Below are 57,671 nucleotides of genomic sequence, written 5' to 3'. Positions count from 1 at the left end.
TGTAAATCTTCGCCGATACCGTCTGACCGCTGTATGCGAGCGGTGCGAAGGTCGGCTTGTATTTTTCATCGTTGAATTCTTCCCTGCGGTAAAACGGCTTCCAGTAGATTTTACTGTGATCGCCTTCAACCAGTCTGTCGAATACGACCTCCAGCGATCCTCTTCCGTCTATCGCTTGCTTGGCGGAATGGCGGACTGCCGGGGTTTTGAACGGATTGCTCGTGCGGAAGCCGTGCGTCGATCCCGGCAGGTCGAAGTCAAAATACACCTCTCCCTGTTTGGTCCGGTCCGTCAGCTCTTTCGGCGGTTCCTCCCCGTTTGCCCGGTAGCCGAGTAGTGCAAGCTCTTTCGCGAAGGTAGGAAAATCAACCAGATTCAAGTAGCCGGATACGCTGGAAGCTACAATGAAATCATTGATCGGCTTTCGGTAATGTTCCGGAATGCCGGTAAGGCCTCCGAACACGCCGAGGATGGTACCGACGTTCCCGGCATTGCAATCGGTATCCCAGCCGCACATCGAGGCGATCTCGACCGTCCGCGAAAAGTCTCCCTCACCGTACAGCAGGGCCAGCACGCACACGCCGGCATTCGGAATGATATGGCACGCCCGTATATTTATCGTAGCCCCACTGCTCCTCCAGGTATTGACGGCAGGCACGGAAATCGGAAGGATGGCTGCGGTGAAAATCCATCACCGCATGCACCACGCGTGCATACGTGGAATCCTGCGGAATCATGCTAAGGCCCGCAGCGATGATTTCGTCCACCGTGGAAGCCTCGAAAGCTTTGGCAATGCACGCCGCCATGAACCGGGCGCCGTACAATCCATTGCCGTCATGCGATACGCTGGCGGCCTTTTCCGCATAATCCGCCGCCTTTTCGATCTGCCTCGGGAACAGAAGACCCCAGGAGTCGACGAAGATCTGTCCGCCGATCTGCTCCGCCATCTCGGTGCCGTTTACCTCGATGGAACCGGAGCGGGGAGCCGGAATTCCCTTCCGCAGATTCACGTATGCCCTGTGCTCCGTGCTGATATCCTCTCCGCCCCACCAGAACATGCCGATGCCATCTCTGGCATAATTGAGCCAAGCCCTGCCGACATCCTGGGGCTCAAGCTCGCGTTCAACCGCATCGTCGTACAGCGCCCGGATGAAAAACACCGGTCCGTTCGCGTCATCGTCGGCCGCGAAGGTGCTGTAAGGCTTCACGTAATCGCGGATATCCCCGTAACCCCCCCGGATTCGCTCATACGTCCAAGCGACCGGCTCGATCGGTGCGCCGAGCCGGATCCCGACGTTCATGCCGATGAATCCCGCATATACGGCCTCTACATATTGTCTCGGTATCATAACTCCACTCCCCCTTTGCCCTGCCGCTAGACGATGATGCCTTTTCTTGCTTCATGGGCCGTAATATCCTGTTTGATCAACCTTTCGGCAACGTCGCCGAACCGGTCGGCCATCGCGCACAAATCCAAACGATTCACCGCGTTCAACTGCTCCAGATCTTCTTTGCGCACGGCTTCCCAGCCGTACATGGCGCCAAGAATAACGCCGATCATGACCCCGATGGAATCCGTATCGCGGCCCGAATTGACCCCGTCCAGCATCGAGCGGTAATATTCGCCGTCGTTCAGCACGATGAAGGCCAATGCCATCGGGAGTTCTTCAATCGACCACAGCCGGCTCGGCGTGTAGTGATTGCTCGGAATGCCCACCTTGTCGATGTGCCGATGAACGTCATCTCCCATCGGGGAATACTTCGCGAGTATGGACTGAAACACGCTGACGATTTTGTCCATGTCATCCCGCTCGTGCCGGAGATCCCGGGCCGCCCCGGTCAATTCCCGGATCGCCTCTTTCGTTCCGTCTTTCGCCAGGCTGATCGCGGTATCAACGATATCGTCCACCGTCACGCCGGGTTCGAAGGCCTTGGCCACGCAGGCTGCAAGAACGCCGGCGGCCTCCAGGCCATAGCTGCTCTGATGACCCATCGCAAACAAAATCGCTTCATCATAAGCCGCCTTGGGATGGCCCGCGTTGACGACCCCGACGGGGGCGATGTACATCGCGGCCCCGCAGTTGACCATATTTCCGATCCCCGCCTCTCTGGGGTCGCAATTTGCCAGCACATGGCGCATGAAGATATACTTTTCCGGGTAGAACAGCCGGTCGATAATCAAAGTTTCTTGATTAAGCTCGGGCACGAACGTTTTGCGGAAGGCGATTTCCTTCACAAACTCGTTGCCCATGTCGTAAGCATCCAAATGCCTGCGCTCCGTAAGGTACACCTTCATCAGCGCAAGGGTCATCAGGGTATCGTCCGTAACGATGCCGTCTCCCCTTACCCGGCCAAGCCGGGTTTCCGAAGGAAGATCCATCTTGTACCATCTTGTCATCAGGGACTCCACGCGTCCGTATTTCGACTTGATTTGCTCATACGTCAGCTTTTCAATCGGGGCTCCCATGGCGTCTCCAAGCGCTGTGGAGATGACCACGCCCCTCACTCGGTCACGAAACGAAATCATGATTCCAGACTCCTCACTTGATGTTCTCGTTAGCGTACTGCGTAATTTCCTTCCCGCCGGCCGCATACCATTCCTCTACGAATTTATCGAACTCCGACAAGTCCCTCTTGCCGCCAATAAAGTCCATGGAATATTCCTTGTACAGATTGTTCATGGCATCCCAGTTCGCCACGAATTGCTCCGGTATGATGAAATTGTTGTCTTCCGTATAGTAATCCGAGGCCATCTTCAGCGACGCCGAGCCCGGCTCCCCCAGAAGCGGCGTTTTCAGCGGAATCTCGGATTTCATTTCTACAGGCTCCCAGAAGCGGGCGTACCATTCGCCGTAATATTTGTCCTTCAGCTCGATTTTTCCGTCAGCCACGCTGTAATGCTCATTCTCGAATCCGAGCCTGTCCAGCATTTGGCCTTTGGGGCTTGCCAGATAATCAAAAACCTTGAAGGCTATATCCTTATGCGGCGACTGGGAGGAAATGGCGAGTCCTCTCGATTCTTTCGTGACGTCCGTGGCGCCGAATCCCTGTCCTTCGCCTTTGGCAGGCGGCAGCACGACGAGTTTGGCCTCCTTGCCGCCAAGCTGCTGCATTCTGCCATCGTACAAATCGAGGATCTTGCCTGCGGTGCCGGTAATGACGGCGGCTTCACCTTTGTAGAAAGCATCTTCCTTCGTATCCCACTGCTTCGTGATGAACTGCGGGTCAAGCAGTCCCTCCTTGTAAAGCTTATGGTAGAACGTCAGCTTTTCCTTTTCTTTTTGCGACACCTTGGCGTATTCGTAAGTACCGTCATCTTTCTTCAGCCAGGTCGTATCCAGGCCGAATGCCGTATTGAAAATAAAGTTGATCTCCGCAATGTCGCCCGCCGCGGTCAGCGCATAATTCGGCTTGCCCTTGCCCGGTTTCTTCTCGACGAGTTCCTTGAAGAAGGCGTAATAGTTGTCGATGGTCGCGTTCTCCATCAATGCCTTGGAGCTATCCATGGCATGGAACCAGTCCGCCCGGATGACGGGAACCTTGGGCGCGAGCGGCTTGATCCACAGCAGATACGGATAGCTTGTCATACGCGCCGTGTTGTGCGGCTCCATGATGTTTTTGATATGGGTCGATTTCTCGATATACGGCGTCAGGTCCTCCAACAGCCCTTGACCGGAAATTTGCTGGTCGCCGCCCTGGAAATAAATGATGTCCGGAATCGTGCCGCCAAGCAGCAGCAAATTCAAATTCTCCGCATAGCTGCCCTGAGCCAGATCCACGAGCTCGAATTTTACGTTCAGCCCCTCGTCTTTCTGCAGCGCTTTTTCCAGCGTTTCAAAAAATTTGACGGATACGGGATTGACCGTCCCCTCGTCCTTGTACACGATTTTCAGCGTGACGGGATCTGAGCTTCCGCCCGGCTGACTGTTTCCCGGTTCCGGTGAAGCCTGCCCGCCTGCGCTTTGCTTCGGGTCGTTCGAACCGCATGCAGCCATGACGACAGCCAGGATAACAACCAGGAATAACAAGCTTGTTTTTTCATCTTTCTTCTTCTCCCCTTTTTATGAAATGACGAGCATTACAACCGGTCATGATGCTGCCTTCCCGGACTCATCCTTAATCCTTTACCCCTCCCTCCAGCGCGCCCTTGGCGTAATACTTCAAAATGAAGGGGTATAGAACCAGCAGCGGAACAACCGCAATCATGATCGTCCCGGCCTGCAGGGAAGCGAAATCGAAGTTAACCGCGCCATCGAACATATTCTGGTTGCCCACAAGCGAAGTGTTGTCCTTGCGGACGACGAACTGCCTCAGCACAACCTGGAGCGGCCACTTGTCCGGTTCGGAAATATAAAGGGTCGCCCGGAAATATTCATTCCAATGGTAAACGCCATAGAACAGGCCAAGCGTTGCCAGGCCGGGTTTGGATAACGGCAGAATGATCCGGCAGTACATGCGGAAATGACCCGCGCCGTCCATCCGGGACGCTTCCAGGATTTCTTCGGGAATATCCTGAAAGAAGCGCATCAGAATGAACAGGTAATACACGTTGACCGCCTTGTACAAAATGAGCGAGGTAAGCGTATTCATAAGTCCGAGATCCTTCACCAGAAGGTATTCCGGAATCATTCCCGGCTCGAACACCATGATTACGATCAGGAACAAAAGCACCAGTTTCTTGCCGATAAAGTCCGTTCTGGCGAGCACATACGCCGCCATGGACGTCAGCAGCAGATTCAGAAACGTACCCGCCGCGGTGATCCACACCGAATTCAGGATACTGCCGGTAATCAGCGGATTCGAAAACAGCAGCTTGTAATTGATCGTAGAAAATCCCTTGGGGATGATGTCCAATCCGCCCATTAGATGCACATTCTCCGGATCCGTAAGAGAAAGCGCCAGCAGATTCAGAAGCGGCATCAATACCATGAGCGTGAACAGAAAAAGAATCAGATAGATGACGATTTTTGAAAACTCCAGCCGTTTCATCGTTCCCCCCCTTTACCAGACACCCTTGCCCGAGATGCGTTTGGATATAAAATGCGTGCCGAGAATCAGGACGATGCCGATCACGCCCTTGAACAGGCTTGCCGCGGTTGCGTAGGCAAACTGCCCGTTCCCGATGCCGATCCGGTAGACGAAGGTGTCCAGAATATCGATGACGCTGATGACGGAATCGTTCATGAAGTTGAACACTTGATCAAAGCCCGCATTCATGAAAAAGCCGAGGTTCAAGATGAATACGGTTACAACAGTGCTGTACAGATGGGGCAGGGTAATATATCTCATTTGCTGCAGCCGCGTCGCGCCGTCAATCTTGGCCGCCTCATACAGCCCCGGGCTGATCTTCATGATCGCCGCCAGATAAATAATGGAATCCCAGCCTGCGCTTCTCCATACCTCGGACGCCACCAGAACCCACCGGATATGCTCCTTGCTGGTCATGTAATCCACCGATGGCAGCTGAAATACGTTCGCAAGCAGATTTACGCCGCCGCCCGCAGGATTCAGAAGGCTGATCCAAATGCCCGCAATGACGACCCATGACAGGAAGTGCGGCAAATATACGACGGACTGCACGTATTTGCGGTACTTTGAGCTGCGCACCTCATTGATCAGCAGCGACAGCAGAATCGGGACGGGAAAGACGAAGATGATCTTCATCAGGCTGATGATAATCGTATTTTCCAGGACGCTGGCAAAAGCCGGCGAACTGAACAGCAGCTTGAAGTGCTTCCAGCCGACCCATGCATGGTCGCCGAGAATGCGGTAATCCTGAAAGGCCAACTTCATTCCGTACAGCGGGATGACGTGAAAGACAAAGAAATAGAGAAGAGGAGCGGACAGCATCGCATACAATACCCAGTCCTGCCTCAGACGTCTTAGAACCTTCATGGCTTATCCCCCCTTTTTCGGAAATGGATCAATGGATAACTTCATCAGGGGAGCATGCTGCTGGGCGCCGTAGACATCGCGGTCACCGACGCTGCCGGATGAAATATCCCTTAAGATGGTAATTTTGAAGCCGAGCGCCTGATCGAAGAAAACCAGGTGATGGACTTGTTCCTCCTTGATCTGATACAGCTCGCAGATCGCTTGCTTTGTAATGCGTCCGGACTGCTTTACCTTGTCGTACTGCGCCTTGCAATCAAACAACACATCGAACGTAATCTCGAAGGGGCCCGAGTTTTTGCTGCGGAGCACCTTTGCCAGCTGGCCGAGTTGAGTCAATGGTTCCATCCTCCTCACCTGTGTTCTATCCTGAAGCCGTTATGTTTCATTTCCATCAGATGGTATACGGAAAATTCATAGACGGGTCCGAATTCGACGTCGCTCGGCGCGAACGGAAACGCCAGATTCCCCGCCGTCGATTTGCGTCCCTCATAACCGTAATGAAGGAAGGTGGACCGGACCGTCGCGCAAATGCTGCTGGCAAGCTCTTGGGTTTTCGCCACGACCTCGAACAAAACGCCGACTTCATGTCCTTTGAACCGTTCCGGTTCCTTGCTGCCAAGCACGCCGTTCTTTCCGTAATTGTAGAAATGGATGCTGTAATCCGACTCCGGGATCTCCCGGTAATACTCCCTGGCCTGGTTTCGGACGTAATCCTCGACCTCTTCCAGCTTATCGAGCAGGATCGGGTCCCGGATTCCGGCAATGACGAATGTGCGGTAGGCTACCCGCCGCGCTCCCTCCAGCTTGATGTAGTATTTCTCAGCCCGCAGGTAGCGGCTTCCCGTCACGCGGACCACGCCTTTTTCGGTTTCCTCGAAGCGGCATTGCTCCAGATCCAGGGTGAATCCGGGCCCGTGAAGAATATAGGGATGTTCCTTTTCATAAAAGGTATGGGCGGCAACGCTTGTCGCGCTGCAAATCCTGTCGGGATTAAGCGACCGGACCGTAAAGAAATCGTCGCCGATCGTCCCGAGAATGCTGTCCTTGGTCGTGCCCGGCTCGGCGCAGAGGGCGCCGCATTCCAATATTTTGCCGAGGTGGTAGGCTAGCCCCGGATCTTTCCCGTGGTATATTCCGACCGCGGCGAACGGCGACGGATCGTAGGCGCGGCCGCAAACGATGATTTCCCCTCCCTGCTTAAGCGCCTCGACAATCGGCTCGTGTCCCATCTGGGCAACAATGCTGTTTGTCGATTTGATCGTCTCGGCCGTAAGCGGCGGGATATTGGAGCTGAGTCCCTGAATGCGTCCTTCCTCATGGGCCTTCCTGATTTCTTCCTGCGTAAAGTCCGCCCAGATCACGGTAATTTTCGCTTTCAGTCCCCGTTCCTGCAAAATCTCGTCAATGATATCAAGCGTCCAGTTTACATGCGTTCTTGCCCCTGATCCCCCGGCCGAGCCGATTATAATGGGGATCCTGCGCGGCAGGCCGTTCGAAATGATCATATCCAGGTCTTTTTTTGACGGCGCGTTTACTGACGATGGAGACGCCCGCCCCTAATTTGTGGGGTCCTCCGTCGGTGGAACCGGCGTCTACCACGATGCCGTGAAGCTCGTACTCCATTCCTTTCCTAAAAGATTGCTCCGGAAAACCATATCCCAGCATGCCGCAGGGTGCTAAAATTCGAATGTCAGTGTTCATTTGCAAGCCCTCTCCGCAAAGTATTTATGCAATCTCGTTTGACTGGGTAACTGGATGGTCCAATTTAAAGGCAGAAACGACTTCGTCTTCCTTCCCCAAGAACGAAGGCGCTTCTTTCTGAAAAATCCGAGTCACCTTAAACATAAAAATGATTCTTCTGTATATTTTCCCTGACCTTGCCCAGGTGGTTAAGCAAAGCCTGTTTTGCTCTCACGGGATCGCGTTCCTTGATCGCCTGGAGGATAAGCAAATGCTCCTCGTACACCTCGTCCTTTCGGCCCGGGATCTTCGCCGTCTTGCTGAGGGTCCTCTGCAGGAGATCCATATGCAGTTCGGTCATATTGACGAGAACAACGTTATGCGTTGCTTTCGCAATCGATAAATGGAAGGCTTGATCCGGTTCCGTCCGGTCTTCGCCATCGAGATCGATCTGCCCCCACTTCTCGAAGGCCGCTTCGATTTCTTTGATGTCGTCTTCCGTTGCGCGTTTTGCGGCCAGCTCTACAATGCCTGTCTCGAACAGTTCCCGCGCCTCCAGCAGCTCAATGATCGTGGCGCGCTCGATATTATCGATGATGCGGCTGCGGTCCTCAGCTTCATCAAGCGCCTTGCTGAGGTAACGTCCGCCGCCCGGCTTCACCTCGATCAACCCTTCACGCTCCAGAATGCGGAAGGCTTCCCTCAAGGTACCGCGGCTTATGCCGAACGATTGGGCAAGCTCCCGCTCCGTCGGCAGGACGTCTCCCGGGGAGAGATTCCCCTCCAGAATCAGATTTTTAATCTGTTCAATCACGTCCTCGTAAACACGGTGGTACTTAATTCTCTTGATGGTCATATGATTACCCTTTCTCTCTATCCCAAATTGGATCATCCAATTATCCGCACGTTTAGAATACTGGCATCTGGCAAGGCTGTCAAGCAAAAAAAATAACGCTTTCATTGCAATCCAACTGTTGAGGGTGTCCCTTTCCTGCCGTTCGAATCATAAACATGCTTCCGATTTTCATTTTTAGACGAAAAAAAACCGTTCAAGACAGACCATGGGTCTAAGTTTGAACGGTTTTTGGCGTGCAGCTATTTCTCTGGCGAATCTATAAACAGCGTATCCACGAAACTTCGGCAATACTGCTCGGCAATCTGCTCCGCATCGTATCCCATATCGCGCAGGTACAGGATCACATCGGCCCGCGGAAGCGTGACCAGCAGCAGGGATGTGAAGGCCGGGTCGAGCGGCTTTATGCTCCCTTGCTCGGACGCGTGTTCCAGAAGGCTTTTGATCTGCATTTGTAAATAGTTGAAAGGCGAATTCGTGCACAGATTGTTCTTGGACTCCTCCAGCCGCTCGGAGGTCAAGACAACCCGCAGCCATTCCAGATCTTCATTAATCAGAAGAACCACTCTGTACATAACGGTGCGGAGCCTGAGGGCAACCGGTTCTTCGCCGCTGCTGCGGAGGTAGTCGTCCAGATCCTGAAAAAACCGATCGATCTTCGCTTCCATCAGGGTTAGGCAGATTTTGCTCTTGCTCGGATAACGGCGGTACAGGGTTCCCTGACCGATCCCTGCCGTTTTCGCGACCTGATGCATGGAAACTTCCTCGACTCCGTATCTGTTAAATAAGGCTTGGGCCGTGTTCAGGATTTTTTGACCCAGCTCGTCATTCTCTTTTTTGCTTGCCATACCTGCATCCCTTTCTGAATCGAACACACGTGATCCTTACGCGGCGGATTTCTTTTCTTCAGCCGGGGAAGACGTACGTTTGACAAAGAAGCCCAGCACCAAGGCAATAACCGCAAGAACGAGTCCGGTTATAAAAGCGCTGTGAAGCCCCGCAACCATACTCTCCACCGGATTCATATCTCCGGTTGTCTCCACGTAATTTTTGGCTCCTGCCGTCATGATGCTGATAAAGAGTGCCATGCCGACAGCCCCGGCTACCTGCTGCAGCGTGTTCATGATCGCTGTTCCATGCGGATACAGCAGACGCGGCAGCTGATTCAAAGCCGTCGTTTGGGCGGGCATCATAACCATCGAGATCCCAATCATCATCATAACATGAAGGAAGATGACGTAGCCACCCGTCCATGAAGCATCGATGCGCGAAAACAGGAAGATAGCCGTACACAACAGAACCAGCCCCGGCATAATCAAAACTCTCGGTCCGAATTTATCGAAAAGCTTGCCCGTAATCGGCGCCATCAATCCGTTGATAATGCCGCCCGGCATCATGACAAGCCCCGCGGCCAGTGCGGTTAAGCCCAATGCATTTTGCAGGAACAACGGCAGCATGATCATCGTCGAGAACAAACTCATCATCAACACAAGCATGAGCACCGTCACAAGGGTGAACATGGGATACTTGAATGTACGAAGATCCAGCATCGGTTCCTTCATGCCCAATTGACGGCGTACGAAGATCAGCAAACTCAGGACCCCGGCCGTAATGCACCATACGACCTGCGGATCGGACCATTTTCCGCCGCCTGCGCTGCTGAATCCATACACAATCCCGCCGAAACCTACGGTTGACAAGAGGATCGAAGCCATATCCACCTTCGGTTTGGTCAATTCCGTCACATTCTTCAAGAATATCGCCGCAAACGCAATGGAGAACGCAGCCAGCGGTATAACCAGGTAGAACAACCAGCGCCAGCTAAGCGCATCCACGATGAATCCGGAAAGCGTGGGCCCGATCGCAGGGGCTGTCATGATAACCAACCCGATCATCCCCATCGCCGCTCCGCGATTTTGCGGCGGATAAATGGCAAGTATCGTATTCATCAGAACCGGCAGCATAAGCCCCGTTCCGAATGCCTGCAGAATACGGCCGAACAGCAGCACGCCGAATACCGGCGAAAACCCGCAGATGATCGTACCGACCAGAAATAGCGTCATTGCCCCGATAAACATCTGCCTCGTCGTAAACCACAATTGAAGCAGCGCCGTCACCGGGACCAGGATCCCGACAACCAGCATGTAGGAGGTTGACAGCCATTGAACCGTCGATTCCCCGATGCCAAACTGCTCCATCAGGCTCGGAAAAGCAATATTCAGCAGCGTCTCGTTCAAGATGGAAACGAACGCGCCAATAATCAGTGCCGCAACAATAGGCCCTCTCTTGATCTTGCTTAAATCAATCTTGGCCGAATCCGGCCCCATCCCCATATCCAAGTTGTTATCCTCCTTTGTTTCTGTATGCGGACAATTGTCCGGAAGCGCGTTTTTTATTCTATCGGACAATTGTCCGGACGTCAATGCACAAATGAATTTTTTTCCATAAACTTCGTTCTCATCGTTTTCGGCGTGCCTCCTGGCTCATCATGATGAGGCCTGTTGAATATGACTTATATTTGTTCAAAGCATGCCGTCATGCTCCGTATATGCTACAATGAGGGCATATTTTCAATATTCTGGAAAAGGAAGGAAGACGATGATCGCAATAGAGAAAATCGAGTATGAGCGCAAGTCCGTCTTACGGAATCTGCTGGAGCTGTATAAGTATGACTTCACGGAATACGATCCGGAAGACGTAAATGAGAACGGGCTGTATGAATATATGTACCTGGACCACTATTGGACAGAGGAAGGCAGGCATCCATACTTCATTCGGGTAAACGGTAAACTGGCCGGATTCGCCTTAGTGAGAGAATTGGGGACGGACGACCGGAACCGGACCATCTATGAGATGGCCGAATTTTTCGTCATGAAGAAGTACAGGCAGCAAAAGGTGGGACAGCATGCGGCTACCGCATTGTTCAATCAGTTCGGCGGAAGCTGGAGAGTGGCTCAGTTGGAAGCTAATCGGCCTGCCCAGGCATTTTGGGCCAAAACGATTGGGTCTTATACGAAAGGGGCCTGCCAAACCATAAGAGAGGAGCAGTGGGAAGGGCCGATTCTGACCTTTGTTACCGAAGCCGGATAAGCTGCCGCTAAAATGTGCCCACGTGAACTAACAAAAACGCTATCGTCCCCCTTCTAATGGACGATAGCGTTTCTGCGAGAATGTAAGCCGAGCATAAATCATCTAATACTTCTACCGGATTTGAAAATTCTAGGCTATACGAACAGCTCCATCACCGTCACCGGGACCTCGCAAGCTCCCGGACCAGCCTCAGCGCCGACCTGCCGCGCGCGCGTTTCAAATGCTCCTCCACATAACGGTAATCCGTCAATATCACCCCTGCATCGTGCATCGCATACGCAAAATCATCCTCGAACAACAGCCGGTATTCCCATACCCGTTTTTCATAGCTCGGAATGTGGGCCAGCATCCAAGGGTCCTCCGCACCGGGGTGAAAATACGTTTCGCTCACTCCATCCGGAAGCTTGTAAAGTCTGGCCAGAATGCTCTGCTTAAAGCTTTCATAGTTTTCACTCTCCAGCATTCCGAAGGGATGGGACAACAGGTAATCCGGGATCGGCACCCCGAACGTATCCGCGAGCGCGGACGCCAGCGCTACCGGCCGTTCGATGCCGGACAACGAGCTGAGCAGCGGATCCTCCCGATCGATATAGCGAAAAAGACGGGACGGCAGCCCCCAGCGGGAAATCCTCCACAACGTCTGCGGCAGCAGGCTTCGCCCGGTTTCCATGCCGTATAGGCTGCCCATATGGTTATCCACGTGGCTTATCGCGATGCCGGCTTTTGTAACCAGACGATGCTGTGCCTCGATCTCCTTCACCACCGCCTTGGTCTCCGCTGCCAGCTCGAATTCTTTCACTGTCCGGTACTGGAATCCGTTCTCGTCATGAAGCGACGGGTGGCCCGTCAAGCTTTTCCACCGCAAATGCTCAAACTCGCTGGTCATCGTCAGATGAAGCCCGATATTCGGCTGCTTCCGGCGGGCGCTCCACGCAGCCGCCTCTTCAAACCCGGGCGCCGGAGCCATAATGGTCGCTGACGACACCTTCCCCTCCTCCAGCAGATGTCGGATGGCCTTATTGGCAGCCGCGCTCTGGCCGAAATCGTCACAGTTGATGATCAGCCTTTTTTCCATGAGGTATGCCCCCTCCCGCTTTAAATTCGATTTTGGTTGCAAAAGAAATGGCAAACGCCAGCACGAGCAGGCACAACGGAACGACGCTGATCAGAACCCGGAACGCCGCTTCCGGATTGGCGCCCGGATTTTCACCGCTCTCATAACCGAAGATCAGCCCGATCACGAAAAAAGCCAGCGCCGAAATCAGTCCGCTCGAACGGGTAATGAACCCGCTGACCGCTGTATAGATTCCTTCTCTCCTGCGTCCCGTGCGCTCCGCGTCCTCATCGATGATGCTGCCGCCAACCATCGCCGGCGTGACGAGAAAGCCCGCAAGCCCGAAGCCGACGGCTATACCGGCTGCCACCCCGCTGAGCAGGTCATAACCGAACCAGAGCGGGATGACGGATAAACCGTACACCGCAAGCGACAGCCGCCAGGCCTTGACCCCATCCATCGTACGTATGATCCGGTACCAGACAAACACGAGCGGAATGACCGAAACGAACACCGACGCCAGCAAAATCGATACCTGCCCATCCGGGATGTTCAGGACGTATTTGGCGTAAAAAGGGATGATCGAGCTGATCAGTCCGTTGACCGTCTGGGCGAATGAATTCGAGATATTGAACACCCAGAACTTTTTGTTCTTCAGCGTCTCGCGGAACGCCTCAAGCAGCTTAAGGGGCTCCCCTTCTCCAGCCTCCGGCTTCTCTTGGACGCTTACCATGCACAGAAACATGAACGCGCCGAAGATGGCAGCATAGAGAACCGCCATGTTCGAAAAGCCCATCGCGTTGAATAAAATCGGCGTCAGCGCCGAACCGATCAAGAGCGCTACCACCTGATAGCCTTGCTGGATGGCGGAAGCCTTCGCTCGAACACGATCTCCCCGGAACAGCTCCGGAAACAGCGCGCCGTAATTCACCCACAGCACCGTTGCCACCGCCTCAAACAGGATCAGGGCCACCAAAAACCAGGTGAACAATCCGTTCTGCGAAAGCCCGTCCGGGGGCGAAAAAATAAGCACGAACGTCAGCATAAACAGCGGAATGGCCCCGAACACCCAGGGCCTGCGGCGCCCGTACCGGGTGCGGGTCCGGTCCGACCAATACCCGAACAGCGGGTTGTTGACGGCGTCCCAGATCAGAAAAATACTCCTTGCCAGCGTGGCCAGTCCAATGCCCAGCCCCAGTTTGTCGACGTAAAAATAACTGTAAAACGAGCTGAATGCCTGGCTCGGCACCATCATGGCAAACATCCCTAAAGCGAAGGTATACGGCGAATTGATCCAGCCGCGCTTCATGCGCTTTCCTCCCATACGTTTGGCATCCGGGACTGACGGGCTGATTATGCTGTACAGTATTCGGTGCAAAGGCGGTTTATACCTTCGGGCGGAGCGAAAAAAGGAGGCTCAGAAACACAAATAGGAGTTTTGGATATCCAAAACCCTCTATGCTGCCTAGCATCTTGCTCTTCGGCCGCTAGGGTAGTATATATTGAATAAAAAGTAATTCTACATTTAAGAGGTGAAGAATTGAACATTATCGAATTGGCAATTGTATTAGATGATACCGAGGGAAACCGTGCTGAACAATTTGACCTGGTTGCCTTGCCTTAACAACTTTGAGTATATCTGCCGCATGGACCGAAAATCGAAATGAATGGAGTAATAAAATGGCATTGCATATTATTAATGAGAACAATGATGAACTAAAGAATTATGTCAGGAATAAAATATTTGAGTATAATATGAAGCATTTTCCCGATGATTTGAAGGGGAAGTATCAAGAAATTCATATTTTTCTCAAAGACGAAGATGGTCAAGTCTGTGGAGGTATTCTTGGAGAGACTTGTTGGAACTGGCTAGAGATTCAGTATTTATTTGTGGAGCCTGAACATAGACGATATGGTTACGGAAAAAAACTCATCCATGAGGCCGAAAGAATCGCTAAAGAGAAGCAATGTGATTTTATAAAGGTAGATACATTAAGTTTTCAGGCTTTAGATTTTTACAAAAAAGAAGGATTCGAAGTATATGGGATTATTGAAAACGCAGGAAGACATAAACACTATTACATGAAAAAAGATTTATAAAATTAATTTTTGATAGTAACTCGGTAGGAGGCGCAAGGCACTACATATCATAATATTCACGCTTCGGGTCTGACGACCCTTCGGTTACCTGAGGTTTTACCACATATCAAGGGGGTGTCCCTGGTCAATGGACCTTTTGGGACACCCCCTTGCCTGAAACCGGATTTGGTTATTTCCCCGACAAATAAAGCCCAAGCTCGGATAAAAGCGCGCTTCCCACATACGTACCCGTGAATACGAAAACGGCGACGATCGCCACGCGCCAGGACGTTTTGCGAAGATCCACCAGCCTGTCGGCGACGGAAATGCCTGCGAACGCCAAAATCGGCGTCGTGATGGACAAGAAGCTGACGTTGCCGATCGCCTCAACGAACACATCCGAAATCAGGCAGCAGGTGAGCGAAACGATCGATACCCAGCCGAGGACGGGAAAATCCTGCAAAAATTTCAAAGGCACCTTTTTCATGAGGGAAGAGATCAGGACGCCGATGAAAGAAAAGAGCCACAGCACGGCCAAGCCGGCAATCGTCCCCATGGTAATATGACCTTCGCCGCTTTTGAAAAACTTCATTTGCTCCGTAAATAAAATAAGGCCGACGCTGAGCAGCAGCACGAGGGCATATTTGGCATATTTGTTCATACCGGTACTCATTTCTTCTCACCTCTGACCAATAATTTGTACATGAACCGCTGTAAAGGCACCGCCAGAAACACCATCGTGTACGTTCCGAGGAAGCTGGTAAGCAGCTGGCTTGCCGCAGCGTATCCGTTAATGGTCTGTTCCATTTCCGGTGCGCTGGCGATCAGAGCGGAAGATGAGCCTGTCATCATGCTTGCGGAACCGACGCCGGACGCCATGGCCAGCGCTTCGATCGAGAAGCCCGCGGCATGCATGATGGGCGCGATGATGCTGAAGAAAAGCGTACCGAACAACGTGCCGATAATATAAAGGGACAACACGCCCCGCCCTTCGGCGGAATCGAGCGTATATTTCTCGGAAATGTAGGCAAGTTCGCCTTCCCGGCCCAGCCCAAGCGTGGCGCCGATGGCTTCCCTTCTCAGGCCGATCAGAATGGCGATCGGAAGGCCCAGCAAAATTGTCCCCAGATTGCCGATCTCCTGAATGAGGAATACCCAGCCTACCTTCAATATATCTTCTATCCTAGGAGCGACGTCCGCACCGTATCTCGCCATGAGCGGCAGCATAATGAAGATCAGGTACTTGCCGGCAAAGCCGACGTTCTCCTTGCTGTAGATTTTTTTCATAAAGCCCTTGCGGAAGATCGAAAAGCCGAGCACCATCGTAATTAAAATCGCGAACACGAGGGGCAGCAGATTGATTTTCACAGAGCCGATCTTAATAGACTGAATGCCGATAAACTCGGCTGCGGCAATAACCGCCAGCACAAATGCAAGCAGGTATAAGTATTGTAATTTCGACTTCATGCCTTGTCCTCTTTTCTGTCAGTTAATTCGAGTTTACGATCGAAGCAAGCAGCTGCTCGTATTCGGCAAACGTACGGCGGTACAGCTTCGAGCGGTCGATGCGCCCGCTCATCCGTTCCAGTACCTGGGTCAGGAATCCAGGGAACACCTCATAAATAAACTCCGGATCGATGTCCTTGAAATCGTCGCCGTGAATGGTTCCCGTGAAGCCGCTGTAGCCGATCTGAATGCAGGGCATCATAAAGGCAAGGTCGCCGATGTCTCCTGCCGCGCTGATCGCATTGTTATTCCAAATATCGGCGATCTCCCCATTGCTCTGAAACGCCTCAAGCACGAACTCGGACAAATACCGGTCCTGGACAAACGGCAAATATCCCATTTGCGTCTTGATCTCGACCTCGCCCTGCAAAGCCATCGCGCTGCCCCTTGCCGCATCGTCCATCTTGGAAGCCGCTTCCTTCATGTAATCGACCGTCTGGGTCCGCAGGTCGCTGCCGACCGTAATCCGGTTCGGAATGACGTTCGTGGACATGTCCGATTCCATGACGATCGGGTTCATGCGAACCTTCTCGGCGTCCTTCATCTGCTGCCTGCTGAGGCCGAGCGCCACATTGAACAGGGTCGACATGCTGTAGGCATTCTTGGCGGAGAAAGGGTCGAAGCCCGCATGCGTTGCTTTCCCCGTAAACGTATAATGCTTGTACAAAAATCCGGCAAGGTCGCAGTTGATTTCGATCGTGCGCTTGGCAAATTCCCCTCCCATGGCGTGCACGCACAACCCGATATCGATATCGTCGAACACCCCAAGCTTCATCGCTTCGGGCTTTCCGCCGTAATAGGAGATCGTTCCGTTCGCGAGCAGCCCGTCACGGTAGACCAAATCCAAATATTCCTCAGCCGGAATAAAAATAAACGTCAGCGTAAAATCGAGCGCCTCATAAGCCTTCGTTTCAAAATAATGCTTGTATAAAGCAAGCGCGATCGCCACCTGGGTATAGTGGCCGCAATTGTGCGCCGCTCCCGTAGCTTTATCCGAATGCCAATGCGTCGGCGCATACACGGCGTCCAGCTCCGCAATGAAAGCGATGTTCAGCGGCTTGCCGCTGCCGAGCGATGTCCGCAAGCCCGTCGTGCTAAAGGATTGCAGATCGATATCCGGATTTACCTTTTTCAGAAAATCCTCAACCGTTTTTCTGGTTTTAAATTCCTTGTAGCCCAGCTCGGGATGATCGAAGATCGTCCGCGCGATTCCTGCAATTTCATCGTACTGTTCTTTAAAACTCATAGCTGCCTCCCTCTTATGAAAATAATCTCAATGTTATTTTGATTTTCATAGCTATGTCAATATAAATCACATTATATTATTTTCCTATAACTCTATAGGCGCATGAAATAACCTTGGTTAACCGTCTCCCTATTCATCCGGGATCACGCAGGATTCCGATAACAATAAGCAGAAACGTCGATATCCCTTAGAAAGGACCGACCGCTTTTTCCCAATAAATATAAGATAGGTTAAATCAATGATTTTGATGCTTTCATCCATACTCGCAAAAAGAGCGCCCCGGCCTTTACAATCGCTGGCCGGGACGCTCCATGGGATGCTTTATTTTGGATTGAATCCATTTCGTTAATCGTATTATTAATTCATGATGTTTATTTCACCAGAACGATTTTTGCCGCATTGCCGATCGGCGGCAGGCTGCGGGTCAGCACAGGGCTGTAGAAAGCCAGCACCTTATCGTCTTTTTTCAAATCGCTTGCCTTCACTTCCTTGCCGTCCTGGTCCGTGATGACCGTTTCAGGGGACAGATTCAGCACGACTTCCTCCGGGGAGGCTTCGGTCATGCCAAAGCCTTTAACGGTGATCCGCGTACCGTTATCCTTAGCCGAAACCTCGGTCAGCGTTCCCGACGTTCCGATGAGGTCTTTCATTTCAGAGTCCTTCTTCACCTTGATTTCACGGGCATAGGTTTGGCCCGGGAGGCTCATCGTCATGGCCAGGCTGTGCACAACCTCGATATCGAGTCCCAGCGACAGGTCCTTAAGTCCGATTTTGTCCCCGGCCGCGTTCGTAATCACGGTGTTCTCATCCACGTTCAGGATGATTCCTTCCGTACCCGCACCATTAATATGCACCGCTTGCCGCTTCTCCTCATTGTGAATGCCGGTAATGGTGCCCTTTGCCGTTACGGTTTTCACCTCCTCGGCTTCCAACGTAATGCTCACCTTGTTTCCTTCTACCGTCACGCCAGCATGGAGAACGTCACTGAAAAACTTCGCCGGAACAAACAACGTGCCGCCTTTGTTAGTCGGAGCCGCGCCCAGCTGTACGAGCATTTTGTTTACATTATAGGCGTCCTTGTCCGTCGTAACGAGGGTCCATACCGGCGTGCCAGGCTTGGTCAGCTCCGCGGAGCGTTCCTTCACGTTCCACTCGATCTCAAAGCCCAAAGCTTCCGAAATTTCACGCAACGGCACCATGACCTGTTTCGCTTCGTTGTTCATATATCCCGTGTTTCTGGCTTCTTTGCCATTGATCGATACCACATAATCCAGAACGGCCGAAATGACCTCTGCCTTCGCTTGGTTCTCTCCCTGACCGGCATCGCCGGCCGGTGCGGCATATACCGCGGTGCCCGATACGGCCAAAGCCGATACCAGCAGCGCCGCCGCCTGCTTCTTGAATTGCTTCTTCATGTGCTTCATCCTTTCTGGTTGTATAGAGACTTGGCAATCCTTTCATATCTACTGACGCACCCAATCGACAGGATGTTGCAATCGCAGCGTCTTTCACGATAGTTCTTCTTAATGATCCTTCTATATAAGGGATTTATGGTTTACACTATGGCAAAGGCCGGAAAGCATAAATTGATGATTGTCTGATAGCGTTTGGGCATTCTATCATTCACTGCAGTACAACCGGGGAGGAGAGCCTCTGATGAGCATAGAGCCGTTATCTTTCGTCCCGTCGTTCAGGCGGGCCAATTCCGTCATGAACCGTACCCTGAACCGCATCGAAAAGCCGGATTTGGCCGTTCAGATCCACTATTGGGGTTTCATGCCCCGCCACTTCGACAATACGGAGCATAAACATTCGTTTTTCGAAGCTTGTTACGTGTTAACAGGATACGGCTCCTACATAGAAGAAAATACGGAATTCCCGCTTCAACCCGGTACCCTGTTTCTATCCAGACCGGGTATTCAGCACCGGATTTTGAGCAAGGAGGGGCTGGCCCTGTGTTACGTGGCCTTCGAGCCGGAGGAACCGGCTTGCAGCGACCTTTACGCCGCCGCTTTCGGGCTGCTTGCCGAACAGGGCATCCCTGTGCTTCAAGAAGGGGCCGACCAAACAACTGGACTTCTGTGGCTTTCTCTTTTATCCCTGTTTAATCCGTCTTCAACCGGCATAAACTGCCCGCCGCCCGTGCTGCACAGCATGGCTGCATCCCTGATCTTGTCCATCCTTTCCGCCCACGGGCCCGGCTTTTACAAAGAGGGCGGCGAAACGGTCAAGCATGAGGAAGGCGCCTCCATGATACATCAGGCCGAATTGTTTATTAAGGACAACCTGAGCGAGCCGCTCTCACTGGAGCGTGTTGCCGGTCACCTGCACATCACGACACGGCATTTGACAAGATTATTCCGCAACTTCGGCCATCAGTCCTTTGTCCATTACGTGCAAGAGCAGCGAGTGCAAAAGGCCAAGAATCTCCTTCTGAACACGGACCATCAGATCAAACAGATTGCCACATTGTGCGGCTTTGAATCCGTGCACTACTTCACGCGCGTATTTACGTCCAAACTTGGCGTAACCCCCGCCCGCTTCCGGCGTTCGCAATTTACGGAGGGACGCTACGATTCCGAACAATAGTTTGGCTTTGGAATCCATGTCCTGATTGTACAAAAAGACTTCCTCTTTTTATAAAGACGTTTTCTCCCTTCTCCTTCTACAATAGGATCGTAAGCTGACCATAGGAAGGGAGGATGCATCCATCCATGAAACTTGTAACGGCCTTTCAAAAATATCCTATTAATCATTTAGACTTCCAGGACAGCCCCGTGTTCATGCAGCAAGGGACGAACTTGTGGTGCTCGTTCATCATATCCGCTTATAAAGAGACGGCAAGTCGCAGAGGCACCTTTTTTATAACGCTCGACGGTACCCACGGAGCCGATTTTCCTGCATTGCTGGATCCCCTGCGGCAAGCCTGTGAAAAGGAGGGCATTCCTTTTTCATGCGATTTTACGGCGCATTACGTGAAGCCCGAATCGGAGCTTCGGTCGGAAATGGCTTCTTACCTGACGGATAACCGCGCATTCGGCTATAAAGCAAACGATGTCCGTCCTATGCAATATTTCCGGAGCGATGCCAAAGCGTCCTTGGAGAAAAAAGCTCTTGAACTTGCTGCTAAAGGCGGAGTTTATGTATTGTTCGGTCCGGGAGCTTCACTCCTGGCTGGAAATGAACCCGGTCTCGCCTTCTTTGCCGACTACTCCCGGGAAAACCAGCAGCTGCGTCATGCACAGCGTATGGGCAGCTTCGGCTTCGGCGAATCGGCCGACAAGGTCGAGACCTATAAAAACTGCCTATTCCTTGAATGGCCCGTATGGGAGCCTTACCGCCGCGACTGGTTGGCGTTGCATGCCGGACATCCGGATAAAAAGGCTTACTACTATATGGACTTGAATCGTCCTGAAGATCCGGTATGGCTGCCGGTCGAAGCTTTAAAGAAAGTATTGAAAAAAGCGGCAAAGCAGCCGTTTCGGGTAAAGCCGTTTTTTGCGCCCGGTATCTGGGGCGGGCAATTTTTAAAGGAATTGTGCGACCTTCCTGAAGAATGGCCGAACTGCGCCTGGAGCTTTGAGCCCATCGCTCCCGAAAATACGCTTCTTCTCGAAGTACAGGGCATCACCGTAGAAGTGCCGTTCACCCTCCTTATGGAGGAAGCCCCCTATGACATTTTGGGAGAGCGCAATGTAGGGCTGTTCGGCAATTATTTCCCAATCCGGTTCGACTACTTGGATACGATGCAGGGAGGAGAATTATCGCTTCAGGTCCATCCTCGGCAGGAATATGTCGAGTCTACATTCAACGAGCATATGACGCAGCAAGAATCCTATTACATTATGGAGAATACGCCGAGAGCCAAGGTGTATCTGGGACTGAAAGAGGGAGTCACCGGGGAGAAGCTGCTTGAGGCGGTGGAAAACGCCCATGCGACAAAAGAGCCGCTTGTGTTGTCTTCCTATGCGAACGAATACGAATCGGAGAAAGGAGATTTGTATCTCATTCCTCCGGGAACGGTGCACTGCTCCGGCAGAGACAATCTGGTTCTGGAAATTTCTTCGACCACCTGGTGGTTCACCTTTAAAATTTACGATTATCTGCGTCTCGATGCGGATGGCAAACCGCGCCCGATGAATCCCGAGCATGCACGGCACAATATCAACGATTCCATGGACACACGGGCCGTGGAAAGCGGACTGATCGCCCGCCCGGCGGTGGTCGGCACTCAAGGCAATAACTCGGAGGAACTGCTGGGACAACGCGATGATCTCCTGTTCCAGGTCAGCAGACTGTCTCTGCGGGACACCTGGCAAACGGACACCCGCGGCGAATTTGTGATGTACAATCTCGTGGAAGGCGAGCGCGTCCGTCTTGTGCCGGCGAATAACGAAGCAGCGGCGGTTGAATGGGGATATGCCGAAGCCTATATCGTTCCGGCCAGCGTAGGAGAATATCGTCTGGAGAACCTCTCCGGTTCCCCGTGCACGCTTGTTGCCGCCAGAGTAAATCCGGATTGGAGCCTTCCGCTTCTTCCGCCTTCCTGGACGCGCGGCAAGGAGGCCTCCCATGCGATCCGGTGACGGACCGGACTTCGGGGCCGGAGCACCTGCCGAAATCACGCTCGCGCTGGATGCCGGAGGAACCGTTTTAAAGGGGGCCCTTCTCGTCAACGGGCAGGTCGTACCCGGTTCGTTCATGAGCCGGCCTTCGGAATCCCAGGGGCCCGCATCCGGCACGATCGCCGGCTTTGCCGGGGCATGCCTTCGACTGCTCCGTTTTTATACCTTCGCTTACGGACCTTTGCACAGGAACGATGAGGTCCGGATCGGATTTGCTTTTCCCGGGCCGTTCGATTATGAGGAAGGCATTGCGCTTCTTCAGGGCGTCGGCAAATATGAAGCCCTGTACAAAATGTCCGTTCGGGACCTGCTCCGTGCGGAGCTTCATCAGCACTCTACCAATACACCGGGCATCATAACCGATTTGCTCGCTTCAGCCGATATCCGGTTCGGGAATGACGCCCTCATGTTCGGACTCGGAATCGGCCTCCGCTTCCCGTCAGAACGGCTGATATGCCTCACGCTCGGTACCGGATTGGGCTCAGCTTTCGTCGAGAACGGGCAGCTCGTCTCCGCTACGGATGGAGTGCCGTTAAACGGAATGCTGTTTGCGGAACCATACCGCGACAGTATCGTTGACGACTATTTTGGGAGAAGAGGCATTCTCGGGATGGCTTCGCAGCGGGGAATCCTTGCGGAGAACACCGATGTAGCGGATCTGGCGGAGGCGGCCAAGCTCGGAGACGCCGAAGCCCTGGAATTGTTCCATGAATACGGCAGACGGCTTGGAGAGATGCTTTTGCCTTATGTTATCGCTTTCAAGCCCGACCGCATCGTGCTCGGAGGACAGATTTCCAACAGTTTCGCTCTCTGGGAAAACGACATGCAGCAGTCTCTCGGCACGTTTTCGCTTCCGGTCCTCCAGTTGCAGGACGGGATAGCCGATGTATTTAAAGGCATTCATAAGCTATTCGAAGATACGGATGGACATCCATCCGCCTCACTTCATAAATAGGAGGTTACCTAAAATATGAACAGTCTAGACAAGAACGAGCATAAGCCTGTCCGTCCCTGGACCATCTATGCCATCCACCATTCCCACACGGATATCGGTTATACGGAGCGCCAGGAAAGGATCGAACAGTACCATGTCGATTTTATTCGCCAGGCCCTGAAAATTTCGGAAGCGGCCCACCGCGGGGAGCGTCCGGAGTGGAAATCCTTCCGCTGGACATGCGAAACGTTCTGGGCCGTGGAAAGATTCCTGGAGGAAGCTTCGGCCGAGGAAAAAGAAGCTTTCCAGCAGGCCGTAGCCCGAGGGAATATCGAGCTGTCGGGAACTTACCTGAACATGACCGAGCTGCCCGACTTTGACCTCCTTCTCCGAAACCACGGCAAGGCCCAACAGTATGCAAAATCATTCGGACACCGGATCGACAGCGCGATGACGGCCGACATCAACGGATACAGCTGGGGTTATGCCGCAAGCCTGCTGCAAAACAACATTGAGCATCTGTTCTCCTGTATCCACACGCATCACGGCATGTACCCGCTTGGCCGCAAGCAAACCCCGTTCTGGTGGGAAACGCCGGACGGCGGCAAGCTGCTCGTCTGGAACGGGGAGCACTATATGTTCGGCAATGAGCTGGGCTTCTGTCCGGACGCGCTGGGCAAATACATCATCAAGGACGAAATTCAGCATTTCTGATGGAGCCTGAGCAACGTCATGACGAGATCGCCTCCATACGGATTAACCGTTATCTATGGAACCTCGAAGAGGAGCAATATCCTTATTCCTTCGTTCCGGTCATGGTTTCGGGCCTTGGGACGGACAATGCTTCCCCAAACGCGGATATTGCGGAATGGATCGCGAAGTGGAATGAACAACACGGCGACCGGATCACGATCAAGATGGCTACGCTTTCCGAGTTCTTCGCGGCGCTGAAGCAGGAAGACCTGTCCTCGCTCCCGGTAAATCGGGGCGACTGGCCGGACTGGTGGACCGACGGCGTTGCCTCCACGGCGATGCACACCCAGATCTACCGCGATGCCCAGCGTACGCTGCGGAAAGTAAAAAGCCTGGATCCTAACCATGAAGCGGCAAGCCTGGCCGACATTGACGAAGCGTCGCAGGCGCTGACGATGTATGCCGAGCATACGTGGGGATATCATTCCTCCGTTTACGAGCCTTGGCATCCGCAGGTACAGATGCTTGAAGTTCGAAAGCAGTCCTACGCGGCCGAAGCCAGCAAGCTGGCTTACCGTGCCCTGGATAAAGCGTTGATTGCTCGCAAAGGGGCTCTTCTGGCTCCTAAACGTCCGCTGCGGTACGAAGTCATTAATACCGAACCCGCCAAAGCAACGCTGCAGGTGACGATTCCGCTGGATGGATGGGAAACCGTGCTGCTGCAGAAGGAGTTCCAGCTGATCAACGAATCGACGGGGCAAGCCGTACCGTACCAGCTGTCCCATACGCAAGCCATCATCGCCGAGCTGATGCTTTTGCCTGGCGAGTCCCGCACGCTTCATATTCGTCCGGTCGATAACGCGGGCCTCTATGCCCATTGGAAAAAGATCGTGACGGCCCGCAATACCGAATCGATCGCTTGCGAAGGAATCGCCGATATCTGGTCGCCGTCTTCCTCCGAACATCCGATCCGCATAAGCGACGATTTCATGGAATCCGAAACGATGCGGATCGAGTGGAAAATGAATGAAGGAATCACCGCATGGATCGACAAAACCCTCTCCGCCGACCTGCTGGACAAGAACCGCAAGCATGCGCCGTTCACTCCGGTATATGAAGTGACTCCGGCTCAGGATGAACATAGTCCTTCACAGATCTGCTCAACACGGTCACGCATGGGCCGGAACCGGAAAGGGATGAACGTTCAGCGGGACAGCGGCCGCCTGACCGGGGTGAAGGTGCTGGACAACGGACCTTTGTTCGCGCTTGTGGAGCTTGTGTTTGAAGTGAAGGGACTCAGCTATTACGCCCTTCACCTCAAAATGTTCGCAAACCAGCCTCGCGTTGAGGTATCCGTCCGCTTCCATAAGGACAGCGTTTGGCTCCCGGAAAACGTTTATGTGGCTCTGCCGTTCTCCATGGGATCGGAAGCGGAGCTTTACGTGGAAAAAGCCGGCGGCCCCCTTCGTCCGTGGAAGGATCAGCTTCCGGGTTCCTGCCTGGATTACACCGCCGTCCAGGAAGGCTTGTTCTGGCACTCGGCCAAAGACAAGGAAGCTCTTGCTCTCTCCATGACGGATACGCCTCTGCTGCAGCTGGGTACCCTGGAGCACGAGCCGCGGAAGCTTCATACGATGCAATCCGAGGACAGTCTTCCTTCGACGTATGCATGGATTTTGACCAACTACTGGGAAACCAATTTTAAAGCCACGCTCGGCGGTTTCTATGAATTCCGCTATGCGGTTGAGCGACTGCACCAGGTTGATCCGCAAGAGACCGTGGGAGCCCTTCACGCCTCCACCGGACAATTTACTGTTCATCGCATTCAATCCTAGCTACTCCTACGCTGACTCATCACCGACAAAAGGGGCGTCCAAAGGTCAACCGACCTTTGGGCGCCCCTTCATTTATTCGCGTTCAAGCCTATGCAGCCCGTATAGTTTGCTTCACGGTACTCCTACCCCTTGACCGATCCGGCCACCATGCCTTTCATGATCTGCTCCTGCATGATCAGATAAACAATGATGGTCGGAATGACCGCAATCGCCATCGCTCCCATGGTCAGGCTGTAATCCGTACCGAAGCCGTCGGAGAACAGGGACAGGCTCAGCGGCAGCGTCTTTAAGCTTTGCGAGTTGATGAACACGAGCGCAAAGGAGAAATCGTTCCAGAACCGGAGAAAAGCCAGGATCGCGATGGTGGCCACGATCGGCGTGCACAAAGGAACGATGATTCTTCCGAAGATTCCCCACCAGCCATTGCCGTCGATCATCGCCGCCTCCTCCACCTCTCGCGGAATGGACGCCATGTACGCCATCGCCAGGAAGATCGCGATCGGCAGTTCAAACGCCGTGTACGGCAGGATCAGCGCACCATAGGTGTTCAGCAGCCCGATTTCCTTCATCATCAGGAATAACGGAACGAGGGTGCTGTGGATCGGAATCAGCATCCCGGCGAGAAACAAGGCGATAACAACCTTTTTGAAAGGAAACCGGAATCTCGCCAGCACATAGGCTGCCAAAAGGCTTAAAGCCAACGTGAGCAGCACGGAAATAAGCGTTACGATCGTCGAGTTGAGCATGGCGCGTCCCATGTTCCCCAGTTCCCATGCCCGGACGATATTTTCTTTCATCCAGACGAGGGGAAGGCCGTAAGGCCGGTTGAAGAAATCCTGATTGGTCTTGAACGCGCTGATAAACAGCCAGTACAGCGGATACAGGGTGAGTACGGCGTAAACCAGCAGTATCAGCTTCACCAGACCGGACAGCCCTTTGCCTGCCATCTTCCGCTCACGCTGGCCTGATGAGACGGGTCCCGCCCCTGACGGCGCTGAAAGTCTTTGTTGTTTCACAAGCCTCCTCCTTCCCGTCAAGCTTCTTTTTTTCGGGTCAGCACATAATTGATGCCGATCAACAGAGCGCTGATGATCATAATCAAGGTGGATACGGCAGAGCCGTAACCATACCGGTAAACATCAAACGTATTGTTGTACATGTACGTGGCCAGCAGCTCCGTCGATTGGGCCGGCCCTCCCCCCGTCATGACAATGACATGGTCGAAGGCCTTCAGGCTTCCCGAGATGCACAGCACCAGCGTAACCACGACCGTGCCCCAGATGATAGGCAGGGTGACATATAACAATTTCCTCCAGCCCGAAGCTCCGTCAATTTTGGCGGCGTCGCCGATTTCGGGCGATATGTTCTGCAGAGCCGCGATAAAGATGACCATGTAAGGCCCGATATTGCTCCAGTTGATCGGAATGGTGATCGCCAGCATATTGACGCTCGGATCCGACAGCCATGCGCGGGTCCAGGATTCCAGGCCGATCATCTCAAGCACTTTATTGGCGATACCGAACTGCGGATTATAAATATAGCCCCAGATCAGACCGACCACAACGGTCGATAGCACCATCGGCATGAATACCGCGGAACGGATCAATCGGGTGAAAAAGGAGTTTTTCATCAGCAGGAGTGCCAGCACAAGGGCGACCGGCACCTGGCCGATGATGGAGGACGCCACGACAATCAAGTTGTTGCGCAGCGCTCTCCAGAATATAGGGTCCTGCAAAATCTCGCTGTAGTTGCCAAATCCGATAAAGCGGGCCGCACCGAACCCTTTCCAGTCAAAAAAGCCGTAATACGCCGACCAGAAGACCGGAATGATAACGAACAGCAGGAACAGCAGGAGCGCCGGAAGCAGGGCAAGAGCGATAAATCCTTTACTTCGAACGGCGGTTGGCATGAGCGGGCCTCCTCTCTTCTGCGTGCATCACTGTTAAGTTATTGAGCGGCAGACCGGGCCTGCGCATCCTGAAGCTTTTTCGCTATGCCTTCCGGCGCTCCGCCCATCATCAGCTCCTGCAGGCCGTTATTGATCACATCGGCGGCTTCCGCGGATAAATATGCATCGTATACCGGAGTAATGCCCGTTTTCTTGACCAGATTAAATGCCTTGTAATACAGCGGGGTGACTTTGGCTTCGTCGATTTCCGTATCGTACATCACCATGGAGTTGCTCTCGGCAATCGCCTTTTGGGCTTCCGGTCCGCTGACGGTGTACAGCAGCTTCAACGCTGCCTCCCTAGCTGCACCTTCGGTCCGCTTGCTGAGTGCGAGACCTCCTCCCGCTCCGCCGGAAATCGTGTTCGGGTCGCCCTTGCCTCCCGGGATGGACGGCAGCACCGTGACATCGATCGCTTTCATCTGCTCATCGGTTGCCGAAGCGGCAAGATTCGTAAGCGTCCAGGCTCCGCTGATCATCATGGCGGCGTTCCCCTGAACGAAATACTGCTCCGCCTGCGTATTGTCTATGCTGTTCGCGCCTTCCTGAAAGGCTTTGTTGTCCACAAGCTCCTTGAAGTATCCCAGGGCTTTCACGAACTCGGGATCGGTAAACTTGGCGTCTTTCTGCGCTACCGCGTTTTTAAACCATTCCGTGCCGGTCACCCGGTCCGCAAGCGATCCGAGAATCGTGGATTGTGCTACCCAAGGGGCTTTGTTGCCGAGCGCAATCGGCGTGATGCCCTTCTCGTTAAACGCCTTGACCGCCGTCATCATCTCTTCCCAGGTTGTCGGCACCTTCACGTTATGCTTCTCGAACAACTCCGTGTTGTAATACAGGATCGAGGTGGCCGACATGCCGAGCGGTGCCGAGTAAATTTCGTTCTCCTCAAATCTGAAAGGATCAAAGGCACCCTCAAAGAACTTGTCCTTCCACTCCGGATGCTGTTCCATCACGTCTGTAATCGGTTGCAACAGTCCCGCTTTGTACAATTCGGCGGATTGGCTGCCCGCATAAACGAAAAACAAATCCGGCAGCTCATTCGCCGCCGCTACCGTGCTGAGGCGCTGACGGTACCCGTCCGGCGGAATCGCCTGGGCATCCAGCTCGACGTTCGGGTTTTCCTGGGCGAACTGGTCGATGAAGCTGCGCACCGTTTTGGCCCTGAGGTCATCGCCCGCAAAATTGTGCCAGATCGTCAGCTTCACCTTATCCCCTTTGTTAGCGGTTTCAGTTTTCGGCTCGCTTTTTCCGCAACCTGCCAAAACCATCGTCAGCACCAGCAGCATCAAACCCATTTTACGCATTGATTTCATGGTCAATCCTCCTTAGAGTTCCTTGAATAACCCAAGTATAGAAGAGGAGGCCCCGAGCCCGTAGGGGACAAAATTCAGTCGATAGAGGGACGATTTTCGGTTTTCGACCGATATTCCGAAGGCGTAACGCCCGTGAATTTTTTAAACAGCCGGTTAAAATATTTCAAATCCTCATAGCCGACGCTGTTCGCCACCTCGCTGATTTTGGCCGGCGTTTCGGTAAGGAGGCTCATGGCTTTGCGCATTCTGGCCCGGGTTACATACTCTATATAGTTTTGGCCGGTCTCCCTTTTAAACATTTCGCTGAAATAGTTCGGGTTCATGTGCACATGTTTGGCTACCTGCTGCAAGGACAGCCCTTGATCCAGATGCTCATGGATATAAGCCGCCGCCCGCTGAACAGGATTCGCCCCGTTGACAAGCCCGGCATACTGCACCATGACGTCTTCGAAGTATTCAAACAGGACGCAATCCGGCTGTTTCGACAGACCCGCCATGACCGGAGCGTCTGGGCCCGGCGGTTCGCAGGCGCGGCCGACCGAGAGGGCGGCCCGTTCCAGCCAGCGCTGCCCCGATACGATCAGCGACTGAAAATATGCCTGAACCGACTCGGGCGTCGCTTCAGGATCCGAACGGACGCGTTCAACAAGATGGGTTACTCCGGCCCGCAGCTTTTCCGCGTCCCCGGAACGGAGCCAACCCGCCAGTTCCCTCTCCTCTTCCAGCGTACATAACGATCTGACGCCTTTGCGATCGCAAATATTTTCATAAAAGACATGCCCGCGTCCATCCAGCAGCCATTCGTAAGAAGCCGCCTCAGCGGCGGTTTCAAAAGCCAGCCTGAGCTGGCGCGCCTCGCCCACCGGTTGTCCGCAGGCCGTAAAGGTCTGAACGTCCAGTTCCTCCCCCGCTTTCCGAACCGCGGACTCCAGACGGGCGGAGGACCAAACCGGATCCCCGTCGATTCTGGCCAGAAGCAGCATGGATTCGTTCCACTGCAGCCACTCGCAGCTGCAGGATAGAAGATCGCTCAGTTTATCGCCCAACAGCCGGTACAGCTCCTCTGAAACCCCGGCTATTTCCTGGCTCTTAGGGTCAACCTTCAACTTAATCATCCCGATTTGCAAATGATGCTTGCCGGGTGTCACCCGAAGGCCGGGATACCGGCTCAGCAGCTCCGTCACCGTCCCTTCGTCCGGCGGGGATGACGAACCCAGCACTCTTCTCAGAAAGCCGCGGTTTACCGCTTCTTCCTGAACCTTGCCCTGCCGCTCCAGCTGCCTGCGCTGCTCGATCCGGTCTTTTGCCCGCATGGCAGCCTGAATGACTTCGTCCGGCCGGCTTGTTTTCAGCAGGTATTCGCTCACGCCTTCCCGCATCGCCTGCTGGGCATAGGCAAATTCGTCAAAACCCGAAATCACGATCAGCTCCGTATCGGGCCATGCCTTTCGGATCTCCCGAGCCAACTCGATGCCGCTGAGACCCGTCATCCGAATATCCGTAAACACGATATCCGGCTCCTCCTCCGGCATTCGGTTCAGCGCCTCTTCTGCCGAAACCGCAGGCTCAAGCACCGTAAAGCCGCTGCCCTGCCAGTCGATCACCGTGCTTAATCCCGTGCGGATGATGACCTCGTCGTCCACGATCAGCACTTTCATCATGTTTCTCTCCCTTCTCTTCCAATCCGTAAAACCTTAACCATCGGCGCCTGGTTCCGGAATCGTAAAGCTTACCCGCGTCCCCTGGCCTTCTGTGCTCTCGATTTCAAGACCGGACTCCTTCCCGTAGTGAAGCTGAAGCCGGTTATTGACATTGCGCAGGCCGAATCCGCCTTGGGCAGGCCGTTCCTTTTCCTGGGACGGAGGCTCGCCAAGCCGGGCCTTAAGCCAGGACAAGCGCTCGCCGCTCATGCCGATTCCATCGTCCTCGACCGTAAAATGAATCCCTTCTTCTTCACGATTGGCATAAATCCGGATGATGCCCAGGCCGTCCCTTTTCAAAATCCCGTGCTGCAGCGCATTCTCGACCAGCGGCTGCAGCAGCAGCTTCAGCATGGTCTGTTCCCGTACAGGATCCTCCATCACGACTTCAAGCCTCAGCTTATCCGGGTAGCGGATCGATTGAATGTTCGCGTAATTCCGGACATGCTCCATCTCCTGCTGGACCGTGCAGTATTCCTGGCCGTTATTCAGGCTGAACCTTAGAAAATCGCTCAGCGATCCGACCATTTCGGCGATTTTGCCGTCTTTGTTCATCAGGGCAAGCCATTGAATGGACGAAAGGGTGTTATATAAAAAATGCGGATTGATCTGCACCTGCAAAGCCTGCATGTCCGCTTCCTTCTTAAGCGATTCGTTCAGCTTGACCTCCTCCGTCAGCTTCACGATCCGTGAGTTTAGCCGGTTATAGCTGATGACAAGCTGCCCCACCTCATCGATCGTCGTGACGGGAATGGCCGGCAGCGGTTCCTCCGGGCTTGAGTTTTTCAGGAATCGGGCCAGAACGGTCAGCGGCTTCGTGATTTTCTGGATCAAAAAAACGACAAGAATGATGACGAGAAGCCCGGCAACGGTAACGGCGACGGCGGTCAGGGTCAGCACATACTGGTTCTGCGAACGGTATTCCTCGGCCGGAATCATGCCGACGAGCTTCCAGTTCACCCCTTCCACCGATTTGTAAAGCACGGTCTTCTTGTCCTGCCCTTCGCCGTAATTCAGCGTCCCGCTCTCGCCATCCATCGGCTTCATCCCCGGATACAACGCGGACAATTTCGTATTCGCCTCCACGTCGGGCGGACCCGCGATAATCCGGTCCTGCTCGTCCAGAAGCAGCACGAACCCGCTTTTCTCAAGCGCCGCCTGCCGGACCTGATAAGCGATGACCCCTTGATCGATATTGATCTGCACCTTCCCGATATGCTTGTACTTGTCCGTGCTTCGGATCGGGCGAGCCAGCGTGATCACCCGCCGCATTCCGTCCGACGTCCACTGCCGGTGGACGTAAGACCACCACTTGGGACGCTCCTTGTAGTACTCGGGAATGTCCTCCGTAATGTCGCGGAACTCCGACCGTATGAGCGATTTATGGGAAATCGGCTGCTTGGCGCCGAGGGGCTCAATGATGATGTTGGCGATATACTCCTTCGAAAACGCCAAATTCGTCAAAAAACTGATGATGGACGTCTGCTGCGTGTAATTGCTTTCCCTCTCCGGGGATTTCAGATAGCTTTGCACCCCGCTGTGCCCGATCAGAAAAATGGACATGTTCTCCACGTCCTTGACCATGGTAACCAGATAAGCCTCCAGCTGCCGCAGGGTGTTCATTCCCGATATTTTGGCTTTCTCCTCGGTAATGCCGCCCGCCATGTTGTAGGAGAACAAACCAAGGAACAGAAGCGGAACCATCGTCGCAATGATGATCAGGAGCGACAGCTTGTGCTTCAGCGATCTGCCCAGCCATTTCTTCATGTTTTCACCTCACTCCTTATGTGCCCGATGCCGGGGAACCTTGTTTTCGGACGGCGGCTGTACGCCGCAAGCGCTTGCAGCCCGGCAGTTTTAGAATCTATCTTAGAATATTCATCCCGGAAGAGTAAATGGTTTGTTTCATTTTGACGGGGATAAATCCGACGTTATACTTGCGAATTGTTTTAAATGCCACGTTTGGGTGCGGATCATTCATTGTATGGGGTGAAAGGGGTTGAGGGGCTTTGATGATACCGAACTACGTCAGGCCATAGCTGACGTAGTGGAGGGTGATATCGAAAAATTCGAATCAATCGTGGAATTATGCCAAAGACCGATTTTTCTCTACTGCTATCACATGCTGGGCCATCATTCCGAAGCCGAGGACAGGCGGACGTTAACAAAACCCCCGTTCCCTAGCCGCTTAGCATTGCCAGCGGTCCGGAAACGGGGGTTCTCATATGCTCATGGCCGTATGTGTTTTTTAGCCTTTTATGCCGTTACAGCTTCACGATTTTCCCGGCTGCCTGGGACTCAAACGCCCCCAGGATCACGTTCAGCGAACGCAAGCCTTCCTCGCCGGAAATCGACGGCGGCGTATTCGTGAGAATCGATTCCACGAACGCATCGATCACGCCGCTCGGCACCTGTTTCTCGTTGGTCGCCATGGCGCCGACCTTGTAGGTCTCGACCGTTCCGTCCGTCAGCTCGACAATGACCTCGTCGCCGTTTACGGTACCGATCTTCATCACGCCGTTCTCGCACCATACCACGGTGCCGTTGTCGCCGCCTTTATAATGCGTCCAGCTGGCCATCAGCGTGCCGACGGCGCCGCTCTTCATGCGGACGATACAGGTCGCGTTGTCGTCCACGTCGGTTCCTTCCTTGTGGATCGTGCCGATAAAGCCCGCAACCTCCACGACCTCGTCATTAAGCAAATAACGGATAAAGTCGGATTTATGCACGCCGAGATCGCCCATGGCGCCCATGGCCGCTTCCTCCTTGCGGAAAAACCAGCTGTCCCGCCCGTCGACGCTCCAGCTCTCCGGACCGGGATGCCCGAACGAAGTGCGGAAGGTAAGCACTTTACCCAGCTTGCCGGAATCAAGGATTTCCTTCGCCTTGACATGCGGCGGCATCAGGCGCTGATTGTGGCCGACCATGAGGTACACCCCGTTTTTGCGGGCCGCCTCAATCATCCGCTCCCCTTCCTCCGCCGTCGTTGCCATCGGCTTTTCAACCAAAACATGCAGGCCGGCATTCGCTGCAGCAATGCTCATCGGCGCATGAAGATAGTTCGGCGTACAGACGCTAACCGCATCCAGCTTTTCGTTTTTCAGCAGCTCTTCGTAGCTTGTATATGCTTTTCCGCCGTACAACGCGGCGATTTCCTCCACGCGTTCCTTTACCGGATCGGCGAAGGCAACCAGCTCAACGTTGGGGTTAGCGGCATATTCGGGAATGTGCCTGCGCTGGGCAATCGCGCCGCAGCGAGGACAGCTACTTTAATTTTACTCATATGGGTGTAATCTCCTTTGTTGAATGTCTTGGTTCTAAAATTGGTTCAGATAGTTTTGCTTCAGCCAGGCCATGCTGTTCCCAATGCTTTGGAGCGGCGGATTCTGGCAGACGTCCTGCTCCACGATCAGCCACTCGGTACCTGCATCCGAAGCGGCTTGAATGACGGCCGGAAGATTCACCGTGCCTTGGCCCAGTTCAAGCGTCTTCATGTTCCCCTGCTCGTCTTTGCTGAAGTCTTTCAGGTGCAAAAGCGGCAAACGGCCGGCGTATTTCGGAATGTAGGCCAGCGGATCCTGCCCCGCAAACTGCACCCAGCATACGTCCATTTCCACCTGTACGGCTTCCGGCGGCGTCGCTTCATACATGGCATCGAAAACGAACGATTCGCCCACATGGTGTTTAAATTCGAAATCATGATTGTGGTAACCGAAGATCAATCCCTGCTTTCTTGCTTCGGCCCCCGCTTCCTCCAAAAACGCAAACAGGTTCACCCAATCCTCCGTGCTCTCGCGGTCTTCCGGTGCCACATAAGGACACATCATATATTTCGCGCCGATCGTTTTCAGGTAATCGATCTCCTTCTGGAGATTTTCGCGAAGAAGATGCAGCCCCACGTGGCTGCCGATGGCTTGCAGACCAAGCTCCTGAAGGAGCGCTTTCATTTCCTCGGCCGGAATGTCGCCGTAACCCGCGAACTCCACGCCTTCATACCCCAATTCCGCCACTTTCCGGAGCGTGCCGCGGAAGTCCTGCGCCGTTTCGTCGCGAAGCGTATACATTTGCAATCCGATCCCCATTCTTCTCATGGAAGGACACCTCGATTCAAAGATTAAGTTCAATGCTCTATCTGGTACCATCATAAACGAAAGTAAGCTAAAATGAACATAAACTATATTGCTGCAACATGAACTATTTGCTTACTATTTAGGGAGGAGATGAAGCCATGACGGAAGCTAGACTGCTGATCTGCGGTTACTCCTATCATAACGAGCCGTTTAGCAACAGCCATAAGAGCGGCTTTCCTACCTATTTGTTCCGTTTGCAAACCGAAGGGTCTTGCGAGGTTTATTGCAACGGCAAAGAATACCGTTTGCAGGCCGGCGATCTGCTGCTGCTTAAGCCCGGGGATGAATACGAGCTGCAAGTAAGGGACGAAGGGAATGAAGGGCGCATATCGAGCGCCGATTATTATATTTTTTGCGACGGATCCTGGATTGACGGCTGGTGGAAAAGGTTAGAGCGGCAAAAGGTGAGCCATATCAGCATCGACGATCACCTGCTTGGCTTGTGGAGACAGCTTCTGCTCGAAAAAAGGCGCGGGCTCGAGGGGGAAAATACGGAGCTGATCGGTTATCTGCTGCGGGGGCTTTGCCTTTGCCTCGACCGGGCCATCACCGAGACGAAAACGACGGACCGTTCCGCATTTACGGCATTGCGGCTCAAGCGGTTCATCGAAGAACATGCCACCGTAACGTTCAAGCTCGAAGAAGCCGCGGCCCATGCCGGTCTCAGCCTGTCGCGCGCCGTTCAACTGTTCAAGGCCTGTTACGGCAAGACCATGATCCAATATGCGCTGGAAATCCGGCTCAATGCGGCCGTTGAACGCATCAAGTACAGCTCCATGACTCTCGAGGAAATCGCGGAGACCTGCGGTTTTGCCAGCTATTCGTATTTCCACCGCGTCTTCCGGGCCAAGTACGGAAAACCTCCGTTAAAATACCGGGAGGAAAAAGCGGCTGCGGCAAGGTCCGCCGAGTGATTTTGAAAAAAAGGCGCCCCGGCTCCCGCAGATCATTTGTTGAGGACTAAAAACGGGTATGTTAAGATAAGAATAGAAATAAGGACGGATGGCAGTCCGTCCCCAGTACAACATCTTGAGTGGGTTCTTCCCTCCAAGGGCTATATCTTGCTGCAAGAAGTGACCCACGGTTTGCCAACCTATGAGTGGGTCATTTCCTTTTATCAAGATAAGTGAGCAACGCCAACAGGAAAAGCCCGAAGGTAATTACTTCACCAAAGGAAATGTTCATATGACTCACCTCCTTTCCGGAGGGAGCCTGACCGCTCAAGGTGTGTTGTACATTCCAAATTATAGCATAAACGCCCCGAAAATCGGGGCGTTTTCTATTCTACCTCGTCCATCGTCCGGCATCTTTTTCGTTCGTTATGCAATAGCTTCCCGAAAAACTTTCCTTTCTCTCCCAGCTTATTTATTCGCCGCACCGGATATGGTAGATTAGAGTCCGGAATACTATTCGCCCTTTAGGAGATGGATTCATCATGAACCTTATCCAGCCGCTGGATGATCTGGAGTGGCAGACACTCATACAAAATACCGCCGCGAATTTCACCGACCTTACGATCAAACGCGGATTTCAATATTACAAGCAGGGCCGGGTCTCTTCCCTGCAGCTTCACGATTCCGGCCATATCGGGGCCGTAGTGAAGGGAGGCGAGGCTTACAGCGTCGACATCGTTCCCGGCTCGCTCAAAGACAGCCGCTGCACCTGTCCGGTCGGAAAAACATGCAAGCATATGGTCGCCGTGCTGCTGGAAGCCGTCAACCGTCAGGGGCGGTCCGTCCATGCGCTCGTTAACGCCCACTCTACCGCCCTCATCCGTCTGGGAGATCTGCCGTCCGCGGGGACGGGACTGCGTCAAGGACCGCCCGGACCCCCCCGACGGCAAAACGAGGAGATCGCCCGGCTCAAGGAGCTGGCCTCCCGGCTGCCGGAACAGCCTATCGCCGCTTGGCATGAGCTGTTTCAGGAGGCGACTTCCTCGCTCGGCATTCATGCGTCCAATTCCCTGTACGCCCGAAACGCCCTTGAGGCGATCTCCCGCGTCAAACCTTCCCTTGCCGATGCATCAGACACCCTTTACGAGCTTCATGCCCGCCTGTTCGTCCTGGACAGACTCGTGAAGCAGCCCCAAAGCTCCGCTTCGGGGGCCAGTCTCTTCATGGGCTACCATGTCCAGATGGCGGCAGACGACATTGAAAAAGACATCGGACGACGGTTCGCCGCAGGCCAATGGATCATTCGACCGGAGACGGAGCCGGAAATGGCGGAACGTTTAAACGAAACGCTCGGTTACGTCCGCGGTAAAATGCTGACCGAGCCCCGGAACCATCCATTCTTTTCCCGTATCTACCGTAAACTGTGGATGGAAGGCATTCATCCGTATCAACAGGGCGCCAGCTGGTATGCCGAAGAACTTAGGCTTCTGCAATCGGCTGAACATGAGCTTGGCTCCGCCTATTCCCGATCGGCGGGAATGCTTGCCCAAAGCCTGATGTTTTTCTATCTGAAACAGGATCAGGAGGCCTGGGATTTGCTGCGCGCCGCGGACAAAGCGCTCTACATTCAACCCCAGCAGCTCCTTCACTTTCTCGATGCCCTTGCCAAAGCGAAGGAATGGCCGCGGATGAAGGATTGGCTCATTGAAACCGGCCCGCTCCTCGCCAGCCACAGGAACCATAACCTTAACGACTATATGGCTTACTGGGATCAAGCCGTGGAGCATGTACCCGGGGCCGAGCGGCATCTATGGGATACGCTTGTGGAGATGCTTCCTTATTCCAAAGACATTTACCAGGAAGCCCTGCTTGCCCGCGGCGAGTGGAAACGGTGGATGGACTTCCAGCTGAGTACCGGCCGGGAGCCGCTGGAGTTCCGCGTCAGCGTGCTTGCGCCCATCGAGAAAGAGGCCCCGCAGCTGCTGCTCCCGTTCTATCATCAGGCGGCGGAGCGTTACATTGCGCAAAAAAACAGATCCAGCTATAAAGCGGCGGTCAAGCTGCTTAAACGGCTGTCCAAGCTGTACAAGAAATTGAAACGGGAGGACCGTTGGGACATATTCATAACCTCCTTCGCGAGCCGGCACAGCCGGCTTCGGGCATTGCAGGAGGAGCTGCGGAGAGGAAAGCTGATATCATGAGCCGCCATACCGAAACGATCAACGTACAAATCACATTAAGCGCCTACGGCGATGCGCTCATTTACGGGACGACGCGGTCCGGGGCTTATTTCTCCGGGCTGGCCCTGAAACAGCTGCTGTTTGCGTGGCACGAAGCCTCGTTTTACGGGACCGGGCTGGAGGTTCAGCAGCTCAGGGACGTAGAACTGGTCGTCCTGCCCGCAGAGCAGGTCATTCCTTTTTTCGCGGAGCTAACGCTTCTGGAGCATATCGATTGGGCATGGGGCGAGGAAAGCGAACCGTTTATCAAGCTTGCTCCCCTGCTCTATGATTGTATCCGCAAACGAGCCTTTATCCCGAGCTTTGAGGCTTACAAGGAAGGAAAGCTGCAGTGGACGTGGGATCCGGACACCCTCGATCCGCAGGGCCGGGCGATCCTGGCGCAGCTGGACAGCGATCCCTTAATCGGCGAAGGGCTGAGCGCGGCCTTTACCGCAGCCGTGTTCCACCGCTGCTTCGGCACGGAAGAGGAAGCCGCGGACCTGCGCCGGGAATATCCGCTGCTCTTCGCCGGGGACCGCACGGCAGCGGCCGGGATGGATGCGGCCTCCTGGCTCGTGGCGATCGGCTGGAAAGCCGATACGGCCCCGTTCCGGCCGCTGCTCCAGCTGCTGGAGCCGGACGAAGAGGCTGCAGACTGGCGGCTTACGCTCGTGCTTCAGGACAAGCACGACCCGTCCATGCTGGTCTCCGTCCGGCTCGGCGAGGACGGCCAGGCGCACGGCGCTTGGCCGGAGGGCTGGACGCCCCACATCCGGGAGCGCTCCGCAAGCTGGCTGGATCGCCTGCGCGGAGCACTGCCTCCGCGGATGCTGTCGGAAGGCGGCTCCGACCTGTTCGGCGAGCCGCTGACCGACGAAGCCGCCTGGCAGTTCCTCACGGCGGACAGCCAGCGCCTCCTGCAAACCGGATGGCAGGTGCTGCTTCCCGCATGGTGGGAAGCAGCCAGCCGCAAGCGGCCGAAGCTGCGGGCCAAGGTCCGCAGCGGGGAAGGCGCCGAGCGCGGCGCGGGCAGCTCCTTGTTCGGCCTCGACTCGCTCGTCAATTTCGACTGGCGCATCGCCATCGGCGACGCCGACCTGACCGAGGCCGAGTTCGCCGAACTGGTCGCCCGCAACGAGCGGCTCGTCCGCTTCCGCGGGCGGTGGATTCCGCTCGACCCCGCGCTGGTGGCGCAGATCCGGCAGGCGATGGCCGGCATCGACAAGTCGGAAGGGCTTTCCTTTCAGGACATCCTGCACCTTCACCTGCTGGGCACCGGGGAGGAGAGCGCCCCGGGCGAAGCAGCTGCCGAAGAGAAATCCCAAGAACGCATCCGGCTTGAAGTCGAGCTCAATGAGCATTTGCTGAGGCTGATCAGCCAGCTGGGCAGGCAGAACGAATGGCCGCAGCTTCCCGTGCCGGACAGCCTGAGGGCCGAGCTTCGGCATTATCAGCATGAGGGGTATTCGTGGCTTGCCTTCCTGCGCCGCTTCGGGCTCGGTGCGTGTCTCGCCGACGATATGGGCCTCGGGAAGACCGTCCAGTTCATCGCGTACTTGCTGCACGTGAAGGAAACCGCGGCAGAGAGGGATAAACCGATGCCGTCTCTCCTGATCTGCCCGACGTCGGTGCTTGGCAACTGGCAGAAGGAGCTGAGCCGTTTTGCCCCGACGCTTAAGGTAATGCTCCATTACGGCAGCAAGCGGTACAGCAGCGAGGAGTTTGCCGAGGAGGCCATGGGGGCCGACCTGATCCTGACTTCCTACGCTACCGCGACGCTGGATCAAGAGCTGTTAAAAACACTGAAATGGGAATCGATCTGCCTCGACGAGGCTCAGAACATAAAGAATGCCCAGACCAAACAATCGGCCGCCGTGCGCGGTTTTCCGGCCAAACACCGCATCGCCTTGACCGGCACGCCGATCGAGAACAAGCTGTCCGAGCTGTGGTCCATCTACGATTTCATGAACCCGGGGTATCTCGGGAGCCTGCGGGCCTTTACCAACCGCTTTATCCAGGCGATCGAGAAGGACCGCGACGAACAAAAAACCGCGGATCTGCAGAAGCTTGTCAAGCCGTTCATGCTCCGCCGGAAGAAAAAGGACCCGAACATCCAGCTGGATCTGCCGGACAAAAACGAGATGAAAACCTATATCCATCTCACTACCGAGCAGGGCGCGCTGTACGATCAGACGGTCCATCAGCTGCTGGAGCGCATGCAGAAGCTGGAAGGCATCGAGCGCAAAGGCGCCATCCTGTCGGCGCTGACCCGGCTGAAGCAGCTGTGCGACCATCCGCTCCTGCTGACCCATGATCCCCTTCCGGAGGCGCTCGGGACGAGCGGACGGCAGCTTGACACAAACAGCATCATCAACCGGTCCGCGAAATTGGAACGTCTCCTGTCCATGGTCAAGGAACTCCGGGAGGAAGGCGAGCGCTGCCTGATCTTTACCCAGTACATCGGCATGGGCGAAATGCTGCAGCAGGTGCTCCATCAAGAGCTCGGCGAGCCCGTTCTCTATCTGAACGGCAGCACTTCAAAAACCGCCCGCGACCGGATGATCGACCGGTTCCAGTCGAAGACGCTTCCGCCAGAGGAGCAGCCTAACGTATTCATCCTGTCGATCAAAGCGGGCGGCGTGGGCCTCAACCTGACCGCGGCCAACCACGTGTTCCACTTTGACCGCTGGTGGAACCCGGCCGTCGAGAACCAGGCCACCGACCGCGCCTACCGCATGGGCCAGACGAAGGATGTTCAGGTGCATAAGTTTATTTCCTTGGGCACGCTGGAAGAGCGCATCGATGAAATGCTGGAGAGCAAACAGCAGCTGAGCGACAACGTCATCTCCGGCAGCGGCGAAGGCTGGATTACGGAGCTGTCAACCGAGGAGCTGAAGGATCTGTTCACCCTTCGGAGGGATTGGACGTAGGCTCCGATTTTTCCTCCATCAGCTGCCGCATCTTGGATTCGGTATTCGTGTCCGGGGCCGGGGTATAGATGCTGCAGCGCAGATCGTCGCTGCCGTAAACATGAAGGGATGTCAGCTCAAACACCATTTTTCCGGCTTTGGCATGCCTGAATTCAAGATGGACCTCCGGGGCGTAGCTGACCTGGCTTTCTTCCCACATGCGGGTGAAGCCCGGATGGTCTCTTTTCATTTCTTCAAGAAACGACGCATACCACCTATCCTCCACATATTGCCCGTAGTAGGAACGGAACATCGCCAGAAACCCGCTGGCGAACTGTTCCCAGTTTACGGCCAGACGCTGAAATTCCCGGCGCGTGAACAACAGGCGGATCATATTCCGCTCTTCGGGAGGAATGAGCTCGAAGTCCAGGAATACATGGGCTGCCGCCCGGTTCCATCCGACGATGTTGCACATGCGGTCCGATATGATGGCGGGACAGCTGTGGAGTTCTTTTATGATTTTTTGCAAGGAGGGGCTGATCGCAGCCGCCTCCTTTTTGATTTGAAAGGTTGTGGGGCCGGTCTCGAAAGCCAGCGAAAACAAATATTTCCGCTCATCCGGGGTCAGTTTCAAAGCGCCGGCCACGCAGTCCAGAACAGAAGACGAAACTTTGATGTCGCGTCCTTGCTCCAGCCAGGTATACCATGTCGTGCTGACGCCCGCCAATTGGGCAACTTCCTCCCTTCTTAAGCCCGGCGTCCTTCTTCGGGTTCCTGCCGGCAAGCCGGCGGATTCCGGAGAAATCTTGGCCCGCTGGGCTTTCAGGAATGCGGACAAGGCTTGGAGTCTGGCCTGGGAATTCATTTTTGTTTTCCTCCCTTACCGGTCTGCTATGAGAAATGTGATGATCTGATAACGGATATTTTCATCATGGAATGATAGCTCTGCATCGCTCTTTGACTGAAACTTGGAATGAGAATGTTGTGTGCTTTTTGCCAATTCGGCTCTTCTATCCAGCCTGGTAAACAGGCCGTCTCCGCTAAAAGATCGCACTATTTGAAGCGGTGCCCATACCCTTTGGTCAAAAAGGTCCTCGTCACAGGCGTCGACTAAAAGTTCCTCGCTTAATATGTAAATGTCGTTACGGCCTCCTGGGAGCTGCATGCGGAGGATAGGCCCCAATTCATAGGCCAATTCCGTTAAGGATTGTATCGGCTTTTCCCCAGATTGTACAGTAGCAAATTTCCTAATGGACCATACGTTTTCGGCTGCGGAATTTGAAATTCATCGTTCATTTGCATAACATTATTTCTCCGAATATTCCCAATTTAAATATTAATTGTTTGTCTGTATTGGCTCTAACAAGTTATTGTTCGTAGCACCTCTTCCCTGTATACATGGCACTTCATAATAAACAAACCGCCGATACTCAGCGGTTTGTTTATTATGAAGTCATGGATCAACGAAGTGCCTGAAATGGCAGAAAAGCATGCACTCCTTTTGAAAAATTGACGATTTGGGTGATTCGAAGGTCTACAGTCAACGACGCATAAGCATAAGCCTCTACACGTGAAATATTATACGTTGTCATCATCAGGTCCAGCATTCCATTTAAAGCGATCCACATAGCTTCCTCTAGATCTTCGTGGAATCCCATCGTCAGCCATCCGTTTTTAGTCTTCGCTCGAGGCATCGTTAAAGGCATGTCATCTCTAACATGAAAGGTTAAGCTAACCTTATCCATTGGACATTCCAGAGCAGGGCCAGAAACCTCTCCGTCCCCTTGTGCAGCATGACCATCACCCGTCGAGAACAGTCCGCCTTCTACCGGAATCGGCAAATACAGGGTGGTTCCAGCTTGCAGTTCTTTACAATCCATATTCCCACCGAAAGCCCGCGGTATAAAAGTTGTGTGTTTTCCCTCTTCTGTAGGAGGCATCCTCATAATGCCCATAAAAGGATTTAAAGGAACGCTGTAATCAAAATTACCAAACTTGCTTCTACCGACCATCCGCTCAATGTCCAGTTCGAAATCCAATGTTACTTCCTTCTCTTCTGCCAGTTCCATTTTTTTATTCCAATAGCTTGGAAAACCTCCTGCCGATGTCCATCCCCATGTTCCAGGAACAATTTCATTGATTACAATTTCGAGGGTCTGACCCGGTTTTGCTTGATTAATATAGATCGGACCTACAAGTGCATGGCCAAACTCTTTACACTCCCTGCCTTCTTTTCTCTCGGTGAATTTTCTTCTGGGTAGTCCCGGTGCTGAGCGATTCTCTAAACACCAGCCGGCATCCAGAGTCTGATATACAACTGTATCACCCGAATCAATCTTCAATGCCGGTTCCAAATCTTTGCTGAAAAAACCGTGAAGTGTATCAAGCTCTGGCTTTAGGTAGTGAATACTTGACATAATCCACACTCCTCACATGATTTTATGAATAATCTGGCAAAAATGAATCGTTTTATTACTTTATAAAGTAATAAAAATTACTCTACTTGTCAATCTTAATTTCGTCATAAAGTAATTATTATTACTATTAAAAGAAATAGAAAATTAGAAGCGGGAAGTCATGTCCGTTGGGATTGAGAGATGTACGGTGTTTCGGATGTCGGACACAACCGGGGTCGAGTGGATATTCACTCCCCGAACAGATAACGAAACATTTGTTACGATTACAACTTCAGGATATGAGGAAATGGAGATGATATCGTAAAGCGAGTCGTTGATGAAATGGGAGGATACACAATTGTGCTCTGCAAGCAAAAGGCGATTCTTGAACATAACATTGTTTTGAATCAAGTAGCGGACAAGGCTCCTGACGCCTACGTTAACCGTTAATAATTTACGCTTCGCTGTGACATCGAATAATATGATAGCAGTAATTATACTAGGATAAACCCTATCTTGTAATAGGATAACATACATGACATCATAACCTTGAGAATGACAAGTTTATCAATTTCTTTAAGGAGGTTATCCCATGGAAAGAGTAGTGATCACCGGCATGGGCGTCATTTCCCCGCTGGGCAACGACGCGGATTCCTTCTGGTCCCGTCTGGTTCAAGGACAATCCGGGATTTCGCGCATAGATTCATTCGATACGTCAAAACACAAAGTGAAAATCGCGGGTGCCGTCCGCGATTTTGACGCCAATGCTCGCTTCGGCGCCAAGGAAGCGCGCCGTCTGGACCGCTTCTGCCAGTTCGCCTTGGCAGCCGCGGAGCAGGCCTTCGACAGTTCCGGTCTTCGGCTGGATAAGATCAACCGGGAACGTTTGGGCGTATATATCGGTTCCGGCGTCGGAGGAATAGGGACCCTTATGAAACAAAGCGTATTGCTCGCCTCGCGCGGTCCCGAGCGGGTCAGTCCCACGCTCGTTCCCATGATGATTTCCAATATGGCGGCAGCGGTGGTCAGCATCAAATACGGCGCGCTTGGCAGCTCGCTTTCTCCCGTAACGGCTTGTTCCATCGGGAACACGACGATCGGCGAAGCTTTTTTCAATATACAGGCAGGAAGGTCGGACATCATCGTTGTCGGCGGAACGGAAGCGGCGCTAACGGACATATCGCTGGCCAGCTTTGCGAATGCGACGGCTTTGTCCACCCGGAACGATCAGCCTGAGCAGGCCAGCAGGCCTTTCGACGCGGGGAGGGATGGATTCGTTATGGCGGAGGGAGCCGGCATCCTCATCCTGGAATCCCTTACGCACGCCCTGCGGAGAAACGCGCCAATCCTCGGCGAAGTGATTGGTTACGGGGCAAGCTCCGACGCTTATCATATGGTCGCCACTCCGGCAGACGGCAGCGGAGCAGCCCGGGCGATGAAGTCGGCCTTGGCGGAAGCCGGCCTTTCTCCCGGCGATATCGACCTGATCAGCGCCCATGCGACAAGCACGGTGATCGGAGACCGGTCGGAAACGACGGCCATCAAGCAGGTTTTCGGATCGGCGGCTTACGGCATTCCCGTCACGGCCAACAAATCCATGACCGGCCACATGCTTGGCGCTTCCGGAGCCATTGAAGCGATTGCCCTGGTCAAGTCCCTGCAAGAGGGGATCATTCCGCCCACCATCAACCTGGAGACGCCCGATCCCGAATGCGACCTCGATTATGTCCCGAACCGGGCGAGAACGGCAAATCTGACGGTCGGCATTTCCAACTCCTTTGGCTTCGGAGGGCATAATTCGGCGATTGTGATCAGGAAGTTTGAAATGTAAACAGCAATGCAGGCGAATCACCAAGCGAACTCTCAACAGGCCCCGGATCCGGGGCTTTTTTTTTTCCGGGATCCGTATGCGGAACTCAAGCGGTTTATATCTAAAAAAAGACCCCGACGGCAGTCGGGGCACATGGCATGTTCATTTCAATGTTAAGGAATCATCATTTTAAAGAGACCATTGCTCCACATGGATTTCGATGGTCCCTGCCGCTGCGGCTTTATACCTGCGCTCTATCGTTTTTCCGTCGCGATCCATCCCGACCGCCCCATCCGTTCTCGTCACCTGGAATACGAATTCCGCATGAAGGGGGATCCGCAGTTGATTTTCATAAAATCCCTTGTCCGAATTGCATTTCAAAGGAAACCATGCATAAATCTTAGCGTCGTCCGGCGTGTTTGGCGGGACATGAACGATCATATGCAGGGTCACAAACTTAGGCATTTCCGGAACGACCCGTATGGCTTTGCTTGCCCGAAGCCCCCGATGCCGGACCGTTACCACGGTTTCCCCTTCGCTTTTCGGGACTAGGGTTCCGTCATCCGCGACTTCCAGGATTCCAGGATCCTGAACTTCATAGGTTGCCCGCAGCAGCGTCGACTTCAAGCCATGATCGGACTCCAGAATCGGATTCAGCTGGATTGCCGGGCCCCGGATTCCTATCTCGTCGCTGCCGTGCAACGATAAAGACGCCCGCTCCCCTTATTTCCGTAAAAATAAATCAAAGGAGATGCCAACCTGGCCGCCCAGTCTTTTTCTACATGGGCCGCGTCCGGTTCATAAAGATACATAAGCTCCCGATCGGCTTCGTACCCTAAACCAACCAGCTTCTCGGCCACTTCGCGCACATGCTTTACCATCACCAAAACCCCTTCGGTGCTGCCTAAATCGATCCATAAGCGGGAAACGGGCTGCTTCGTGCCGAAAGCATGATATTGCGGGTACTCCTCCAACGTTGCCGGGTCCACGCAGTAAAAATAAGGGGACATGATGCCAAGCTTGCCGAAAACATCCGGGCGCCGGAGCCCGATATGATACGTTACCTGTCCTCCGCGGGAGGAACCCATCAGGGCCGTATGCTCGGCATCCGGCTTCGTCCGGAACACGGCATCGATATACGGTTTGACCTCTTCAATCAGAAAATTCTCATATTTTTGTCCCAACGGCCGGATTTCAACCTTATCGTCCCGATAATGCACTCCTTCCAGGTCGTGGGTAAACTCGTTTGCCCGTTCCAACCCCATATTGGAAATCCCCACAACGATGATTTCTTCGATGCGCCCCTCCTGAATCAGCCGATCCGCCGTTTCATGGACATTCCAGGAATAACCGTTGAATGCCGGTTGAAAAATGTTCTGTCCGTCATGCATGTACAACACAGGATAGCGCTTCATCGGGTTTTGCTGATAACCGGGCGGCAAATAAACGAACAGGTCCCGCCGATTATCCAAAAAAGCCGAATGGAAATCCTTAATAGTTAAAAGGCTTGAGCGGTTTTCCATTAACGCACCTCATTCCCGGGTGGACAATCAACCCAATTCTCAACTTCGTAATTCAAGATCAACCCGTTCGAAACCGTGAATTTGCGATAAGGGACCTCCCGGCCGCACCGGTCGGTCTCATGCTTGCCCAACCCCCTGGATATGCGGAATTCGAATGACATATCCTGCGGCACCTGAAAGGTTCCGCCGTAGAGCTGGTCGTGAATCCGCGGCAGTTCGATGCCTGCGTAAATTTTATCGGTCGGCGGCGTGGATGCCGGAACTTTTACGAACATGCGAACGGTAGCCTTATTGGATATGAACGGAACCACGGCGAGATCCAATGACGCCTTTAACTGTTGATTCATATAGGTGACGGCAGCTTTCCCAATCTTTTGGGGAAGGAGTTTTCCGTCTGCCGTAACTTCCAGCAGATCGGGATCATTTACTTCATATCTCCCGTTTAAATCCGTCATCATAAAACCACTGTCGAAGTGTACAACCGGATTCAAAGTTCGCACGGGTCCCTCGAGCCCTACGGCTTCCGGGCCGCGCAGCTCGACATGAACGGGCTTCCCGATATCTCCGAAAAAGTAGATCAGCGGCGCGTGAACCCTTGCGGCCCAATCCTTCTGGGAATGACCGGAGTCTACGGCATAGTAGTACATGAGATCGTCTCCCGGCTTAAAGCCGATGGAGATCAGAACATCGACGACCTGCCGCACATGCTTCTCCATGACGGTAAAGCCCTCGGCGTCTCCGACGTCCATCCAAATCTTCAGATCCTTTTTCTCCGTATACACATGGCTCAGCCATCGGTCTTCCATGGTATCCAGGTCTACGCTCACGAAAAACGGACAAAGCGCTCCGATCATTCCAAACGTCTCCGATTGACGGAATCCGATATTGTAGGATACCAAACCTCCTGCGGAAGATCCCATAAGTGCCGTATGTTCCTTATCCGTAAGCGTCCGATAGGTTGCATCGATATACGGCTTGACTTCGCGAACGAGAAATTCCTCGTATAATTCGCCCTGATTGTCGGTATGGAAAATATCGTATCCTCCGGGGATCGAATGCATATATTCCGCAATCCTGGCATCTTCGATATGGGATACGGCGACCACGATGATTTCCTTCATTTTGCCCTCAGCAGTCAGCTGATCCACAATCCGATGGATATCCCAGGATTCGCCCTTCTGATCGGCAAAAAAGACGTGCTGCCCATCGTGCATGTATAATACGGGATAACGTTTCTCTTCATTTTGGTTATAACTCGGAGGCAAGTAAACAAACATGTCTCTCTTATTATTCAATATCTCCGAATAAAAATCTTTGATTGCAATCAACCGCGACGAATCCACTTTCGCATTCTCCTCATCACTCGTAATCACGATGTGACGGTCAATAAGAAAAACTTCTCCTCGTTGACATACGCCGCATCGTTAATATAACTGTCCATCATATTTACAACTTCGGTGTAGTCATTCAAATCGAACGTTAATTTCATCATGTCGTCCGCAAGCACTTCCGGGCAGTGGCAGGTACAGCATGCCAGCATCTGCTTATGCCTCTTCCAAACTTCGTTCGCCAAGAAATCGTTCAGCACGATTCCGGGCTTATCCTTAAATTTCAACAAAAAAGCGTTTAGCCCGTCATCATCCCCATATACGTAAATCCTGCTTTCATCTAGTCCCGATTGGCGTTTAACCGTATTCAGCAAGTCGTCATTGTTATAGGAATCCAAAATCAGAAATTCAGGCGATTGGCCCAGCAAAGTCCGGGATTGTGCAAAGGTTTGCCCAAAGTCCGGCATGATTTTATGAAACAACGAGTCTTCAATGTAACTGTCGATGATAAACACGGGAATGCCGAATCCAAATTGATTGGAGATGGCATAGAACCTTTCCTGATCCACATTGATTAAGAATACGCCGTCCAAATTTCGTTCCATAATGACCTGGTACGATTGCGAGGCAGCGCCGATTTGCATGAAGATGACATGGTACCCAAGCTCTCCGCACAACTGCTCGATCTTATAGATCGTTTTTGCATACTTTAATGCGGATCCGGGACTCTCATGAACATCGTTGAACAATAATATTCCGATGAGACCCGTCTTTTTTATTTTTAAGGATTGGGCTGATTTATTGGCCACGTACTTAAGCTGTTGGGCGATCTTCAGCACTTTGACGCGCGTCTCATCGGAAATGGACTGGTTTTTTACATTGTTTAGAATATAGGACACCGTCGCGATCGAAACATCCGCCGCTTTCGCGATGTCTTTGATGGTTGTTTTTTTCATGCTTGATCCGACCTCTCATTTGGCTTAAACGTTTAAGGTTATTTAATCATACCAGCGCTTTTGAAGTCAATTTAGCCAAAATGAGAAAGGCGAAAAGAGCTAACCTTTGTCCGCTCCGGCCGTCATGCCGTGGATCAAGTACTTCTGAAAGTACATGTACAGGAGCGTGATGGGCAGCGCCACAAGGACGGCACCCGCGGCAAAAATGGTGAAGCTGGAATTGGTCTCGTTGGCAACCATGCTGTACAGCCCCTGCGCAAGAGTCATTTTTTCCGGCGACCTCAGCACGATTTGCGGCAGAATGAAATCCATGAACGGTGTGATAAAGCTGTTCAAGGCGACAAAGGTAATGGACGGCAAGGATAACGGAAGTATGATTTTGAAAAAGGAATCCCTGGTTGTTGCGCCATCCATAAAAGCCGCTTCTTCCAGGCTTCTGGGAATCGTGTCGAAATGACCTTTCATCACCCATGTTCCCATGGAAATCGAACCGCCAGCGTAGATTAAAATCAAACCCAGATGCGTATCGAGCAATTTCGTCTGCAGCAGCAGCACGAAAATCGCCATAATGGATAAAAAGCCGGGAAACATCTGCAGGACAAGCAAGGTCATCAGCCCCTGCTGTCTGCCCTTGAAGCGAAATCTGGAGAAGGCATATGCCGTCATTCCAACCAGTACGGTCGATAGAATGGCATTGGCAGCGGCAATTTTGAGCGTATTGCCGAACCACAGGACAAAATCGGTATTCCGAATCAGCTCCGCATAATGAACGAATGACGGATCATCAGGAAACATTTTGCTGACCAACAAAGCATTTCCCGGGTTCAGGGAGGTGCCAACAACCCAGATAAGCGGATATGCCGTGGTTATCAACAGTACGATAAACACCGCGTAAATGGCGGCGACGACCAAATTGCTTTTTAATTTTGACATTTAGATCCAGTCCTCTTCTCGATTTGAACCCATCCGCTTGTAATTCCATAAGGAGAAAATCGCAATCAACAGGAACATGATGATGGATACGGCGGAAGCATGTTGAATTGGCTCTGATTCAGCGTCATCTTATAAATCCAAGAGATCAATATATCCGTGCTTCCCGCGTAGAAATAATCCGGTTGATTCGGATTGCCGTCGGTGAGCATATAGATCAGGTTAAAATTGTTGAAGTTGAATGCAAACTGCATGATCAGTATGGGAGCCGTAGCCAGCATCACCAGAGGCATCGTAATTTTGAAAAACTTGCGGCTTCCCGAAGCGCCGTCGACCTCCGCGGCTTCGTACAAATCACGCGGCATCGTGGTGAGCACCCCTGACATTAACGCCATTAGAAAAGGAGTCGAAAACCACAAGTTGACTAAAATAATCGTAATTTTGGCCATGGTCGGGTCCGAGAGCCAAGGGACGGGCGAAAAACCTAGGCTGGCAATCCAATCGTTCACCGGACCAAACGACCCGTTCAGCAAGACCCTGAAAACCAATATCGAAATAAATTGGGGAACGGCCCAAGGCAAAATAAATGCGGTTCTCCAAAACTTTTTAAATCTGATGCGCGGATGATTCACCATCATAGCCAGAATCAGACCGCTAAAAAATACCGAGACCGTGGAAACCGTAGCCCAGATCAAGTTCCAGACCGCTATGCCCAAGAAAGTGGAGCGCCATGCTTTTTGTGCGAACAAATCGTAAAACGCTGCAAGCCCGGTCCAGTCGACCAAAGAACGGTCGGGAATATGATCCGGAGCGGAATAGTTCGTAAACGCGATCAAAACATTAAACACTAGCGGCAGTACCGTCACAAACAAAACGAAGAGCGCGGCAGGCGCCAGCAGCAAGTAAGGAAGGTTCCGAAACTTCGCTTTCTTTAAAGAAGCCATGAATCCGGGAGCCTGGCCGCCTTTATCCCTGATTTCCCCATTCTTCTTCGCATCGTAAACATTCATGGCATACATGCCGAGAAACAAAAGAATGATGATCACCGCAATAATTCCGTGAATGAGCAGGAAAATGGAATGATCCCCCTGAACGACCTTCCCTTTTATGATTCGGGTAGGCACCTCTCCCAAGGATATGAGCCCGGTTATCGCCCGATTCGCCAAGGGATAGTAACTCCAGAAGAACAATTGGGCAACCGTCATCCATATCAGGCCTTTAAGGTACTGTCTGTTGTAAAGCTGACCCAATCCTATGAAAAGCAAAGATAACATGGCGGCTCGGTTCCGGTGACGATTACAGCGAGCATTTTGATTTACATGCATTTCTTACAACCGCCTTAATATTTTTTAGCATGAATTAACGCTTCGTAATGGCTGTCTTGATTTGTTCTACTGCTTTATTCAGTGCCGCAGCCGGGTCTTGGTCGTCGTTCCAAATCGATGCGAACGCAGCGCTCGCCGGCTGCCAAACGTTCCCCATTTCCGGAATGGACGGCATGGGCGTGGAATGTTTCGCTTGTTCAAGGAATGCCAGCGCATCCGGATTGTTCGTAATGATCGGATCTAAAGTCAGATCATTCCTCGGCGGAAGCTGTGCCGTCATTTCAAACCGCATTGTCAAGTTTTCCTTGTTGGTTGCATAACTGGCAAACAGCTTGGCGGCGGCAGGATATTTCGTATAGGAATTGACATATAGCGCCCTTATCCCCGAGAAGCTTACCGGGCGTTCTCCATTCGGCAGCAAAGGCAGCGGAACGACTCCATAATCCATCTCTGCCGTTGATAAGTTCGAAATCAGCCAAGGTCCGTTGATGATCGCGGCCGCTTTGCCCTCCTGGAAGAAACCCGTAATGATATTGTCGTTTAAATCGTTAATGTTGATGGGAAGGATTTTTTTCAGCGACTGCAGGAACTTGGCCCCTTCGATCGCTCCCCCGCTATTCAAGCCGATATCGTTCGCGTCTTCCCCGTTATTTCCGAATACGTATCCGCCGTAACCCGCCAGAAATGAATACGATTGATACAACTGCGAGACATCCCACAGCAAGGCGAATTTTTTGTTTTCGGGATCGTTATAGGTCTCAGCGAATTTGACGATGTCTTCGTAGGTTTTGGGCGCTTGGCCCATAAGCTTCTTGTTGTAAAATAGCGCGTACGTATCGATGGCCGTCGGGAATCCGTAAAGAACGCCTTGATACGTCACGCCATCGATAGCGCTCGACATAAACTCGCTCGCGGCTTTCTCGTCGAACGCATCATTCTCAAGCACAAGGCCGGCCGCCACGGCATTTCCGATCTGGTCGTGCGGCGCCGAGAAGACATCCGCCCCGATCCCCGCAGGTCCATCCGTCGTCAGCTTTTTCACGCTGTCTATAGCGGGAACCGCTTCCACTTTAACCTTTACGCCATATTCTTTCTCAAATTCCGCTGATACCGCTTTCAGATAGTCCAATTCGGGGCCTTTGGACTCCCACACCAGCAATTCGGCTCCTGCCTCCGGCTGCAGCTCTCCCTGGCCTGCAGGTTGCTGCTCCTCCCGGGTCCCTTGTTCTTCTTGGGCAGGCGGGGCTGCTGTCTTGCCGCATCCCGTCAAAAACGAAAAACTGAACAGAACCGTAATAACAGCGGCAATAAACATTCGTTTTGACAATATGCTCCCTCCTTCTTGGATGTTTACCTAAACGTTTAAGTACTGAAACGTTTAAGTGATTTCGCTTCTATGATAACTTCCCCCTTATCGTTATGTCAACAGCAATTCAATTGTAAATTTTTGCGGCTCCCTATCGGCGTTTATCTTCGTTAATCTTATGAAGGACGGCCCTGATTGATGGGGTGATTGATTACTCCAAAAAAATTTTCCGCCAAGTCCAAACTTTTTGCCCGCCCCCGCACGTCTTGCATGTGTAAAGTCGATTGCAATTGTTCGCTGGCGCGCAGCAAAGGAGTGTCATAATCTCATGAGAAGCAAACGGAAGCTGGAGAAGCTGCTGATAGACTGTATTACGGAACATCAAGACAGCGTCTACCGTTTGGCCTACAGCTATGTCGGAAATAAAGAGGATGCGCTTGATATCGTTCAAGACGCCATCCATAAAGCATTCATATCCATGGATAAACTGCAAAACAAGGGTTCGGTGAAAAGCTGGTTTTACCGCATTGTGGTAACCACGTCACTAGATTATTTACGGAAAAAGAAAAAGGTGCACGTCATGGAGGATGATATCCTGGAAACGTATATCCCCGGCGTTCAAGATACGTACCGCAATATCGACCTGGCCGAGTCGCTGGACGAATTGCCGCCGAAATACCGCACGGTCGTCATCCTCCGCTATTTTGAAGATATGAAAATCGAAGATATCGCGGAAGTTCTTCAGGAAAATGTAAACACGATCAAAACAAGGCTTTATCAGGCGCTGAAAAAGCTACGGATCAGCCTGGAGGAAGAAGAACAAATGAAAGAGGTGTCCCGCCATGGATGAGCGTTTACATCAAATGAAACAACAGCATGAATCCATACCGATACCGGAAGAATTAAACATGGTCGTCAAAAGAGCCATCAAGCAAAGAAAAAAAACGCCGTGCCGCCGTACAGGCGCTGTCAGGGGCCGCCGCCGCCTTTATCCTTTTTGCCGGAGGAGTAAATACCAGCCCCGCGTTTGCCGCCGCAATGTCGGAGGTTCCTGTCCTAGGCAGTCTGGTTAAAGTCATCACCATCCAGGAGTTCTCCCACCGGGATGACTCCTCGGAGGCCCATATCGAGACGCCGGCCCTCACGCAGCTGGACAATCCGGCTCTGGAGGGAGCGCTGAACAGCAAATATGCGGAGGAAAACAAAAAGCTGTACGAGTCCTTTAAGGACGAGGTCGCCAAGCTTGAGAAGAATAACGGCAAGGCCCATATGAGCCTCGACAGCGGATATGAGATCGTAACGAATACCGACCGGCTGCTGACCCTTTCCCGCTATGTCGTGACAGCCGCAGGCTCGTCCGCCGAAACCAGGGTCTACGATACGATCGATAAACAGGAGAAGCTTGTCATTACGCTTCCGAGCCTCTTCAAGGACGACAGCTATGTCCGGGTGATCAGCGAAAACATTAAACAGCAGATGAAACAGCAGATGCAGGCCGACCCGGACAAAATCTATTGGGTCGAATCGACCGAGGACGATCCCGTGACTCCTTTCGAGAGCATCTCCAAGGATCAAAACTTTTATATAAACGCTGACGGCAAGCTGGTCATCTCCTTCAACGAGTACGATGTCGCCCCTGGTTACATGGGCGTAGTAGAATTCACCATCCCGACGGAAGTGCTCTCGGATATTCTGGTCAGCAACGAATATATCAAGTAAAAAACCATGTATAACATACATTTTAGGAGGCTATCCCCATGACAACATTCAAATCCGTTTCTCCATTCCAGAAAAAACTCGTGGCCGCAGGTTTGGCAGGAGCCCTTCTCCTCACCGGCTCAGCCGGCTTCGTGACAGAGGTCCACGCCGGTTCCCCTGCAGCTCGCCAGTCGTCGCCTATAGTGGCCAAGATCCAGGAACTGCTTACCCATAAGACATTGAAGTCCGGCGAAAGCTCGCTTAAAACCAGCATCCGTATTCCCGTATTCCATGGACTGAAGGATGCCAAATACCAGGCACAGCTGAACGGCATCATCGAATCCCACGCTTCCAAGGATTTGGCCCGTTGGGAGAAGGAAGCCAAGGAAGGTGCACTCAAGGCCAAAAAGAACGCTCCGCCATGCATCCTTATGAACTTAACATCAGCTACGAAGTTGCCTCGGACGGACCGGCCCCGTTTCCAACTTGATTTCACTGAAGGTGATCACCGAGGTTTCGACCGGGAACGCTCCGGCCCAGCGCGTAGACACCTATAACTTCCTGAACAAGAAGGAAGCCGCGCGGGTAACCTTGGAAAGCTTGTTTGGAAATCAATACAAGCAGATAATCGACTCCAAGATCAAGGCGGCTATCGCAGCCGGCCCCGAGAATTATTTTGAAGGCAAGGACGGATTCCAGGGCATCCATGCGGAGCAAGACTTCTACGTGTCCGGGAACCGGGCGGTTATCGTCTTCCAGGAATACAGCATCGCGCCGGGCTCTACCGGTACGCCTGAATTCCGGATTGCTCTTCCCGGCAAAGCCGAAGCCGCCGTTTCTGCCGTGATCCCTTCGAAATCCATTCTGAAAGCCGATAACGGGACGGTCATGATCCCGCTTGCCGATGTGTTGCATAAACTTCAATTCAAGGTGAAATGGAACGGCAAAACGAAGACGGCCGAGATCAGCAAAGGCGCCATGCGGACCTCGGTCACGGTCGGCAAGAACGCATACTTTTTCGGCAAAATGGCTCCGCTGAAGCTGGGCGCGGCTCCTGTAATGAGCAAAGGACGCGTGTACGTGCCGCTCAATTTCCTTACGGACATTCTTCATGCAAGCATAACGAAAATCCAGAACGGAAACATGGAAGTCACGCTGAAGTAATCCCAGCCCGCTTAGGACTATACCCTTTCATAAGAGGCTCAAAGCTAAGCCCTCACACCTCCCGGGTGTAAAGGGCTTTTTTCTGTGAGATGCATAGGTTTAACCTATTATTTCATTTATAATAAACTTAAGAACAAGCGAAATGATTTTCCCCGGCAACCAAACTTTTTTAATGGGGGTACTTATGATTTTGATCATTTTTGAAAGGCTAAACCCTCTTGTCCTCGTGCTTGTCATTTGTCCTTTGCTTGCAGTCTTTTTCGGGACTGCCGCGGTCTGGTTACGGAAAAAATGGTTTTGGGGAGCAATTCCCGCCTTTTTGCTGCCTCTTCTCTTCATTGCAAGCGATTTTGAAACGCTGCAGGCCAATTGGGCAGCCTGGATTTTATACGGATTGATGTACGTCCTGCTAGCCTCAACCGCGTATAAGCTCACGGCCGAAAATAAAGCAAGCCGGTGATCATTTGAACATATTTTTGAGCACCATCATCAAATTGCCCGGCTTCTCCGCAAGGCGCCGCGTGTAATACGGGTACCACATCGTTCCGTACGGCATATAACAGCGGATGCGGTAACCCTGCCGGGCCAGCTCGGCCTGGTCGTTCATGCGCAGTCCGTATAGCATCTGGAACTCGTAGTTCTCCTTCGGAATGCCATGGCGGGCCGAATAATCCTTGACCCAGTTAATAATCCGGTCGTCATGGGTCGCAACCGCCGCATACGTTTCCCTGTCTAGATGCCGCTTAATGATCTTTTTATAATTCTCGATGATTTCGTTCATGCTCTGATACGCAATGCTGCCCGGCTCTTTGTAAGCTCCTTTGACCAGCCGCAGATGGATCCCCGCCTTCATCAGCGCTTTGGCATCTTCCGCCGTACGGAACAAATAGGCTTGAAGAACGGTTCCCACGTTGTTCAAGCCTTCTTTGTGCAGCCGCAGGGTCATATCGATCGTAGCCTGGGTAAACGGGGAATCCTCCATATCCAGACGCACGAAATTGCCAAGCTCCTTCGCTTTGGCCGCGACCGCCCGCACATTGCCGTAGCAGCCTCCGGCTCCAGGGACAGCCCCATCTGGGTCGGCTTTAAGGACACGTTTGCATTGGCTTTGCGCTCGGCAATCCCCTCCAACAGCCTTAAATACTGCTCCTTATATCCGTCCGCCTGATCCAGGGAAGCGATTCCTTCCCCAAGATGATCAAGGGTAACCATGATGCCGAGCCGGTTCAGGCGTTCCGTTTCCTCAAGCGCTTCCGGCAGCGTATCGCCGGCAATGAATTTACGGGCCATTCTTTTGCAGTATTTTAGGGTTAAACGTTCCACCAGCCTGCTGCCGGATATGGTCAGCATGACTTTCCGATAAAGCTCCGTTGCATCCATTAGGGCCTCCCCCTTCCGGTGACTTATGTCCTCCTTGTAATCAAATGCGCCGTTCGCGGATTTATGCAGCCTCCGGCTCATTTATTTCAAATTTTGAGAAAAGCTCTTGCCATTTCAAGACTCCCGTTCCTATTATTAAAGAATATGACGAATGCAAAAAGACCTCCAACATGAATGGAAACTTATTCCGGTTAAAGGAGAGGCGTCATGTTTAGTAGATTCATTGGCACTAAAAAAGCCTCATTCAAGAGGATCCTCTATTTTTACACGCTGATTTTAAGCATCGTTCCCGTGCTGCTGCTGGGCATTGTCTCTTCTTCCATCGCTACCAATGCCGTTCAGGAAGAGGTTGACCATAATCATCAGGTTGTATTAAACCAGGTTCAGTACCAAGCCGACCGCTTCCTGCAAACGATTGAAACCGATTCCATTCAATTGGCCAACAATACCATGATGGAGAAGCTCATGGAGGCCGGGCCTTCGATGAAGAATTATGATCTGTTTACGGAAATTCTGGACCTGATTCAAAAACAGAGAAGCACATCCGAAATCAGCTACGATGTCTCGCTTGTTTTCGGCAAGTACGGAAAAATCCATTCCAATCGCTACGGGTTCATCCCTGAAGACGAGTTTCCTTATTCCGATCTGATCAAGCGTCTTCGAAACCCGGACCAATTTCCGTTGATCGTGTCGCCTTATACCTATCCCAATCAATCCGAAATTCTTATTGCACGGCCCGTACCGCTGTTTTATGCGGATGAACCGGACGGCTATATCATTTTCCATGTGGAAACGTCCCTGCTCGTGTCCCTGATTCAAGAATCCGGGCTGGGAGAAAACCGCAGGGTCCTCATTCTGGACGATCAGGCCAAGGTTGTCGCAAGCCAGAACCCCGAAGAGATCGGAAAACGGCTGTACTCCTCGCAATTGTATCAACTGTGGAGCAACCCAAGCCTTTCCGCAAGATCGCTCACGCTGGATAATAAAGAATATCAGTTCTCCTCCCAGAAATCCGTCATGAATAACTGGTCTTTTATTTCGCTAACCGAGACAAGCCTGCTGACCGCCAAATCCCAATGGATCGTCAAGCTTACCTGGCTCATGGTTCTCGTGCTTGCGATCCTGTGGGCGTTCATTGTCTATTTCGGCACCAAGCGGCTGCACGTTCCCATTGAGTCGCTGATCAGCAAAATCCCGCTCGCGGTAAAAACGGTCCCTCATCCGAAGGACAGCCTGAAAGCGCTCGA

General features: G+C 52.9%; 48 protein-coding genes and 5 pseudogenes (2 of these 53 cut by a window edge). 17 read left to right on the top strand and 36 right to left on the bottom strand.

The window, feature by feature from the left end:
• The 11 genes and pseudogenes from XI25_RS35675 to XI25_RS04155 all read right to left on the bottom strand — a co-directional run.
• Positions 1–574: the 5' portion of an ADP-ribosylglycohydrolase family protein gene (locus tag XI25_RS35675; RefSeq protein ID WP_268794462.1), read on the bottom strand. It extends 776 nt beyond the left edge of the window; the window shows 574 of its 1,350 coding nt (coding positions 1–574); it begins with the start codon at positions 572–574; its stop codon lies off the left edge, out of view.
• Positions 552–1,349, bottom strand: coding sequence for an ADP-ribosylglycohydrolase family protein (locus XI25_RS35670; protein ID WP_268794461.1), 798 nt, complete (start codon positions 1,347–1,349; stop codon positions 552–554). The genes XI25_RS35675 and XI25_RS35670 overlap by 23 nt, the downstream gene beginning before the upstream one ends.
• Before the next feature lie 26 nt (positions 1,350–1,375).
• Positions 1,376–2,527, bottom strand: a complete 1,152-nt coding sequence (locus XI25_RS04195; RefSeq protein ID WP_046677502.1) for an ADP-ribosylglycohydrolase family protein — start codon at positions 2,525–2,527, stop codon at positions 1,376–1,378.
• A gap of 13 nt (positions 2,528–2,540) precedes the next feature.
• On the bottom strand, positions 2,541–3,995 hold the full coding sequence (locus XI25_RS04190) for an extracellular solute-binding protein (protein WP_046677556.1): 1,455 nt from the start codon (positions 3,993–3,995) through the stop codon (positions 2,541–2,543).
• Positions 3,996–4,116: 121 nt separating this feature from the next.
• Entirely contained in the window at positions 4,117–4,989 is an 873-nt protein-coding gene (locus tag XI25_RS04185) for a carbohydrate ABC transporter permease (protein ID WP_046677501.1), read from the bottom strand.
• 12 nt (positions 4,990–5,001) lie between these two features.
• Entirely contained in the window at positions 5,002–5,895 is an 894-nt protein-coding gene (locus XI25_RS04180; protein ID WP_046677500.1) for an ABC transporter permease, read from the bottom strand.
• Between the two features lie 3 nt (positions 5,896–5,898).
• Positions 5,899–6,231, bottom strand: a complete 333-nt coding sequence (locus XI25_RS04175) for a DUF4387 domain-containing protein (protein WP_046677499.1) — start codon at positions 6,229–6,231, stop codon at positions 5,899–5,901.
• A 14-nt stretch (positions 6,232–6,245) separates the two neighbouring features.
• Positions 6,246–7,596, bottom strand: a pseudogene (locus XI25_RS04170) (acyclic terpene utilization AtuA family protein).
• Between the two features lie 136 nt (positions 7,597–7,732).
• Positions 7,733–8,431 (bottom strand): FadR/GntR family transcriptional regulator, encoded by a 699-nt coding sequence (locus XI25_RS04165; RefSeq protein ID WP_046677498.1) that lies wholly within the window; start codon positions 8,429–8,431, stop codon positions 7,733–7,735.
• 239 nt (positions 8,432–8,670) lie between these two features.
• Positions 8,671–9,276 carry a TetR/AcrR family transcriptional regulator gene (locus XI25_RS04160; RefSeq protein ID WP_046677497.1) on the bottom strand — a complete coding sequence of 202 codons (606 nt, stop codon included), beginning with the start codon at positions 9,274–9,276 and terminating at the stop codon, positions 8,671–8,673.
• A gap of 36 nt (positions 9,277–9,312) precedes the next feature.
• On the bottom strand, positions 9,313–10,755 hold the full coding sequence (locus tag XI25_RS04155) for an MDR family MFS transporter (RefSeq protein ID WP_442950357.1): 1,443 nt from the start codon (positions 10,753–10,755) through the stop codon (positions 9,313–9,315).
• Positions 10,756–11,026: 271 nt separating this feature from the next.
• On the opposite strand from XI25_RS04155, the gene XI25_RS04150 reads away from it, so the two are divergent.
• The gene (locus tag XI25_RS04150) at positions 11,027–11,518 is read left to right on the top strand and encodes a GNAT family N-acetyltransferase (protein WP_046677495.1); all 492 of its coding nucleotides are present in this window, start codon (positions 11,027–11,029) and stop codon (positions 11,516–11,518) included.
• 157 nt (positions 11,519–11,675) lie between these two features.
• Here XI25_RS04150 and XI25_RS04145 read toward each other — a convergent pair whose 3' ends face one another.
• Together XI25_RS04145 and XI25_RS04140 are read right to left on the bottom strand one after the other, a co-directional pair.
• Complete coding sequence (locus XI25_RS04145) at positions 11,676–12,593, bottom strand: polysaccharide deacetylase family protein (RefSeq protein ID WP_046677494.1); 918 nt, start codon at positions 12,591–12,593, stop codon at positions 11,676–11,678.
• Entirely contained in the window at positions 12,565–13,881 is a 1,317-nt protein-coding gene (locus tag XI25_RS04140; protein ID WP_046677493.1) for an MFS transporter, read from the bottom strand. The genes XI25_RS04145 and XI25_RS04140 overlap by 29 nt, the downstream gene beginning before the upstream one ends.
• Positions 13,882–14,252: 371 nt before the next feature.
• On the opposite strand from XI25_RS04140, the gene XI25_RS04135 reads away from it, so the two are divergent.
• Positions 14,253–14,672, top strand: a complete 420-nt coding sequence (locus XI25_RS04135; RefSeq protein ID WP_046677492.1) for a GNAT family N-acetyltransferase — start codon at positions 14,253–14,255, stop codon at positions 14,670–14,672.
• Positions 14,673–14,841: 169 nt separating this feature from the next.
• On the opposite strand, the gene XI25_RS04130 is transcribed toward XI25_RS04135, so the two are convergent.
• The 4 genes from XI25_RS04130 to XI25_RS04115 all read right to left on the bottom strand — a co-directional run bounded on the left by XI25_RS04130 (position 14,842) and on the right by XI25_RS04115 (position 18,818).
• A complete protein-coding gene (locus XI25_RS04130) occupies positions 14,842–15,324 on the bottom strand; it encodes a hypothetical protein (RefSeq protein ID WP_046677491.1) in 483 nt (160 codons plus the stop codon).
• Complete coding sequence (locus XI25_RS04125) at positions 15,321–16,118, bottom strand: DUF3100 domain-containing protein (protein ID WP_046677490.1); 798 nt, start codon at positions 16,116–16,118, stop codon at positions 15,321–15,323. The genes XI25_RS04130 and XI25_RS04125 overlap by 4 nt, the downstream gene beginning before the upstream one ends.
• A gap of 22 nt (positions 16,119–16,140) precedes the next feature.
• A complete protein-coding gene (locus XI25_RS04120; RefSeq protein ID WP_046677489.1) occupies positions 16,141–17,403 on the bottom strand; it encodes a M20/M25/M40 family metallo-hydrolase in 1,263 nt (420 codons plus the stop codon).
• A gap of 371 nt (positions 17,404–17,774) precedes the next feature.
• Positions 17,775–18,818 carry a copper amine oxidase N-terminal domain-containing protein gene (locus XI25_RS04115; protein WP_046677488.1) on the bottom strand — a complete coding sequence of 348 codons (1,044 nt, stop codon included), beginning with the start codon at positions 18,816–18,818 and terminating at the stop codon, positions 17,775–17,777.
• A 241-nt stretch (positions 18,819–19,059) separates the two neighbouring features.
• Between XI25_RS04115 and XI25_RS04110 the strand changes: the two genes are divergently transcribed.
• The 5 genes from XI25_RS04110 (at position 19,060) to XI25_RS04095 (ending at position 25,490) form a co-directional block, all read left to right on the top strand.
• On the top strand, positions 19,060–19,992 hold the full coding sequence (locus XI25_RS04110) for an AraC family transcriptional regulator (protein ID WP_046677487.1): 933 nt from the start codon (positions 19,060–19,062) through the stop codon (positions 19,990–19,992).
• A 125-nt stretch (positions 19,993–20,117) separates the two neighbouring features.
• Entirely contained in the window at positions 20,118–21,989 is a 1,872-nt protein-coding gene (locus XI25_RS04105) for a class I mannose-6-phosphate isomerase (RefSeq protein WP_046677555.1), read from the top strand.
• The gene (locus tag XI25_RS04100; protein ID WP_046677486.1) at positions 21,976–22,983 is read left to right on the top strand and encodes an ROK family protein; all 1,008 of its coding nucleotides are present in this window, start codon (positions 21,976–21,978) and stop codon (positions 22,981–22,983) included. The genes XI25_RS04105 and XI25_RS04100 overlap by 14 nt, the downstream gene beginning before the upstream one ends.
• Before the next feature lie 15 nt (positions 22,984–22,998).
• Positions 22,999–23,676 carry a hypothetical protein gene (locus tag XI25_RS34105; RefSeq protein ID WP_235439650.1) on the top strand — a complete coding sequence of 226 codons (678 nt, stop codon included), beginning with the start codon at positions 22,999–23,001 and terminating at the stop codon, positions 23,674–23,676.
• Entirely contained in the window at positions 23,676–25,490 is a 1,815-nt protein-coding gene (locus XI25_RS04095; RefSeq protein ID WP_235439649.1) for a glycoside hydrolase, read from the top strand. The genes XI25_RS34105 and XI25_RS04095 overlap by 1 nt, the downstream gene beginning before the upstream one ends.
• Positions 25,491–25,612: 122 nt before the next feature.
• On the opposite strand, the gene XI25_RS04090 is transcribed toward XI25_RS04095, so the two are convergent.
• From XI25_RS04090 to XI25_RS04060, 7 genes and pseudogenes are all read right to left on the bottom strand, one after another.
• Positions 25,613–26,437, bottom strand: coding sequence for a carbohydrate ABC transporter permease (locus XI25_RS04090; RefSeq protein ID WP_046677554.1), 825 nt, complete (start codon positions 26,435–26,437; stop codon positions 25,613–25,615).
• An 86-nt stretch (positions 26,438–26,523) separates the two neighbouring features.
• Positions 26,524–27,399: a carbohydrate ABC transporter permease gene (locus tag XI25_RS04085; RefSeq protein WP_046677485.1), complete on the bottom strand. Its 876-nt coding sequence runs from the start codon at positions 27,397–27,399 to the stop codon at positions 26,524–26,526.
• 38 nt (positions 27,400–27,437) lie between these two features.
• A complete protein-coding gene (locus XI25_RS04080; RefSeq protein WP_046677484.1) occupies positions 27,438–28,754 on the bottom strand; it encodes an extracellular solute-binding protein in 1,317 nt (438 codons plus the stop codon).
• A 74-nt stretch (positions 28,755–28,828) separates the two neighbouring features.
• The gene (locus tag XI25_RS04075; protein WP_235439648.1) at positions 28,829–30,415 is read right to left on the bottom strand and encodes a response regulator transcription factor; all 1,587 of its coding nucleotides are present in this window, start codon (positions 30,413–30,415) and stop codon (positions 28,829–28,831) included.
• 33 nt (positions 30,416–30,448) lie between these two features.
• Positions 30,449–32,221: a cache domain-containing sensor histidine kinase gene (locus tag XI25_RS04070; RefSeq protein ID WP_046677483.1), complete on the bottom strand. Its 1,773-nt coding sequence runs from the start codon at positions 32,219–32,221 to the stop codon at positions 30,449–30,451.
• 497 nt (positions 32,222–32,718) lie between these two features.
• Positions 32,719–33,737, bottom strand: a pseudogene (locus tag XI25_RS04065) (Gfo/Idh/MocA family protein).
• Positions 33,738–33,771: 34 nt separating this feature from the next.
• The gene (locus XI25_RS04060; protein WP_046677482.1) at positions 33,772–34,545 is read right to left on the bottom strand and encodes a sugar phosphate isomerase/epimerase family protein; all 774 of its coding nucleotides are present in this window, start codon (positions 34,543–34,545) and stop codon (positions 33,772–33,774) included.
• A 137-nt stretch (positions 34,546–34,682) separates the two neighbouring features.
• Here XI25_RS04060 and XI25_RS04055 point away from each other — a divergent pair, with 137 nt between their 5' ends.
• The 3 genes from XI25_RS04055 (at position 34,683) to XI25_RS04040 (ending at position 40,629) form a co-directional block, all read left to right on the top strand.
• Entirely contained in the window at positions 34,683–35,498 is an 816-nt protein-coding gene (locus XI25_RS04055) for an AraC family transcriptional regulator (RefSeq protein WP_046677481.1), read from the top strand.
• 521 nt (positions 35,499–36,019) lie between these two features.
• Positions 36,020–37,678: an SWIM zinc finger family protein gene (locus XI25_RS04045; RefSeq protein WP_046677479.1), complete on the top strand. Its 1,659-nt coding sequence runs from the start codon at positions 36,020–36,022 to the stop codon at positions 37,676–37,678.
• The gene (locus XI25_RS04040; protein WP_046677478.1) at positions 37,675–40,629 is read left to right on the top strand and encodes a DEAD/DEAH box helicase; all 2,955 of its coding nucleotides are present in this window, start codon (positions 37,675–37,677) and stop codon (positions 40,627–40,629) included. Before XI25_RS04045 ends, XI25_RS04040 begins: the two co-directional genes overlap by 4 nt.
• On the opposite strand, the gene XI25_RS04035 is transcribed toward XI25_RS04040, so the two are convergent.
• The 3 genes and pseudogenes from XI25_RS04035 to XI25_RS04025 all read right to left on the bottom strand — a co-directional run bounded on the left by XI25_RS04035 (position 40,604) and on the right by XI25_RS04025 (position 43,025).
• Positions 40,604–41,473, bottom strand: coding sequence for a helix-turn-helix transcriptional regulator (locus tag XI25_RS04035; RefSeq protein ID WP_046677477.1), 870 nt, complete (start codon positions 41,471–41,473; stop codon positions 40,604–40,606). The genes XI25_RS04040 and XI25_RS04035 overlap by 26 nt on opposite strands.
• Positions 41,474–41,535: 62 nt before the next feature.
• Positions 41,536–41,904 (bottom strand): annotated as a pseudogene (locus XI25_RS34100) (NADPH--cytochrome reductase); the annotation flags it as partial.
• A 164-nt stretch (positions 41,905–42,068) separates the two neighbouring features.
• The gene (locus XI25_RS04025; RefSeq protein WP_046677475.1) at positions 42,069–43,025 is read right to left on the bottom strand and encodes an acetamidase/formamidase family protein; all 957 of its coding nucleotides are present in this window, start codon (positions 43,023–43,025) and stop codon (positions 42,069–42,071) included.
• Between the two features lie 571 nt (positions 43,026–43,596).
• Between XI25_RS04025 and fabF the strand changes: the two genes are divergently transcribed.
• Entirely contained in the window at positions 43,597–44,835 is a 1,239-nt protein-coding gene (gene fabF, locus XI25_RS04020) for a beta-ketoacyl-ACP synthase II (RefSeq protein WP_046677474.1), read from the top strand.
• A 168-nt stretch (positions 44,836–45,003) separates the two neighbouring features.
• Here fabF and XI25_RS34090 read toward each other — a convergent pair whose 3' ends face one another.
• From XI25_RS34090 to XI25_RS03990, 7 genes and pseudogenes are all read right to left on the bottom strand, one after another.
• Positions 45,004–45,516, bottom strand: coding sequence for a hypothetical protein (locus tag XI25_RS34090; protein WP_235439647.1), 513 nt, complete (start codon positions 45,514–45,516; stop codon positions 45,004–45,006).
• Positions 45,495–46,337 (bottom strand): alpha/beta hydrolase, encoded by an 843-nt coding sequence (locus XI25_RS34085; protein ID WP_235439646.1) that lies wholly within the window; start codon positions 46,335–46,337, stop codon positions 45,495–45,497. The genes XI25_RS34090 and XI25_RS34085 overlap by 22 nt, the downstream gene beginning before the upstream one ends.
• Positions 46,337–47,680 carry an alpha/beta hydrolase gene (locus tag XI25_RS04010; RefSeq protein WP_046677552.1) on the bottom strand — a complete coding sequence of 448 codons (1,344 nt, stop codon included), beginning with the start codon at positions 47,678–47,680 and terminating at the stop codon, positions 46,337–46,339. The genes XI25_RS34085 and XI25_RS04010 overlap by 1 nt, the downstream gene beginning before the upstream one ends.
• Before the next feature lie 26 nt (positions 47,681–47,706).
• The gene (locus XI25_RS04005) at positions 47,707–48,621 is read right to left on the bottom strand and encodes a LacI family DNA-binding transcriptional regulator (protein ID WP_046677473.1); all 915 of its coding nucleotides are present in this window, start codon (positions 48,619–48,621) and stop codon (positions 47,707–47,709) included.
• A 99-nt stretch (positions 48,622–48,720) separates the two neighbouring features.
• A complete protein-coding gene (locus XI25_RS04000; RefSeq protein ID WP_046677472.1) occupies positions 48,721–49,554 on the bottom strand; it encodes a sugar ABC transporter permease in 834 nt (277 codons plus the stop codon).
• A pseudogene (locus tag XI25_RS03995) lies at positions 49,555–50,876 on the bottom strand (ABC transporter permease subunit).
• Positions 50,877–50,910: 34 nt separating this feature from the next.
• Complete coding sequence (locus XI25_RS03990; protein WP_046677471.1) at positions 50,911–52,203, bottom strand: sugar ABC transporter substrate-binding protein; 1,293 nt, start codon at positions 52,201–52,203, stop codon at positions 50,911–50,913.
• A gap of 307 nt (positions 52,204–52,510) precedes the next feature.
• Here XI25_RS03990 and XI25_RS03985 point away from each other — a divergent pair, with 307 nt between their 5' ends.
• The 5 genes and pseudogenes from XI25_RS03985 to XI25_RS03970 all read left to right on the top strand — a co-directional run bounded on the left by XI25_RS03985 (position 52,511) and on the right by XI25_RS03970 (position 55,504).
• A complete protein-coding gene (locus XI25_RS03985; protein WP_046677470.1) occupies positions 52,511–53,032 on the top strand; it encodes an RNA polymerase sigma factor in 522 nt (173 codons plus the stop codon).
• Positions 53,025–53,901 (top strand): annotated as a pseudogene (locus XI25_RS03980) (DUF3298 domain-containing protein). The gene XI25_RS03985 and the pseudogene XI25_RS03980 overlap by 8 nt, the downstream one beginning before the upstream one ends.
• Positions 53,902–53,939: 38 nt before the next feature.
• Positions 53,940–54,437: a DUF4163 domain-containing protein gene (locus XI25_RS34080; RefSeq protein ID WP_235439644.1), complete on the top strand. Its 498-nt coding sequence runs from the start codon at positions 53,940–53,942 to the stop codon at positions 54,435–54,437.
• Positions 54,367–55,044 (top strand): stalk domain-containing protein, encoded by a 678-nt coding sequence (locus tag XI25_RS34075; RefSeq protein WP_235439643.1) that lies wholly within the window; start codon positions 54,367–54,369, stop codon positions 55,042–55,044. Before XI25_RS34080 ends, XI25_RS34075 begins: the two co-directional genes overlap by 71 nt.
• Positions 55,045–55,228: 184 nt before the next feature.
• Positions 55,229–55,504, top strand: a complete 276-nt coding sequence (locus tag XI25_RS03970) for a hypothetical protein (RefSeq protein WP_046677469.1) — start codon at positions 55,229–55,231, stop codon at positions 55,502–55,504.
• Here XI25_RS03970 and XI25_RS36085 read toward each other — a convergent pair whose 3' ends face one another.
• Complete coding sequence (locus tag XI25_RS36085) at positions 55,505–56,080, bottom strand: proline dehydrogenase family protein (RefSeq protein WP_327204720.1); 576 nt, start codon at positions 56,078–56,080, stop codon at positions 55,505–55,507.
• Positions 55,987–56,424 (bottom strand): hypothetical protein, encoded by a 438-nt coding sequence (locus XI25_RS36080; protein ID WP_327204719.1) that lies wholly within the window; start codon positions 56,422–56,424, stop codon positions 55,987–55,989. Before XI25_RS36080 ends, XI25_RS36085 begins: the two co-directional genes overlap by 94 nt.
• A gap of 207 nt (positions 56,425–56,631) precedes the next feature.
• On the opposite strand from XI25_RS36080, the gene XI25_RS03960 reads away from it, so the two are divergent.
• Positions 56,632–57,671, top strand: the beginning of a protein-coding gene (locus XI25_RS03960; protein ID WP_046677468.1) for an AraC family transcriptional regulator. The gene runs 1,285 nt beyond the window's last position; only the first 1,040 of its 2,325 coding nucleotides appear in the window; the start codon lies at positions 56,632–56,634; its stop codon lies beyond the right edge, outside the window.

The sequence above is a fragment of the Paenibacillus sp. DMB20 genome (genome assembly GCF_000987955.1).
GTDB lineage: Bacteria > Bacillota > Bacilli > Paenibacillales > Paenibacillaceae > Paenibacillus_AQ.
The sequence above is the reverse complement of the archived record's forward strand: the minus strand, read 5'-3'. Positions and strand labels throughout refer to the sequence as shown.

Excerpts from the sequence above, each read along its gene's own strand:
- XI25_RS04150 (WP_046677495.1), top strand. The coding sequence starts at position 11,027 with ATGATCGCAATAGAGAAAATCGAGTATGAGCGCAAGTCCGTCTTACGG.
- XI25_RS04070 (WP_046677483.1), bottom strand. The coding sequence starts at position 32,221 with ATGAAGAAATGGCTGGGCAGATCGCTGAAGCACAAGCTGTCGCTCCTG.
- XI25_RS34105 (WP_235439650.1), top strand. The coding sequence starts at position 22,999 with ATGAACAGTCTAGACAAGAACGAGCATAAGCCTGTCCGTCCCTGGACC.
- XI25_RS34085 (WP_235439646.1), bottom strand. The coding sequence starts at position 46,337 with ATGGAAAACCGCTCAAGCCTTTTAACTATTAAGGATTTCCATTCGGCT.
- XI25_RS36080 (WP_327204719.1), bottom strand. The coding sequence starts at position 56,424 with ATGGATGCAACGGAGCTTTATCGGAAAGTCATGCTGACCATATCCGGC.
- XI25_RS04005 (WP_046677473.1), bottom strand. The coding sequence starts at position 48,621 with ATGAAAAAAACAACCATCAAAGACATCGCGAAAGCGGCGGATGTTTCG.
- XI25_RS04085 (WP_046677485.1), bottom strand. The coding sequence starts at position 27,399 with ATGCCAACCGCCGTTCGAAGTAAAGGATTTATCGCTCTTGCCCTGCTT.
- XI25_RS04110 (WP_046677487.1), top strand. The coding sequence starts at position 19,060 with ATGAGCATAGAGCCGTTATCTTTCGTCCCGTCGTTCAGGCGGGCCAAT.
- XI25_RS04025 (WP_046677475.1), bottom strand. The coding sequence starts at position 43,025 with ATGTCAAGTATTCACTACCTAAAGCCAGAGCTTGATACACTTCACGGT.
- XI25_RS04195 (WP_046677502.1), bottom strand. The coding sequence starts at position 2,527 with ATGATTTCGTTTCGTGACCGAGTGAGGGGCGTGGTCATCTCCACAGCG.
- XI25_RS04160 (WP_046677497.1), bottom strand. The coding sequence starts at position 9,276 with ATGGCAAGCAAAAAAGAGAATGACGAGCTGGGTCAAAAAATCCTGAAC.
- XI25_RS04045 (WP_046677479.1), top strand. The coding sequence starts at position 36,020 with ATGAACCTTATCCAGCCGCTGGATGATCTGGAGTGGCAGACACTCATA.
- XI25_RS04120 (WP_046677489.1), bottom strand. The coding sequence starts at position 17,403 with ATGAGTTTTAAAGAACAGTACGATGAAATTGCAGGAATCGCGCGGACG.
- XI25_RS04130 (WP_046677491.1), bottom strand. The coding sequence starts at position 15,324 with ATGAGTACCGGTATGAACAAATATGCCAAATATGCCCTCGTGCTGCTG.
- XI25_RS04095 (WP_235439649.1), top strand. The coding sequence starts at position 23,676 with ATGGAGCCTGAGCAACGTCATGACGAGATCGCCTCCATACGGATTAAC.
- XI25_RS04140 (WP_046677493.1), bottom strand. The coding sequence starts at position 13,881 with ATGAAGCGCGGCTGGATCAATTCGCCGTATACCTTCGCTTTAGGGATG.
- XI25_RS04105 (WP_046677555.1), top strand. The coding sequence starts at position 20,118 with ATGAAACTTGTAACGGCCTTTCAAAAATATCCTATTAATCATTTAGAC.
- XI25_RS04035 (WP_046677477.1), bottom strand. The coding sequence starts at position 41,473 with ATGAATTCCCAGGCCAGACTCCAAGCCTTGTCCGCATTCCTGAAAGCC.
- XI25_RS04040 (WP_046677478.1), top strand. The coding sequence starts at position 37,675 with ATGAGCCGCCATACCGAAACGATCAACGTACAAATCACATTAAGCGCC.
- XI25_RS04135 (WP_046677492.1), top strand. The coding sequence starts at position 14,253 with ATGGCATTGCATATTATTAATGAGAACAATGATGAACTAAAGAATTAT.
- XI25_RS04060 (WP_046677482.1), bottom strand. The coding sequence starts at position 34,545 with ATGAGAAGAATGGGGATCGGATTGCAAATGTATACGCTTCGCGACGAA.
- XI25_RS04075 (WP_235439648.1), bottom strand. The coding sequence starts at position 30,415 with ATGATGAAAGTGCTGATCGTGGACGACGAGGTCATCATCCGCACGGGA.
- XI25_RS04190 (WP_046677556.1), bottom strand. The coding sequence starts at position 3,995 with ATGGCTGCATGCGGTTCGAACGACCCGAAGCAAAGCGCAGGCGGGCAG.
- XI25_RS04155 (WP_442950357.1), bottom strand. The coding sequence starts at position 10,755 with ATGGGGCCGGATTCGGCCAAGATTGATTTAAGCAAGATCAAGAGAGGG.
- XI25_RS04000 (WP_046677472.1), bottom strand. The coding sequence starts at position 49,554 with ATGTCAAAATTAAAAAGCAATTTGGTCGTCGCCGCCATTTACGCGGTG.
- XI25_RS04125 (WP_046677490.1), bottom strand. The coding sequence starts at position 16,118 with ATGAAGTCGAAATTACAATACTTATACCTGCTTGCATTTGTGCTGGCG.
- XI25_RS04100 (WP_046677486.1), top strand. The coding sequence starts at position 21,976 with ATGCGATCCGGTGACGGACCGGACTTCGGGGCCGGAGCACCTGCCGAA.
- XI25_RS04145 (WP_046677494.1), bottom strand. The coding sequence starts at position 12,593 with ATGGAAAAAAGGCTGATCATCAACTGTGACGATTTCGGCCAGAGCGCG.
- XI25_RS34080 (WP_235439644.1), top strand. The coding sequence starts at position 53,940 with ATGACAACATTCAAATCCGTTTCTCCATTCCAGAAAAAACTCGTGGCC.
- XI25_RS04055 (WP_046677481.1), top strand. The coding sequence starts at position 34,683 with ATGACGGAAGCTAGACTGCTGATCTGCGGTTACTCCTATCATAACGAG.
- XI25_RS03985 (WP_046677470.1), top strand. The coding sequence starts at position 52,511 with ATGAGAAGCAAACGGAAGCTGGAGAAGCTGCTGATAGACTGTATTACG.
- XI25_RS04185 (WP_046677501.1), bottom strand. The coding sequence starts at position 4,989 with ATGAAACGGCTGGAGTTTTCAAAAATCGTCATCTATCTGATTCTTTTT.
- XI25_RS04180 (WP_046677500.1), bottom strand. The coding sequence starts at position 5,895 with ATGAAGGTTCTAAGACGTCTGAGGCAGGACTGGGTATTGTATGCGATG.
- XI25_RS04080 (WP_046677484.1), bottom strand. The coding sequence starts at position 28,754 with ATGAAATCAATGCGTAAAATGGGTTTGATGCTGCTGGTGCTGACGATG.
- XI25_RS04165 (WP_046677498.1), bottom strand. The coding sequence starts at position 8,431 with ATGACCATCAAGAGAATTAAGTACCACCGTGTTTACGAGGACGTGATT.
- XI25_RS03970 (WP_046677469.1), top strand. The coding sequence starts at position 55,229 with ATGATTTTGATCATTTTTGAAAGGCTAAACCCTCTTGTCCTCGTGCTT.
- XI25_RS04090 (WP_046677554.1), bottom strand. The coding sequence starts at position 26,437 with ATGGCAGGCAAAGGGCTGTCCGGTCTGGTGAAGCTGATACTGCTGGTT.
- XI25_RS35670 (WP_268794461.1), bottom strand. The coding sequence starts at position 1,349 with ATGATACCGAGACAATATGTAGAGGCCGTATATGCGGGATTCATCGGC.
- fabF (WP_046677474.1), top strand. The coding sequence starts at position 43,597 with ATGGAAAGAGTAGTGATCACCGGCATGGGCGTCATTTCCCCGCTGGGC.
- XI25_RS04115 (WP_046677488.1), bottom strand. The coding sequence starts at position 18,818 with ATGAAGAAGCAATTCAAGAAGCAGGCGGCGGCGCTGCTGGTATCGGCT.